Source organism: Gluconacetobacter dulcium (assembly GCF_014174165.1).
GTDB lineage: Bacteria > Pseudomonadota > Alphaproteobacteria > Acetobacterales > Acetobacteraceae > Gluconacetobacter > Gluconacetobacter dulcium.
Map to the genome: position 1 here is coordinate 57,672 of NZ_JABEQN010000016.1, position 57,671 is coordinate 115,342.

A 57,671-nucleotide genomic window follows, 5' to 3' on the forward strand; every position below is an offset into this window, starting at 1 on the left:
CGCATGACCAACACCATCATGCTGGGCGGCAACGCCACCACCGAGGAGATGATCCGCTCCACACGGCGCGGCCTGTACGCGGTCAATTTCGGCGGCGGACAGGTGGACATCACGTCGGGCAAATTCGTCTTCGCGGCCTCGGAAGCCTACCTGATCGAAGACGGCAAGGTGACCGCACCGGTACGCGGCGCCACGCTGATCGGCAATGGCGCGGATGCGATGACCAAAGTCTCCATGATCGGCGGCGACATGGCGCTTGACCCCGGCATCGGCACCTGCGGTAAAAGTGGTCAGGGCGTGCCGGTCGGCGTCGGCCAGCCGACCCTGAAGATGACCGGCCTCACGGTCGGCGGCACCGGCAAATAAGGGAAAAGCGTCATGGCGCAGGACGAGCAGGATAGTACATTCCCCTACTCTTCCGCCTTCGCCCGCGCCAACGCCCGGCTGACCGCCGCGCTCGATCACGGTGCCATGGTCCTGATGGCACCGTTGGTTCGGCTTGGGGTGGATTTCGCCGTCCCCCCCCAGCCCCCCGCGCCACGTCTGGCACCAAAACCATGGATACCGCTGACACTCTGCGCGGTCACGGTCGGCATCGCCGCATGGCAGGTACTGGGTCCCTATCACAGATGGGCGATGGCCACGGTCTGGTTTTTCTTCATGCTCTCGTCTTTATGGCTCAACACCCTCCGCGCGCGCCACCCGATCCTGAGCAAACCGGCGGACGATCGCACGGCGGCCGAACGCCGCATCGTCGGACAATACTGGATGACGCTGGCTGTCACCATCGCGGCACTCTCCTCCTGCGGCCTGGCGTTGATCGCATTCCATGTGCTGGCGGCCGATAAGCCCATCAATGGCGTGGAACTCGGCCAGCGGATCATGATCGGTCTGCTCTATACGGAATGTCTGGCCTTCATGACGCCCGTCATTGTCCTGTCCTGGCACGACCACCGGCCGGACGACGCTTTTCCGCGCCTCGCGGATATGAAAAAGCCTTTCAGCGAACCCGTTCGCTGAAAGGCTTCCTGTAGAACGCCCGTTGCCCTGAACGGCGCCCCGCAGGGCGCCGCATGGATCAGAAGCCGGTCGAAACCGTCACAACGGCCGTGAAGGGCGTCTGGAGATAATAGACAGGCTGCGCACCGGCAATGGCGCCGCCCCTCACTCCGGTGACCCCATTGAGCGTGTTCTGGAACGTGTAGATTCCACTGCGGAACTTCGCATTGGTCAGGTTGGTCATATTGAGCTGGACCTGCGGCGACTTCAGAAAGCCGAGGCTGCCGAAACGATAGCCGATATTGACGGCATCGGTAATGTAGTTCGGGATCGAGCTATCATTCATCAGCGTGGCGTACTGCTTGCCGACATATTTGATCTGCGCCCCCACGAACAGGTGTCCGTCGTCATAATCCAGGCCAAGCGCCGCCATCACCTTCGGGCTATTGATCTGGCTCTTGCCCTTCGTCGGCAGGTAATCGGAAATGGTAGCGCCATTCAGGGTGCTCGTCGTTCCGATATTGTTGTCGATCTTCGCGCTCAGATACTCGAACGAGGCATAGGGCCGCAGATGATACAGGATCGGCCGCGTCGACACCTGCACATCGACGCCGCGCGACGTCTGGCCGCCGGCATTGACGGTCTGGCTGTAGCTGGTCCCGTTTTCATACTGGTTCAGGGTCAGCAGGCGATTGGTCATGTTGTAGTTGAAGAAGGACACGCTGCCGATAACCGTATCGCCAGTATAGCGATAGCCGATTTCCTCGGAGATCGAATATTGCGGCGTTGACGCTCCGCCACGCTGAACCCGCGCCGCCGAGGTGTTGGAATAATAATCAACGAGCGAGGTGTTCGACGGCACCTTGAAGTTCGTTGCGCCATCCACAAAAATCTGATGGTGACGGTTGAAGTTCCAGGCAATGCCGATCTGCGGCAGCGGCTCGGCCACATGCAGGTTGCGATTATAGGTGCCGCCGGGACCATAGACGTAGTTATAGACCCGCCGCGTCATCATGGCTTCCTTGAAGCCCAGATCGATATGCAGCTTGCGATCGAAGTAATCCATGCTGTCGCCGATGAACAGCATGTTGACCTGCGCCAGGCTCAGGAAGTCACGATAATTGTATGGCTGGCCGTTCGGCATCTTGATCAGGGCTCGGGTGCCCCAGATATTGTCCGGCTCACCGGTCGTCTGGTTGACCATGCCGACAGGCGAATATTGCAGCAGGTTGGAATATTCGTACCACCAGCCGGCCGTCAGATGATGATGGCTGCCAAGCTGGTAGTTGACCTTGATCGTATTGCCCGGACGGAACTGTTCCTGGTTCGACGGCGTCAGGGCCAGATAGGTGGCGCCACTCGTCACCTTTCCGTCGCCGGTCAGATCGATCGGCACATACGTGCCGCCATAATAGGTCTTGCCCTCGGTCAGCGTCGTAGCGCCGGTGCCGTTGCCGATCCCGTGCCAGAAATAGGCGCTGTCGTCGATCGACAGGCGCGAATTGACGACGATATGCGTCGGCAGGATAGCAACGACGTTGCGGAACGGATTGACGTGCAGCTTGTAATAGCCGGTATCTTTCACGCCGCCGTAATCGGCATCGTAGTTCGTGCTATAGCCGGTCTTGCGATATTGCGACAGGCTCGGATTCAGGAACGAATCGTTGACCTGGTCGTTGTAGGAAACGGTCAGGCCGGTATGGCTTCCGTTCTCGAAATCCTTCACAAGCTTGAAATCGTAATGGAATTTCTCGGACAGGCCGGGGCCGCGATAATTGTTGGCCTTGGTATGGCTGAAGGCGAACATGAACCGCACGCCACTATTGCCGATATCGCCCGAATTCAGCTTCAGAAACTGGCGCGTCATGTCGAACGAACCGAACGAAATATCCATCAGGCCGCCCATCTTGTGCGAAGGGTTGCTCATCGTCGCCGCGACCAGACCACCGGCACCGCTGACGATCGGACTGTCAAGATTGACCGAACCCGGTAGCAGGGAAACCGTCTCCAGGTCCTCGGCCTCCAGCACTTCATTCGAATAGAACTGGCCGCCGCCGATATCGTTCAGCGGCATGCCATCCAGGGTCCAGCCGATATTGGTCTGGTCCAGGCCCCGCACCATCGTCGATCCGGAGTACAGGCCGAAGGAATCCTGGTCCATCACGTTGGCGCTGGGCAGCATCTTCAGGATCTGCTGGATGTTCGTGGTCGGCGACTGCTTCGAGATGAAGTCGCGCGTGATGGTCTGAATCGCCTTGGGCGCCGTCTCGACCCGCATCAGGCCCGCGCCGGGCGAGCGGGTAAGCGCGGTGCGGCCGGTCACGTTGACGACCTCCGCCTTCGGTTCACCCTGGGCCGGAGCAGCCTGCGAAACAGCGGGCGTCGACGCCGCAGTCGTGGCGCTGGAGGCAACGCTGGTCGTCTGGGCACGCGCTGTCGTGCCGGTCAGGCCGGCAATGGCGGTGCTGGCAAGAAGAACACTCAAGCGGAGACGTATGACCATGTAAAGGACGGCCTTATGCTTGTCATGAGGGAAAAAAGCACCAACGTTCCCCGAATTCATCGGAATATCACAATAATTCAAGGAAACTGACCACTCGGACAAGTTCGTATCAGCAGCTGGCTTTCGCAAGCAACCGTCAATATCATGATTGATCGCCTTCACCAGAACATGTTGCAAAATTGCATCGTTCTGGTCGACGGGCGGCCCGGCACAAGGAACCGGCAGGCATGCGGCGTCCTGCGTCACGGGACCACAGCATGCAGGACCGCCCCGCCCGCGCGGAATATCGAATCGGCCCGATTTCCGGAAACCTCACGCCATCCCGGTCGAAATCGTCGTTGAAATTGATCGAGACGGCAAAGCGCCGATGGACCGTGGCCGTCACCGTATTGTCACGGTGCGGGCCGAAACGGCGCCCGCGTCACCGCTCGGCGAATCGCCACCCCCAGCGGGGCCGGCGCCTCAATGGCCCGCCGATGCGCCGCCATGAACCTCCAGCCAGCTCCGGGCGATATCCACGCTGACCGTGGCCGGACGATAGGCGTCCTTCGGGGCGAGGAAGATATTCTCCACATAGGTCTGCGGATTGCGGTCATAGAGCGGGAACCAGCTTGACTGGATCTGGATCATGATCCGATGTCCCGGCAGGAACGTATGGTTCGCCAGCGGCAGCACCATGTCATAGGTCTGCGGCACATTGGCCGGAATGGGATGCGGCTGCGCGAAGCTCTCGCGATAGCGCCCGCGCAGGATGTCGGCGCTGATCATGAGCTGATACCCGCCCATCTCCGGCTGGTCGGCCACCTCGTCGGGATAGACATCGATCAGCTTCACGACGAAATCGCCATCGGTGCCCGTGGTGGCGGCCGTCAGATGCATATGCGGCTGGCCACGGACGACGAACGGCGCCGTCAGCACCGGCGAGGTGAAACTCAGCACATCGGGGCGGGCCGCCATGTTGCGCTGGTCGGTCGCCAGCCAGTTCCGCCAGTTCGAATCCGGCCGCCCTTTCGAGACGACGGGCCGCGCCACATAAGGCACCGGATGCTCGGGGTCCGACACATAGCGCGCCACCCCCGCATCGGCACCCGGCGCCTGCGCGCCAAGCCCCTGGCCGGGTTGCAGATGCAGCACCGTGCAGCCCACGGCGCAATCATGCGGCGGCAGCGCGCTGTCACGCTCCCACCTGTTCTCGCCACTACGAAACGCCGTGACGCGCGCGGGCAACGGAATGCTGCTGTCCTTGAGGTAATGCGCCAGGAACGGTTCCAGAACGTTCTGGCGGAAATACAAGCCGGTGTCGGAGCGCAGCCTGACCGGCCCCATCGTGCTGGCCTCATGGATCTCGCCGCCATGGTTCCACGGGCCGACGGCCAGCCAGAGATGCGCCGCCGCCGCCGGATCTTTCTCCAGCGCATAATACAGGGCGATGGCGCCGTAATTGTCCTCCTGGTCCCACAGGCTGTGGACCAGCATCGTCGGCACCGTCAGCCCCTCGCGCGGCAACAGCCGATCCATCGCCTGAAGCTGCCACCACTGGTCATAGGCCGGATGCGCCAGGATCTGGCGGAAGAAGCCGATCTGCTCCATGCCGCGCATGCGCCCGGCCGCCCCGGCGGACCCGGCCCGCAGGAACACGTCATAGGAATCGTACTGGCTGGCCCACCAGGTGGTCGTATTCTTCGGCGTGCCGTCCTGCTCGTAGATATACGGCAGCATTTCCTCGCGGAACGCCCCGTTATGGAACCAGTCGTCACCCATCCAGCCATCGACCATCGGGTTCATCGGCACCGAGACCTTCAGCGCCGGATGCGGATGAAACAGCGCGGTGATCGCGGTATAACCGTCATACGACACACCGATAATGCCAACCTTGCCGTTGCTTTCCGGCAGGTTGTGCACCAGCCATTCGATCGTATCCCAGGTGTCGGTGCTGTGATCGACGGCGGTCGCGTTCAGCGGGCCGCGCATCGGGCGGTTCATCACATACCGCCCTTCCGATCCGTATTTGCCCCGTACATCCTGAATGACGCGGATATACCCGCCATCCGCGATCACGTCGGGCATGTTGTCATACCCCTGAAGGATCGGCCCCATATTGCCGCTGGACCCGAAGGAGACCATGTGGTCGGCACTGTAGGGGGTGCGCGTCAGCAGGATCGGCGCGCCATGGGCACCTTTGGGAATGATGATGACCGTATGCAGCTTCGCGCCATCGCGCATGGGAATCATCACATCCCGACGCACATAGCCGAAGCTGGAATCCTGCACCTGGAAATGCTCCGGCATGTCGGCGGCGATGCCCCCGTCGGGCGTGGTGGGTTCCCCCGCCATCGCCATCCACGGCAGGGCGACCAGACAGGCAGACAGCAACAGGATCTTTCTCACGAGCCAATCATCCTCGGACAGGTGGAAGCAGACCGCCGGGCCACACCGGCCCGGCGGAGCCGATATCAGAATTCGGCCGAGATCGTGCCATAAAATTCGCGCGGCGCCGCGACGAACAGATTGGCATTGTCGTCACCCGAAACCGACGCCGCGCCATAGACACCGCCGATATAGTTCTTGTCGAACAGGTTGGTCACCCCCAGCGTGGCCTTGAGATTCTGCGTAAAGCCGATCTTGCCGAAATTATAGGCCAGGTTCAGGTTCGTTACCCAGTAGGCCGGGATGGACTCGTCGTTGAGATAGGTCATGGGCCGCGAGCTGATATAGTTCGCATTGAAATTGAACATCACTTCACGCCAAGTATAGTTCAGGTTCGCCTTATACATGAACTTCGGATAATAGACCTGCCGCTTGCCCTTCAGGCTGTATGTGGCACCGCTGTAATTGATCGAACGGCTCTGATATTCCGCATCGTTCCAGCTGAAGCTGTTGGTAATCTCCAGCCCCCGCACGGGGCGGATCGTCGCCATCACGTCCGCGCCGTTCATGGTCTCCCGCCCGACATTCAGATAGGCGCTATGCGCCGTCGCCGAACTGCCTTCGGTAATGGAGGCCAGACGGTTGTAATAATCGGTATGATAGAAATCGACGCTGCCCGAGAAGAAGCGCGAATCATACCGATAGCCGACAATGTAGTTCCAGGTCCGCTCCGGACGCAGCACGTTCTTGTTCGCATCGAACACCTGCTGCGCGCTCTGCCTGGAATTGCCCAGGCCACCCCATGCCGTACTGCTCGATGTCTGCGAGTAGTAGTCGTAGGCGCGCATGTTCTCGGCAATGTCCCAGTAGAATTCGTGATGATCGAGAAAATGATAATCGAAGTTGAAATGCGGCAGAAAGGCCGCCGAAGCGGTCAGCGTGCCGGTCGCGGCATGCCGATAATAGGTGTTCCAGCCTTCGGCATCGAGTTGGTCGGTGAAATCGTGCTTCGTTCCGCCATGCGTCGTCTGGGTCAGGGACTTGAACCCGGCCAGCAGGGTCATGCCGGGGATGATCGTCCAGCGATCCTGCAAAAAGAACTGAAAGGTATTGGTGTTGTACGTATCGTCGTACCACGTATGCGCCTGGCTGGGCTTGAAGTCCGAATTCCAGTTATGCGCGTCGTGCAGGTAATCTTCATACAGGCGCGAGTTATAGATCCACTGGTTGTTTTCATACCACAGGCCGGTCTCGATATGGTTGTTGTGCGGCGCCTCGATCGAGACTTTCTGCGTGAAGCCCAGCCGGCGCATGGCCGCATGGGCCATCCCCAGCGCCATCGGCACCCCCGAGACCGTGCCATCGGGCTGCAACGCCGGCACGCCATAGCTGGGCGAGGTCACGAAGTTATTGGTGCCGCCATGGATGGCGCTGCTGACGTCGCCATAGGCCACGGTATCCGAAGAGACATTCCTGAACAGATCGAAATGCCCCGTAACCGCCGACAGATAGGTGCGCTGCACCTGAGAGGCATCCCAGGCATAATCGCCGATCTCGTCATTGGACAGAACGCCCTCATAACCCGGCGGCACGTCGCTGGTATATTGGGCATAATAGGCCCAGAGCTTGGCCTTTTCGTAATCAGGCTTCAGATAGGTCGAATAGCGGCCCATCTTCTGCCACATGTTCTTCGTCATGGTCAGGTAATTGCCCTGCGTGAAATTACCATATCCGAAGAAGGCGGTTATCCGGCCCCGGTCGCCGACCGGCTGCACGACCTTGGCATCGGCCTGCAATTCGCTTTGATAGCCCTGCCCTTTCCACATATTCGTTTTGGTGCGGGCGAAGGAGGCGTAGAATTTGGTGCCGGTCGGGTTCAGGATGCCGCTGTCCACGCGCCCATAGGTGCGATAGGCATTGTAGCTGCCGAATGTCTGGCTGATCTTGCCCCCGGCCTTGTCCTTGGGGTCGGAGGTCGTATAGGTCATCGCCCCGCCGAGATTCTGCGCCGAGAACGAATCCAGCGCCCCCGCCCCCTGCGACATCGTCAACCCGCCCAGATCATCCTGGATCATCGCCTGGGTAATCGACACGCCGTTATAGTTGGCGAACCCCTGCGTGCCCAACGGAATGCCGTCCAGCGTCGCCCCGATCTGCATCTGCGTGAAGCCGCGCACATAGAACGTATTGCCGTAGGTATCCAGGCCGAAGGCATCGGTCGAGGTAAAATTGGCCCCCGGCGTGGTCATGGCCAGTATCTGCATCGGGTTCGTGCCGGCAACAAAACGATCCATCACCGCGCGGGTAACCGCCACCTCGGCACCATGGCTGCGCACGCGCGACGCCTGGACCTGGATCGCTTCCGGATCATCATGCCGGGCCGGCGCCGCGCGGCGGGGGTGCGCCGCGACGGAATGCCGCGCGGCCCCGGTGGCGGCACCGGTGGCGGCCACCGGGGCCACCGCGCCCTGATGGGCCTTCTTCCCATGCGGCTTGTGGGCGGAGGCCGTTTTTTCGGCGGCGCCCGCCGAGGAGAGAGCCGAAACCACTGCAAGGCCGGCAATCGCCGTCGTGCGAAGCAACCCGGCCCTGACACGAGGCCCCTGCGTCGACCATTGCCGAACTTTCATTTTCTCTCTCCCGCCAGACGCGATACATACTGGTGCGGCCATCCTCTGGCCCGGCCACAAGGCTGGTATCAGAGGCGTCCTGCCGCGCTAACTATTTGTTCTGAATAATAATTATTCGCTAACGTAACATTACGGTAAAATAATATTGGCGGTCAACGATCTAAAAAATCCTCCTGCCATAACCCGAGGTTAAGGGCGGCTGGCAGCGGAATGTGTCACCACGGCGGAACATTCCGGCTTCGCGCCGTTTCCGCCTCTGATGCCATGGGCAGCACGCCATTTCGCCAGATCGAGGATCGCCACCAGTTCGCCGCGCAGGCGCGCATGAACCCCGCCCAGCTTCGGGCCGGGCGTCAGCACAATGCCGCGCATGACGGGCACGAATGGCCTGCGCCACCTCCCTGCCCCTGCCGGTCTCTCAGAGCCTGACCGAACATGCGCGCTGGCGGCGTGTCCCCCGCGCGTTTCCTGCGCGTCGGTGCTCATGGCCATCAAAGCCACTGCGCTCCGATGCGCGAAAACACATTTCGGGCGCCCCAGCCCACATGTTCGATCAGGCTCTCGCAGCCGAAGCGGCTACTGACGTTGATCCCAACCTCGCCGCGACAGACGCCACAGACCCCGCACGTCATCAGCCCGGACAGCGACGAGGCGGACCGCTTCCGCATTGCGATGCACGGAGCATCGGGTTCACCGTTGAGAATTTCCTAGTTTGATTTTGATTTTGGCGTCTTTTAACGTCTCAAACATGCATTGTCATACTGACCCGCGTCAGCGGCCAGCTCAAACCCTTTCGGGAATATCGCCAGGTTATGGCTTTCAGGACAACAGTTACCAAACGTACACCTCCCCGAGAAAGCGGCGTCGCCGATTGGTACAAGGGCGCAACTTCACTGATTCCTATGAGGTCGCATTTCCTCCCGCCTCTACGGTCGATATGCGCGTGATCGCACAGTCGGTTTTTGGAAAGCCCACGCTCTGGTTCCGCGCGCTGCTCTTTATCCGCGACATGGTGATGGCCCGTTTCAACGTCAAAACCTCGTCCGATCTGCGCTATTCCGGAAACGAGGATAAAATCAACTTTTTCTCGGTTCTCGCGTCTCACCCCGACGAAATCGTCCTGGGAGCAAATGACAGACACCTGGATTTTCGTCTTTCTCTGCTCGTCCAGCGAACCGTCAATGGTCCCTCCCGCCTCTCGGCGACGACCGTAGTCCACTGCCACAATCAACTGGGCCGGATCTATATCACGGTGATCGCACCGTTTCACCGCATGGTGGTTATTTCGAACCTTCGCCGCGCCGCCGCCAATGGCTTTGGGCATGAGTAAGTAGCCATCGTCAAAAAGCCAGACAATCAGAGCGCCAAGGAAATTAACCAGCCAGCAAGCCAGAAAGCCAGCAAAAAGGACTGATAACGATCTTGGTCGGACACTCACGCGTTGCGACGTGACATTTTGGAAATTGCCGCGACGCCCCACGCATGTTGCGCCACATCACCCACCGACTCTGACATGGGTTACCCCTCGCATATCGCCGGGAGCAGCCCACGCTTCTTGCAGCATGCCTACCCCACGACTTTGGCATTGAAACGCGGGACAAGATGCTGAATTTAATAGGAAAAAAGTGCTGTAGTTCGGGGTGGGAAATTTCACCAGCTATAGGTCAGGTTGCCATACACGCGCCGCCCTTGGCCTAGGTAACATTGGTTTGTACCACACGATGCAGTGTAGTATTTATTTGTGAGATTTGAAATGGCTAATTGTGCTTTCAAACCTTTAAGGGACGAAATCGCTCTTCCAAAGTCGTAGTGTGCTCCAACGTCAAACAACACATAAGCGGGTGACTTAAAGGATTCGACGCTATCGATGTACGTAAATCCGACGTACCGTGCTCCCCAATTCACTCCAAAACCGTCAAGAATATTTTTCGGAAATGTATAATCAAAAAAGCCCGACACCATATTGCGAGGGACGTAAGGAACAGACATACCAGACTGAGAAATAGCAGCGCCGTAACTCGCTCCCGTGTACGGGTTAAACCGTCTCGCCTTTCTATTCGTGGTGGCGTATCGAACATCCGTATAGCTGTATGATGCTATCAGCCGCAGATCCTTTGTAATGTTTGCATTGGCTGACACTTCAAAACCTTGAGACCTGACTCGGCCTGCATCTGCGCTAAAGTTCGTATGAACCATGTCCTGAATCAGATAATGGTCTTCATCGATACGAAAGGCTGCGGCTGTCAGCAGAATGTCTTTATCAGGAACTTTATATTTCAGCCCAGCCTCAAGCTGGCGTCCTGTCAACGGTGCGAAAGGTTGCCCCTGCCAATTCGTCGAGTTTTGCGGAACAAACGACGTTCCATAACTGAAATAAGGCGTCAGTCCGAAATCGAAATTATAAATTATGCCTGCCCTCCATGTGAACGCGCTCTGTGGTTCCGGGCTTTTTGAGAAGTTACTCGCCATAGAGACGCTTTTATTCCCGGCGTTTGAAAAGTTTGTCGTTCTTGAATACGTCTTATAATTCACCCAGTCCTGCCTGCCTCCGAGCAGAATGGATAACTTCTGCCATTTAATCTGATCCTGAAAATAGACACCTTCCTGAAAATAATCACTCCGGGCAAAAGAGCGGCTACCAACGCAGTGGGCTGACGCCGCCGTGCTGTAGCAAGGCGTATAAATGGGGTTAGGATTGTAGATACTGACTGGCACACCTGATGTACCCTGGGTGTAGTCAATCCACCACGGCAAGGTGTAGTGATATTGTTGGAAGTCCGACCCAACGACCCATGTGTGATGAAACGGACCGGTTGTAATCTTGCCATCAAGGCGCGTATCGAGCGCGACAGTTTTGTGCGTTTCTATCCACCAGTTGGGTTGCACATAGACAGTATTAGGATCGCCAATCCCATTATAATATATGTTTTTCGCGTTATATTTGCTGTTTTCATACCTAAAAACCTGGCTGAAATTTATATATTGGTTAAATTTATGGTGAAACTGATATTCGAACATAGCATCACGTTCGCCCTGCGTATTCCAGTTGGGCATCCCTAAATAGGTATGCCTTGCTATTCTTCTATATCCGTCCGCAATTAAAGTCCCATGCAACGGATAATAGGAACTATTTGTTCCGTCTCCAGGCGAATACATATAGCTTCCGATAAGCGTCAATGCTGTATTTTTATCGATATCCCAAGTTAACGAAGGCAAGACACCAACGCGATGATATGAGATGTGGTCCGTTTGGGTGCCTTGGGTGACACCAATCGCGGCAATACGATAACGGACGTTCCCCGATTTTGTTATTTTGCCACTGAAATCAAAAGTCGCCTCATAGCGGCCCCAGTTTCCGAACCCGAGTGAAACATTATGGATAGAAGTTTCGGTTGGTTTCTTCAGTGACTCCCCGATCATTCCCCCAGGTGTCAGCTTGCCGTACATTACCGAAGCGGGGCCGTTGACTGCTTCGATACGCTCAAGGAATGTCGGTTCGCCGGCACTTTGACTATAAGTCAGCAAGCCATCGACAAACTGGGTGGTACTAAATCCTCTTTGCCTGAATGCATTAACATTTCTTCCGGCCGATCCGGCATTCGCCGTGCCCATCGCCCCCGAATATATACCGGGGGTATATTTGAGCGCGTCCTGCACACTCTGAGGCTGCTGATCCATCATTTGCTGTTTTGTGATAACATAGATAGAATTGGGGATTTCAGTAATCGGCGTATCAGTCTTCGTTCCGGCCATCGTGTTTGCGGCAACGTAGCCAACACCCGGTCCTGTAGGATCCTGATGTGCAATAATGCCCCCCACACGGACAGGACCGAGCGTGATAGTGGCGGAAGCTTTACTCAAGATCACAGTATCGCCGCTTATCCGGGGAGCAAGACCCGTACCCATGAGGAGGCGGTTCAACGCCACGTCGGGTGCCATAATGCCGCTCACGCCGGGTGAGCGGACGTTTCGCGTGAGTTCCCCCGCCGCGACAGTCTGGAAATGCGTAACGCGGGAGAAAGCGGCCAACGCTCCATCCACGGACTGCGCGGGAATCGCGAAGGAAAAGCGCCTCGCCTCAGACGCAGCGCCAGAGCGTGAAGCAACCGAACCGCGAATACCCTGTGCATTCGCAACAACGGAGGTGAACCCCGAAGCGCCGCAGAGCGTCGTTGTCAGGAGCAGTCGCACGGTGAATTTTCTGGCTTGTGTCCTATAAATTCCGCGCCCGTTCGAGGTCTCGTGCACCTGCATTGCCTTTCGCCGTCCTACCGTCATGATGTCGAACGAGTGATGTTCACTCGCAATTGCATCTCTCATTCGTAGTGACGACGGAATTCGACGGTTTCGGAAAATGCGCCTCGATTTTTTTTGAGAAAATCAGGCTATGACGAAGCAGGACTCTATAACGCTTTACGTTTCAACCACATCTACGCGCGTGGGGTTCAGTACAACACCGTCACCCACGGTGTCACACGCAAGCCACGCAATCCCAGGGCCTCCTGAAGCGCGGGAAGCGCCGTGCTCCCTGTTCCGACCGTAAACGTGCCGGAGACGGGTCGATCCCGACCGCTCAGCGTCGCCAGCACAAGGCGGCTTCCCTCATAGCGATTGAGTTCCGCGATCACCTCCCGCAAAGGCCGTTGTTGGAACACGAGGGTTCCCGTGCGCCACGAGCCGATGGCCGAAACATCGACCTCCTGCATCCCGCCCAACCCGTCGCGGCCATACGTGACGCCCTGACCGAGGGTCAGGCGAAGATGATCAGGCGGCAGCGCCGAAGAAGACCCGACGGAAACATCGACGGCCCCCTCCGCCACCGCGACGGTCGTGGTCTGATCCAGATGGCGCACGTCGAAGCGCGTCCCGACATCGGTAATCTGTCCATTGCCGGACCACACGCGGAATGGGTGCCGGGCGTCATGGCGGACCGCGAACCACGCCTCTCCATGCAGCAGGGCCACGCCGCGTCCCTCGCTGTCCGGCAGCAATCTGAGCGCGCTGTCGGTGTCAAGGATGACCGTCGTGCCATCAGCCAGAGCGATCGTTCTCCGTTCGCCGTGTCCGCTCAGGTAATCCGCGCGAAAACGATCCGTCCATGATGATGGCGCCTGAACGCCAACCGTCACAGCGATAACGATCCCCCCGGCGGCGAGAACCCGCCGGCGCAGGCGACGGGAACGACGGCCCGCCGACGCGGCCGCGTGAACCGGCGGCCGGGCCAACGTCATCCTGATATCGGCGGCAAAGGTCTGGACCTCCTCCCACGCCGCCTCGTGATCGGGGCTTTGAGCGCACCATTGCCGGAAGGCGCGTCGATCCGCCTCGGTTACGCTGTCACCGTGCAGGCGATGATACCATTCATTCGCCTGATCGAAGAGATCGCCTGAAAGATGCTCATTATTCCGCATATCTACCTGTCAGGCCGGCAGGGCGGCCGGACGCCGTTTTCTTTCTTTACTTGTTAAGCGCTACGAGACTCAAGAACGGTGCGTGTCCATGTGCGTGCGCACGTCACGAGCCGAGCGTCACGCGCGTTCGCGAGCATGCCGGCGGCAGGCCTTCATGCCGTCGCGCAGGTGATATTCGACCGTCTTGAGGTCCATGCCCCGTTCGTGGGCGATCTGACGATAGCTGCGTCCGTCCAGATGGAAGCGGACGAAAATCTCACGGGTGACGGGAGGAAGAGCGGCGATCGCCTCGCTCAGGATCGTGTGACGGTCTGTTTCCGCCTGCGTCGCTTCGGCATTGGGGGTCGATGAAGGATGCTCGGGATCAAGCTCGCCGCCGTCGCGTCCCCATTCGCGAAAGGTGCGGCGATTGTAGTCGATCATGATGTTCGCGGCAGCCTTGAAGAGAAGATGCGCCGGTTTTTCAACGGCGTCGGGCGCAGGCAGCCGGACGAGCCGGAGGAAGGCATCCTGCACCACGTCGCCGACCTGCTCTGGGTCGGTGCATCTCTTTCTGGCCAGCGCCTCCAGTTTGCGGCGCTCGTTAAGAAAGAGATCGGAGAGGGTCTTGCTCCAGGACATTCGACGACATAACTCACTCGGGCTGACGTAAGCTTTTGACGGTCCCACCCAGCGGAAACGACAGAGGATCGAGACACGGATCTTACGTTAGACGAGTTAAGAACCAATCTCAATATATGACGTTGCCCGACTGCGTCGTCCTGCATTGCGGGTGACGTAACCCTGACGGGTGGCTCGTTATGTCGAACGAGACATTCCGCGCAATACTTCATGCCACTATAGCGCGGCACGTACGCATCCCATCCTGAACAATACCGACACCCCGAGAAAGGCGACGACGTTCAGACAGTAATAATGAGCGCGTGATGACAGAAGGGATTGCGGAGGGGCGCAAGATCCGATGCCGCGACCGGAACCGCCAATGCGAGAACCCTTTGCCGGAGACAGAACCACCCCGGTGCAATCATGAAAAGTCCAGAGTTTCCCCGGCCAGCGGCCCGAACCATTCCAGAGCATTTCCACCGAAAACCGGTTCGATGGAAATGCTCTCGTTGAGTCTTTTTACCCGCATCTTCACCGGTTCGAATGCACGCATTCAAACAGGCCCCGCTCCAGTCATTGCGAAATGACACCGAAATAACACCAACCGGAGCCAGCACCAATAACACCAACCGGAGCCAGCACCAGAAACGCCGATAGCACAGGGAAGCGTGGCACCAGCCAGCCGCTTGCCCTGGCGCCGAACCGCCATCAGCCCGCTGTCAGCACGGCGTGGAAACAACCTCCAAACGCACCCCGCCCATGAGGATCAGGCCGAGTGAGGGCAACCGACAGCCGGACGTTCCACACGCCCAGCCGGCACCGCCGCCACGGGCTCTCCGGCGGGGCCGGGCTGCCGGTGGACGAGCATGGCCGGCAACCCATCGCGCGGCCGCAGCGTCAGGCGACATTGCGGCACGACTTTCTGGTCCGGCGACAGAACGACCCGGAAGCGTTGTGCGAGGATGGCCAGACAGAGAATGGCCTCCGTCATGCCGAAATGCTGACCCGGACACACACGCGGCCCGCTGGCGAAGGGGATGTAGCTGTAGGGTTCGGGCCGGCGCCCGTCCATGAAGCGTTCGGGCCGGAATTCATGCGGCGCCTCGAACAGGCTTTCGGTGCGATGCAGAAGCCACGGCACGATCAGGATCAGCGAGCCCGGCCGAACGGCGATATCCCCGATCTGGTCCGCATCGCCGTTCTGGCGGGCCAGGATCGGCACTGGTGGATACAGCCGCAGCGTTTCCTCGATCACCGCCTGGCACCAGCGCAATTGCGGCAGATCGTCCACGGTCGGGGCACGGTCACCGCACACGGCGGCGATTTCCTCATGGACCGCGCGCTCCACCCAGGGCGCACGGGCCAGCAGATACCACACCCATGTCAGCGTCGCCGCCGTGGTCTCGTGCCCCGCCATGAAGATGGTGGCGGCCTCGTTGCGCAGGGCCACCGCGTTCAGTCCCAGTTCCGGGTTGCGTTTCTGCCGCCGGACCAGCAGTTCCATCATCGAGTTATGGCTACCCCGGCCAGCCAGATGGTCCTCGACGATCCGGTCGATCACGTTATGCAGGCGCCGCACCGCCCGCCGCAGGGCCGGCGTGCGCACCATCGGCAGCCCTTCGTCCAGCCCCAGGAAATATCCGGGATTGGTCGAGTCCACCAGCGCCTGATATTGCGTAAAACTCTCCGACACTTCGGCCGTGTCGGCATTGCCCAGTTCCTGGCCGAACACGCTGCGCGAGATGATTTCCGCCGTCAGCGCCGCCATTTCAGGCAAGATGTCGATGGTGGTGCGGTCGGGAATCTGCTGCCATCGCCGCACCATGTCCAGGGCCGTCCGTTCGATGATCGGGCTGAAGGCGGGCACACGGTCCTTGTGCACGATGTCCGAGACCAGGGCGCGTCGCTGCCGCCAGGTCGGCCCGTCGGAAATAAACAGCCCGTCGCCCAGCAGATATTCCAGCGCACGGCGCATCTGCGGGCTCTTGCGCTCGTAATTGTCGCGCCGCTTCACCAGGATGTCGCGGATCATTTCGGGCGAATTCACCAGCACGATCTGCCGCCCCAGCAGCCGGATCTGCGACACTTTTTCCCGATAATCGCCCACGCGCCAGATTGAGAGAAAATCCCGCCGGGCCTGTAGAAGCAGATGCAGATATTTCCCTGGCGGCCCGGAATAATATGCCGCGTGAACCGGTTCCAGGGCGGTGTCGGAAACATGTTCCACAATCTCGACCGGTTGCCGGAACCGTGCGTACATTGAAAAAAGTCCCCGATACCTCTAACGCAGACTAACCATTAAGCCATGACGTAAAAAATTCGTCAAGAAAATAAACATAATTCCCAGACTGTCATCACATTCCGAATCAGAAATGGATGGAGCATTTACCAGATTCCCCAGTGGAAACTTCTCTTCTCCTCGTTTTTTTCAAAAAGAATATCGGAAAAATATTACCCGCCCCTTTCCAATACCAGAAATCATTTATCCAGATCTTCAGGGTCTGACCATTGCATCAACCGCACGCCGTTCCAGAGCATGGCACGCAGAAAGCACACGCCGGATCGACGCCCGCGCGCATGCACCGGCAGGCGCTACGATACCATGCGATTATCGATGAAATACCATTGCGGCGCATGACTGCGCACAAGCGGTTCCACGATCGCATTCAGGCGCTCGACATCATCCAGCAGCGACGCAGACGCACAAGTCAGGTCGAACGATTCCAGAATCGTCAGCGTGAACCGTACGCCCTCCTCCCTGGTCAGATAGACCGGGCAGATCCGCGCGCCCGTCCGGCGGGCCAGACGTGCCACGAGGGCATAATTGGTTTCCAGATTGGCCGGACGACCCAGAAAGGGTGCGCGGATCTGGCCATTGAACCCTTCGTCGCAGAAGACGAGAAGCTGTCCCCCCGCCTCCAGCACGCGCAGGGCGGGCCGCACCGCCTGGCGTCCGGGCGGCAGCAGCGCGATGCCCGCCCGCGTGCGCACATACCGCACGATCCAGTGACGGCCCCGGCGCCGGGGCGGGTCATAATTCAGCGAGAGAGTCAGCCCCAGATCGCTCAGGCACTGCATCAGGATTTCCCAGTTGCTGAGATGCAGCCCCATGAAGATGACCGGGCCATCGCGACATTCCTTCAGATGCTCCACCCCGACATGGCACACGCCGCCCGGCCGGCGCGCCAGTCGCGTAACAGCCGAATACTCGACCATCTGCCGCCCCTGCGATTCCACATAGGCATCGACCATCCCCGCGATCGCATCCGGCTGCCGGTCGGGAAAAAGCACTGTAAAATTGGCGCGGGCGCGCTGCATGGGGCCGACATAGGCACGCGGAACAAGCACACGCCCCAACCACCGGCCAAAATGCGAACACCGGACGGCAGGAACCATCCTGAACGCAAAAAAGAACGCCAGGTCAAAGAGATTTCCACGATTATCCCGCACCCAATAGCGCAGGAAGCGCTGGCGCGCCTCCCCTCCCGCCAGAAAATCCGCCAGAGGGGGCGCCGCGACCGGCCGATACGTCCATGCCTTGCGTTTGCCCGGCGGCGGAGGCGGCGTCAGTACGGACATGAAGAAGAACCCGTGCGGCAGAATAGGATGCGAGGAAACCGACCAGGGCCGACATGGTCCACGATCGCAACGACCACCCCATATTCCGTCGTCACGGAAAAAAAACAATTCTTAATATCTGGTTAAAACAGGGCAAACGAAAAATAATTTCCGTCAGAACGCACTATTCCCGCCCCTGGCGTCGCCATCGACCGTCACAGACCAGAACGATGCCGGAAAAACCGCCCGACAGCCTTCAGAGCCTGCCTGGAAACGCGCGCGGGTCATCGCCGCCCGCTTGCACGTCCAAACGGCCGCTCAGGCCACCCGCACCAGCCCCCGCACGGTCTCACCCGTCGTCCCAGGAAAGACCCGCGCCAGCGCGCCATGGGGCACGCCCAGATGGTCGCGCAGCACACCGGCCGCGACGGCGCGCAGGTCGGTCGTCGGCGCCAGGTCGCGGTTTTCGAAAAGCTGATCGGGCCGCAGGCCGGGCCAAGTGCCCCCCACCCGCCCCCCGGCCACGGCACCGCCCAGCAGAAAGGCGACGGTCGCCGTGCCATGGTCGGTGCCGCCGGTGCCGTTCATGCGTACGGTCCGGCCGAATTCGGTCATGGCCAGCACGACCGTCCGGCGCCATTCCGCCCCCAACGCCTCGCGCAACGCCTGCACACCGCGATCGAGCTGGCCCAGAGGCCCCTTCAGCCGCCCGACCTGCCCGGCATGGGTATCCCACCCGCCAATCTCCAGCGCCGCGACGCGCGGCCCCTGCGGCGCGGCCAGCATCTGCCCGGCAGCCGTCGAGAGAACGGAGAACGGGTCCGGCTTGTGTCCATCCGCCGGACGCGAGGCAGCCGGCGCCCCCTCCATGAGGGAATCGGAGAAGCCGCGCGCCTTCAATCCATCACGAAAGGCCGGTCCCGTCAGGGGGTCGGCCGCATTGAGCGCCGCGATCTGCTGGTACAGCGCCGGGTCCGGATGCTGGCTGGCAGCCGGCGCATAGGTGCCGATATGCGCCGAACCCCGCAACAGCAGCGGCACGGACAGGCCCATGGCAAGCCCATACCCGTCCGGGCGCCGGCCTTGCCCCGGCAGAGCGGCCACGGCGCGGTTCAGCCAGCCATTGTCCAGCCGCTGGTCCGCACCGCTTTCCAGATAATCCTGCGCCTCGAAATGCGACCGGCTGCGATAATGCCCGGCCACCGCATGGATCGGCAGCATCTGCCCCGCGCCATACAGTTCGTGCATCCCCGCCAGTGCCGGATGCAGGCCATAGAAACCGCCCAGATCCAGCAATCCCCCCTCCTGCCCCGGCTGCGGCAGCAACAGGCCCTGCCGATGCGCCACGATGTCGGGGTCGCCATAGGGCGTCACGGCCGCCAGCCCGTCGAGCGCACCGCGCAGGATGATCACGACGAAACGCGGATCATCCGGCCCGCCCCCCGTCCCGGCGAGGGCCAGCGAAGACCGCCCCATTGTCCAGCTTGCGGCAAGCCCCAGCAGGGCGGAACGACGACGGATCATCATGGGTCAACGCCTCTGGAATTCGGGGGAGGAAAACAGCAGGGCCAAAGCATCCTGGCGCGATCCCGCCTGGCGCATCGCCAGCACGGTCGGCTGCCGCAGCGCCGGGCCGAGCGCGGCATGAGCGATCTCCAGCGGGTCGCCCTCGCGGACATGCGCCGCCATCCGCCACGCCCAGTCGGTGCGCGCCAGCAGGTCGGCCGGCGCCGACCAGTCCGCCGCGCGGTCGCTCCACCCGTTGGGCAGCGGCGCCGTCCACAGCGGCTGGCCCAGCCCGGCAAAGGCCGCGAACAGGATATGCGCGGGCGAATGCGGGTCGTCCGGCTGGCTCGGTGCGCCACCCAGCGACAGCGCGCGCATGACGGCGGTGGCATAATCCATCGGCGAACGGAACTTGCCGCCGGGCCGCGCCGCATCGGGCAGATCGGCCAGCGCCAGCGCGGCCGCCCCCAGATCCCCTCCGCTGGCCTGAAGAACGGCGACGATCCGCGCGACATCGCGCGGCGCCGGCGTGTCGGAGATAAAATGGCCAACCAGTTGCGTGGCGATGTGGCGATAGGTCGCCGGGTGCGTGCCCAGGAAACGCAGCGCCTGCACACCCCCCTCCTCGCCTTCGGGAAACACCTGCCCCATCACGGTCTTCTCGCCCGGCTCATGCGCCCGTTCGCGGAAGGCGAAGCCCGGCCGGTCGGCACGCATATCGATGCCCCACCCGGTCAGGATGGCGGCAAACGCCGTCACGTCGGCCTGGCTATACCCGGCGGCGGGCGAAACCGTATGCAGTTCCAGGCATTCGCGCGCCAGGTTCTCGTTCAGGCCCTTGTGGCTTTTCCGCCCGACGGGGCTGTCCGGCCCGATGGAGGACGCATTGTCCAGATACATCAGCATGGCCGGATGGCGCATGACGGCCAGCAGCATATCGACGAAACGCCCCGTCACATGCGGACGGATCGCCTCGCGCATATAGGCCCCCACCACGCCGCGCGTACCCCCCTGACGCAGGCTGACGGTGAAATGATTGAACCAGAACCACGCCAGCCGCTCGCGAAACGGCTGTTCCGTCAGCAGCAGCGTGTCCAACTGGGTCGCGACCTCGGCCAGGAAGATCGGCTTGACCAGCGGATCACCCTGCATCTTCTCCTGCCGCTGCGTCCGCAGGGCGATCAGCCCGTCGGCGGTGTCGCCCACGCCGATGAAGCGGGCGGCATCCGGCCCCTGCACCTGCCCGGCCAGCCAGTCGCGCGAGGCTTCCCGCGGCAGGTCCCCGCCGCGCTCCCCCCAACCAAACCGGTTGACGACACTGGAAAGCTGCATGGTCCGCTCCAGATGCAGAAAAACGACCCCAGGCCGCGTGTGGCTTGTTCAATCACCAAGCGTGGTTGCGCTTTGTGGCGACAATCTGTCCTTCAGCCACACAGGAGCCGGGTTGCCTATTCTTTCATAATATCTTCATCATTTTCGCGACGACGACATTCACCGCCACCAGCAGGGCCGCCCCCACGATCGTCGAGACCAGCCGATCGACCAGGATCGCTTCGCCAATGGGCTTCCCCCCACCGACCAGCACCATGATCAGCGGCGTCGCGACCATGCTATAGAGCATGTAATTATGCTTGCGCGCCACCATGCTCGCAATGCCAAGCCCCGCCAGAAACAGAATGAATGCACCGCCCGAAGGCGCATGAAACAGAAACAGGCACGACAGCAGCACGCCAAGCGAAGCCCCAAGCGCGCGCTGCGAAGCGCGGATCGGCACAGGCTCCAACGGCCGCCGGCACAGCAGCGCCACGGTCAGCGCCGCCCAGAGGGCATGCCGCTCCGGCCAGAGCACATCCATCGCCAGGGTCAACGCCATCAGGACGGAGAGCCTGAGCGGAAACTGGCAGGCCGACAGGCTGCGGCACGACCGCCCCCACCGTCGCAGCTTCGCCCGCAGCCCGATACCGGGCAGCGGGGGCGGCAGCGGCGCGGCAGGCGCCCCCGCTGCCCGAACCGAAATCAGGCACGCGGCCGTAATCCCTCCCGTCATCACCGGCACCACCAGCGCATGCGGATGATGCGCCTGTCGGGCCATTTCGGTCAGGATCACGACGAAGACGATGAACCGCCCCGTGACGATCGCCGCGATCCGGTCGAAATTCCCGATCACGGCCGCCAGCGTCGTCGCCCCCCACAGCCCCATATCCGCCCACCCCCCGCCACCGGCGAGGCACCCGCCAACAAGACACGCCAGAAAAAGCGAGAGCGTAATCAGCCCGATCTCCTCCATCCGCGTCCGCGCCGAGCCATGGAGCGTCACATTGCTGGCCAGCAGCGCCCCCGTCGCAACCGCCAGCCCCATCCCCAGCCGCCCCGCCAGAAGGCCGAGCACGATCGGCAGCACGATCAGCCCACTGGGCAGGGCAATGTCCAGCCACCGCAATTCCGTCTGCCGGTCCAGACGCAGCACGTCCGCCATATGGCTCTTCAAACCCACGGGATCGGCCTCCCCCAGTCATAGGCACACACAAATCAATACGCTATGCGTAGCATATGAGCATACAAAAGATACGCAGTACGTACTAAATGACAGACATACGCACCCGCGATATCGCCCGGTTGATGAGCGGCATCCTCTGGCTGGGCCGCCGCCTGCGCCGCGAGCGTCCCGAGGACTCCCTGCCGCTGGCGATGATCGGCATCATGGGCACGCTCTACCGGCTCGGCCCGATGCCGGCGGCAAAACTGGCGGCGCACGAACTCCTGCAACCCCAGTCCCTGACGCGCATCGTCGCCACGCTGCAACAGCATGGCCATATCGCGCGCCAGCCCAACCCGGCCGACCGGCGCGAAATCATCCTTTCGCTCACCCAGGACGGCCTGCGCGCCCTCTCCGCCGACATGGAAAGGCGGCGGGAATGGCTGGCCCGCGCCATGGCCCACGCCCTGACGGCGGAGGAACGCGCCAGATTGCTGGCCTGCGAGGACATCTTCGCGAAACTCGCCTGGTACGAACCCGACGATCCGGCCTGAACGGCATACGCCTCCACAACGCCCGCACATCGCGGCAGAACCGTTTCCTTTCCCGAAGAAAAGCCGCAGAAAGATCCCGACAGCCCGCATCCGTCAGCCTCCACCGAAAGCCGCACCATGAATGCCGCCCCCACACCCCGCCCCGATGACGACAGGCTGGACCCGCACCTGCTGCGCATCGCGGCGGTGGTGGTCCTGGGCACGTTCATGTCGATCCTCGACACCACGATCATCAATGTGGCGATCCGCGACCTGTCGCACGATTTCGGGGCGTCGCTGGCCACGACCCAATGGATCTCGACCGGCTACATGCTGGCCCTGGCCACCGTCATCCCCCTGACCGGCTGGGCGGCCGACCGCTTCGGCACCAAGCGGCTGTATATGACATCGATCCTCCTGTTCCTCGGCGGCTCCGCCCTGTCGGGCGCGGCGTGGTCCATGCCGACGCTGATCCTGTTCCGCGTGCTCCAGGGGCTGGGCGGCGGCATGATCATGCCCGCCGGCATGACGATCCTCAGCCACGCCGCCGGCCCCAGGCGCATCGGCCGGCTGATGGGCATCATCGGCGTGCCGATGCTGCTGGGGCCGATCTGCGGCCCGATCCTCGGCGGCTGGCTGGTCGATGACGTGTCATGGCGCTGGATCTTCTTCGTCAACCTGCCCGTCGGTACCATCGCGCTCTACGCCGCCCGGCGCGTTCTGGCGCCCGACGACCCCAAGCCCCACCATGCGCTGGACTGGCCGGGCCTGCTGCTGCTCTCGCCGGGGCTGGCGATCTTCGTCTTCGGCCTCGCCCGGATCGCGGCGGCCGGCGATTTCAGCGCCCCCGCCGGAGACATCGCGGCCATTACCGGCCTGGCGCTCATATCCGCCTTCATCGTCCATGCGCGGCGCCATCAGGACCCGTTGATCGACGTGCGGATGTTCACCCGCCGCACGGTCGGCGCCTCCGCGCTGACCACCTTCCTGTTCGGCACCGCCTTCTTCGGCATGTCCCTGATCCTGCCGCTCTATTTCCAGATCGTCCGGGGTGAGCCCGCCTTCGATGCCGGCCTTCTCCTCGCCGCCCAGGGCATCGGCGCGATGTTCTCCATGCCGCTCGCCGCCCGCATGACCGACCGGATCGGCGCCGGCAAGGTCGTCCTGACGGGCCTGACATGCGTGGCGGCCGGCATGCTGGCCCTGAGCCGGATCGAGAGCACCACCCCCTTCTGGGCCATCGAACCGATGCTGTTCCTGCTCGGCCTGGGCATGGGCGCCACCATGATGCCTTCGATGAGCGCGGCGATGAGCACCGTGCAGCGCCATCAGGTCGCCCGCACCACCAGCGGGCTGAACGTGGTGCAGCGCGTCGGCGGCTCGATGGGCACGGCACTGCTCGCTGTGGTGCTGAGCCACCAGTTGTCCGACATCACCCCCGGCGCCCAGGGCGGCCTGGGGGCGCTGCGCACCCTCCCTCCGGCCACGCAAGCCCCTCTGGCATCCGCGCTCAACGCGGCCTTCGGCCATACCTTCCTGTGGTCGTTCGCGATCATCCTCCTCGCCATCGTCCCGGCCCTCTTCCTCCCACGAAAGAAAAGCGGCGCCCGAACGGACGAAGGCGCAACCCTCTCCGCCATGGAGTGAAAGCCAGACAGGCTCTCAACCTGACGTAAAACGCTTACCTGAACACCATGTTACGGATCGTCTCGATATCGAACGCGATCCGCATATGGCCGCAAATTCAACCCCGAGCAGAACCGGCCACAAAGCTTTTACCCCCTCATCAGCCGAGGACGGAAAACCACCCCCATTCGATCCATCCTCTGGAAAAATCCACGCACACACAACAGTTTCCACGACCACCCTTCCGGTCAACGCCCCGCCCTGTCGCAGATCACCCGCAACCCCCCTCATGCGGCGCCCACCGCAGATCAGGGGTCCATTCCAGAACCGGCATATTCCAGATTCCAGAGGAATATATCGCAAATACTCCCAGCGGGAACACCCGAAGCCGCTTCGACGACGGGTTTCAATGCGACCGCATGCTGAAACGCCGCACCACGGCACAACGCGCAAAGCCCCCTCGCCCGCCACCCGGACAATACCGTCAGCGCCAGCATGAACTATCCATGGCTCAACACGAGACTGACAGACCACGTGGCACAGATTCAAAAAAGTGCCGCCGGCATCAACAAACCCACGCAGGAGCATGCGATCGAAGTCCATGACGGCCGGCACCCCACGTCCTGGCTGCCGATCCGCCCCGGCGTCCCGTTCTGAAGCCCCGTCAGCCGATACCGTTCCTGGCCGCGTCCATGCACTGGCGCATCCGTGCGATGGTCGCGGCCAGACCGTCGAAAATTGCCTGCCCGATCAGGAAATGTCCGATATTCAGTTCCACAACCTGCGGCAGGACGGCAATCGGCCCCACATTGTCGTATGTCAGACCATGGCCGGCATGCACCTCCAGCCCCGCCGCGTCGGCCTGTGCCGCCGCCCGGCGCAGGCGCTCATATTCCCCCGCCCGGCCTTCGGCATAGGCGCCGGTATGCAGTTCCACCACCGCCGCGCCGATGGCGGCCGAAGCCGCGATCTGCGCCGGCTCCGGGTCGACGAACAGCGAAACCCGGATTCCGGCCTCCCGCAGCGCGCGCACCGGCGGCGCCAGCGTCGCCGCCAGGCCCGCCACATCCAGCCCGCCTTCGGTCGTCACCTCGGCCCGCCGCTCGGGCACGATGCAGCACGCATGCGGGCGCAGATCCAGCGCAATGGCCACCATTTCATCCGTCGCGGCCATTTCCATATTCAGCGGCACCGCAAGCTCGGCCCGCAGCCGCACCAGGTCGGCATCACGGATATGCCGCCGGTCCTCGCGCATGTGCGCGGTAATGCCGTCCGCCCCGGCCGCCACGGCAAGCATGGCGGCCGCCACCGGGTCGGGGTGGCTGCCGCCGCGCGCATTCCGCACGGTCGCCACATGGTCGATATTCACCCCAAGACGCAGGGCCCGCGCGGGCGGAACGGAAAGGGTCATGCTGCACTCCGGTTGCGGGCCATGTCGCGGGCCAGTTTCAGGGCGGCGATCAGGCTGGACGGGTCGGCCACGCCCTGCCCGGCGATATCGAAGGCGGTGCCATGGTCCGGCGAGGTCCGCACGATCGGCAGCCCCAGCGTCACATTCACGCCGCCCGCCATGTCGATGGTCTTCAGGGGGATCAGCGCCTGATCGTGATACATGCACAGCGCCGCGTCATAACGGGCACGGGCCGGCGGCGTGAACATCGTATCGGGGGGCCATGGCCCCGTCACGTCCATCCCCTCACCCCGCAACACCGCGATGGCAGGAGCGATGATCTCCCCCTCTTCCCCCCCCATCACCCCACCTTCACCCGCATGCGGGTTCAGGCCGGCAACGGCCAGCCGGGGGGCGGCAATCCCGAAATCGCGCCGCAGGGCCGCGGCGGTCGTCCGCCCGCACCGCACGATCTCGTCCGCCGTCAAACGCTCCAGCGCCCGACGCAGCGACACATGAATTGTCACCGGCACCACACGCAGTTCCGGGCAGGCCAGCATCATCACTTCCTGGCCCGGCACGCCGCAGAGTTCCGCCAGATATTCGGTATGGCCGGGGTGGGCAAAGCCCGCCTGCTTCAGCACCAGCTTGCTGATCGGGTTGGTCACCACGGCGCCGACCTGCCCGGCCAGCGCCAGTTCGACAGCGCGGGCGATACTGTCGATCACCGCCGGCGCATTGGCCACATCCGGCGTCCCCGGCCGCGCGGCACAGGCCAGCCCGACCGGCAGAACCGGCAGCGCCTCACCAAAAACCGCGGCCGCCTGCGCCGCATCCGCCACCACACGCACCGGCACGCCGGGATAAAGCGCCGGATCGCCCAACACCATAAATCCCGGCCCGCCCACGCGCAGGGCGCGCCAGGCGGCCACCGTCAGTTCCGGCCCAACCCCGGCCGGGTCCCCCATGGTCAGGGCCAGCATCCGCGGCACACCGGCCTCCATCGTCAGCCGCCGAACCGGCGATCGTGCGCCAGGGCTTCCAGCACCCGAACCCAGGAGCGAATGCCCTTGTGGAACGAGATCAGGTCATATTTCTCGTTGGGCGAATGAATGCGGTCGTCATCCCGCGCAAACCCGACCAGCAGCGAGTCCATATCCAGCGCCTGCCGCACTTCCGACACGACCGGGATCGACCCGCCGCTGCCGATCGTCACCGCCGGCCGGCCCCATTCCTCGCCCAGAGCCGCCAGCGTGGCCCCCAATCCCGGCCCGTCCGCCGGCACGACGCTGGCCCGCGACCCGCCATGTCCCGCGAACGTCACCGAGCAGTCGGCCGGCAGCATAGCCCGCACATGGGCATGGAATGCGTCGCGGATACGCGCCGGGTCCTGCCCCGATACCAGCCGGAACGACACCTTGGCCGAAGCCTGCGCCGGTAGCACGGTCTTGAACCCGTCACCGGCATAACCGCCGCTGATGCCGTTGATCTCGAAAGTCGGCCGGCACCAGGTCTGCTCCACGGCGGTATAGCCGCGCTCGCCCGCCGGCACCGACAGCCCGACCGGCCCCAGGAACTCGGCATCGGACGGCGCAATGGCGCGCCACTGATCACGCACTTCGGCCGACGGGTCCTGCACGCCATCATAAAAGCCGGGCAACGTCACCCGTCCGCTTTCATGGTCACGCACCGAGGCCAGAATCCAACTCAGCAATTCCAGCGGGTTACGGGCGGCGTTGCCATAAATGCCGGAATGCAGGTCGCGATTGGCGCAATGGATCGTGATTTCCTCGCCAACCATGCCGCGCAGCGCGGTGGTAATGGCCGGCACGCCGCCATCCAGCATTCCGGTATCGCAGATCAGCGCGACATCGGCGCGCAGTTCCTCACGATTGGCCTGCAGGAACGGCAGCAGGTTCGCCCCGCCGCTTTCCTCCTCGCCCTCGATCACCAGCGACACACGCAGCGGCAGCGTACCGTGTTCGGCCTTCAGCGCACGCAAGGCCTCGATAAAGGTCATCACCTGGCCCTTGTCGTCCGACGCACCGCGCGCAACGATCCGCGCTCCCGCCTCGTCACGCACGATGCGCGGGTCGAAGGGCGTCGTCTCCCACAATTCCAGCGGATCGACCGGCTGCACGTCGTAATGGCCATAGAACAGCACATGCGGCAGCCGCCGGGCCGAGGCATCGGCCGACCGGTCATGCGCCACCACCATCGGGTGGCCCGGCGTCTCGCGCACCGAGGCTTCCAGCCCGATCGCCGCCAGTTCGTCGCGCAGCCACTCGGCAGCGCGACGGCAATCCCCGGCATGGGCGGGCTGGGCGGAAATGCTGGGAATGCGCAGGAAGTCGAACAGCCGCTCCAGGCTCGCCTCCAGCGTGCGGTCCACCCTGTCCAGCACCGGCGCCAGGTCACGTCCGTTCGTCATCATCGTCCATCCTCGATCCGGAATGCGGCACGCGCCGCGAGTCAGTCGGGAATGTGCGAACAGGACGCAGGAAATGCAATGCGTGGCCGAGAGATGGCATGTCCCTTCTTTTTCTGAAGAAAAAGAAGCAAAAAGACGTTTATCCGTTCAGGAACATCGCGTACCGCCAGCACTGGCCCCCTGACCGGATCAGAGGTTTCCGGTTCTTTTTTCCATCAAAGAACATCAGCTTACCGCCCGCCGCCCACGCTGCAACGCCGCAAAATCCACCCCCTGCATCAGCACGGGCGGAAATCCCGCATCCCGCGTCAGTTCGGCCAGCAGATTGCGCGCGCCGGGAAACAGCAGCGCCGGAATCTCGACCAGAAGCAGCGGCTCCAGCATTTCCGGCGCGGCAACCCCGCCTGCGGCGCGCAGGTTGACCAGCCCGGCATAGGCCAGGTCCGCCTCGAACAGCACCTGCTCGTCCGGCCCCCGCCCCTGGCAGCGCAGCACCAGCGCGACCTCGAACAACGGCGCGCCATCGGCGACCTGCCGCGCATCCACGTCCAGATCCAGATGCAGGCGCGGCAGCCCTTTCGGCGCGGCATGCACCGCCGGCGCTCCGGGCACGTCCAGCCGCACCGACTTAACATACTGGCTGACAATCTCGCCGCGCGGCACAGCCATGCCATCCGCCGCGCCGGCAACCGTGGCGGTCGCGTCTCCATCATGCATCGTGCCCACGTACTCCGGATCGTGAAGCCACGATTGTGCTCCAGGCAAGGTGAACGGGGCGTTTACCCAGCGTGGATTTTATCGCTTCAGATGAATTGCCCGCGCAGAAAGCCCAGAGCGGGCAGGGGGCGCCAGGCACGCGGCAGATCGGCACGGCGGATGGGCTGCACGCTGTATCGGGGAACGGGCTGGCGACTCTGGCGCAGGAAGGCGGCATAGGCCCGGACCTGCTGCTCCCGCCAGTCGCGGTCGGCCATCGCCGCCGGGCGGCCGGGATAGATTTCCGCGATGCGCAGGGCCCGGCCGACAGTCGCCACGACGGCCCACACCATGTCGTCCTTGCGTCCGGTGCGTTGAAACGCGATGATTTCGCTCAAGAGCCTGCTCCGCCCCGATCCGGCAACGACACCATGCCGGCGTGGTGGAAATCAAGGCCGATCTGCGGGCGTCGGCTCGCCGCACGGCCATGTCCGGCTTTCCTTGCCGGACATCGCGCGAAACGGTAGGAGGCTGCCCATGCTGCGTCTACTCGTCACCTTGCCCTTCCTGCTGGGGCTGATCGTCTTCAGCGCCTGCAATCAGGACCCGATCCAGATGTGGTTCCTCGACTGGGGATGGAAATCCTCGGTCGGCGTGCTGACGCTGGTCGTCGCCGCCGCGTTCTTCCTTCTCGGCGCGGTCACGGTCTGGTTCGCCGAACTGCGCCAGCGCGGACGCGCCCGCCGGGCGGAACAGCAGGTCCGCGCGCTGGAGGAACAGGTGGCCGAACTCCGCCGCCAGCAGGCCGAAACCTACAACCCGCCCCCCACGGCCGTGCCCGTATCCACCGCGCTGCCCGTATCCCATGAGACGCCATTGCCATGACGACCCGCCGGACACGCCTGATCGTGGCGCTGGATACCAAGGACGAGGCCCAGGCCGCGCGCTGGCGCGACCAGACCGCCGCCAGCGCCGACGCCATCAAGCTGGGGCTGGAATTCACCTATGCACAGGGGCTGGACGCGGTGCGCCGGGTCGCGAACGGGCACAGCCTGTTCCTGGACCTGAAGCTGCACGACATCCCCAATACCGTCGGTTCGGCCATCGGCAGCCTGGCCGACACCCGCCCGGCGATGCTGACGATTCACGCCCAGGGCGGCAGCGCCATGATCGCCGCGGCCCGCGCCGCCGTGGACCGCGCCTTTCCCGCCGATGCGCGCCCCCTGCTGCTGGCGGTCACGGTCCTGACCAGCATGGACGCCGCGGCCCTGCACGAAATCGGCGTCCATGACGATCCATGCCAGCAGGTGCTGCGCCTGGGCGCGCTGGCAGTCGCGGCCGGCGCCGACGGCCTGATCTGCTCGCCGCACGAAATCATCCCCCTGCGCGACCGCCTGGGCGACGCACCGGTCCTGGTAGTACCCGGCATCCGCCCCGCCGGGGCCGAAACCGGCGACCAGAAACGTGTCATGACCCCCGCCCAGGCCCGCAAGGCCGGCGCCGACTGGATCGTGGTCGGCCGGCCGATCACCACCGCCGCCGATCCCGCGGCCGCCGCCGCCGCCGTGGCGGCCGAACTCGCCGGCTGACACAGTGACTAACTCGCCGGCTGACACGGCGGCCCCGCCCATCGGCATCAAGATCTGCGGCCTGACCGAGCCCGAAGGGCTGGACGCCGCGATCGCCCATGGCGCCGACTGGGTGGGCTTCGTCTTCTTCGCGCGCTCTCCCCGCGCCGTCACCCCGGCGCAGGCCGCCCCCCTGGCCGCGCGCGTGCCACCGGGCGGCCCGCAGCGGATCGGCCTGTTCGTCGCCCCGGATGATGACGCGATCGCGGCAACCCTGGATGCGGTCGCGCTGGACGGATTGCAGATCTACGCCCCCGAGGCCCGCGCGCTGGAAATCCGCGAGAGATTCCGCCTGCCGGTCTGGCACGCACGGGGCGTCACCACGACGGCCGACCTGCCGGCCACCAGCAGGCTGGACGGGCTGGTGATCGAATCCCGCCCGCCTGCCGGGGCGGATCGTCCGGGCGGCAACGCGCAGCCGATCGACTGGACCCTCCCGAAAGACTGGCAGGCCCCCGTCCCGTGGATGCTGGCGGGCGGGCTGACACCCGAGACCGTGGCACTGGCGATCGCCCTCAGCGGCGCCCCGGCGGTCGATGTCTCATCCGGCGTGGAAAGCGCACCGGGCCGCAAGGATGCGCGCCTGATCGCACGCTTCATCCAGGCAGCCCGGCAGGGCGCTTACCAGCGCCCGTAACCGTAAGGGTAGGCGTACGCAGGATACGGGTACACAGGATACGCCGGGTACGCAGGATAAGCCGGATAAGGGTAAGCATACGCCGGATAAGCCGGCGGATAATAACGGTACCGATACCCGTAATAGGGCGAGGCCAGCGCGGAGCCCGCCAGCACGCCGACGCCGAAACCACCCAGGCCCCAGCCCCAGCGCGGCCCCCAGCCACCCCCACGCCATCCGCCGCCGCGCCAGCCCCAACCGCCACCCCAGCCGGGTCCGCGCCCCCAGCCGCCACCGCCGTGCCACCCCCAGCCATGTCCCCACGCCATGGCGGAAGTCGAGGACAGCGGCCCCGCCGCAGCCAACGCAGCCGCCAGCAGGAAAGCCATCTTGCGCATCGGAATTCTCCCTTCCAGCAGGAATATCGTCACGTCATCATGTCGGCAGGGCAGGCGGGGTGGTAAACCCGTCCGGCATGCACGATCACGGGATCGCGGTCCGCCTTCCTGTCGGTACACAATCCATCCGGCGCCCCGATCCCGGCCATTTTGTGGCAAATCAGCCCGGCAGGGAAACCCACGAACAGGCGGGCAGCCACCATGGAATGGGGCGCATGACGAACGATCATACCACGACCCCGCTCCCGGCCGACCTGTCCATCCGAATGGCACGCTGGCGCCTGGTCCGGACGGACGAACCACCGATACGGACAGCAACCTCGATTCTGCTGCCGGTCCTGCGTGACGGCACGCCCGCCATGCTGAAACTCTCTCACGATCCGGACGAACGACGCGGGAACGACCTGATGGCGTGGTGGCAGGGAGCCGGCACCGCACCGGTCCTCGCCCATGACCGGGAAGCCATTCTGCTGGAACGCGCCCGCCCAGGCCGTTCGCTGACCGATCTGGTCGATGCGGGAGACGACATCGCGGCAACGCGCCAGATCTGCCACGTCGCCGCCCGCTTGCATGGCCATCGCGCGTCCGACCGGCCCAGGCTCCGTCTGCTGGATGACTGGTTCCGCGACCTCTCGGCCGTTGCACCCTCACGCGGCGACTGGCTGGCACGCTCTGCCGCCTCGGCGCGCGCATTGCTGGCGGATCCTCGCGACCCCATGCCACTGCATGGCGATCTCCATCATGGAAACGTGCTGGACTTCGGCGCGAAAGGCTGGCGCGCCATCGATCCCAAGGGCCTGTTCGGAGAACGCACGTTCGATTTCGCCGCGCTGTTCCTCAACCCCGACCTCGCCGGACGCCCCCGGCGCCATGCGGACCTGCCGCACATCCTCGCCCAGCGGGTCGATCTGGTGGCAAGAACAGCGTCCCTCGACCGCCTCCGGCTCATACGATGGATTCACGCCTGGTGCGGGCTATCGGCGCTCTGGTTCCTGGAGGACAAATCGGAGCCCATCATCCAGCATCGCGTCGCCCTGCATGCCGAATATCTTCTAATAAACTGATATTATTCTACTTATTCCCGTTTCGCGCGCGAATACGCGCGCCCAGCGCCGCCAGCGCCTCCTTCAGCGGGCCATCCTGCATATCCGGGATCGGCACCGGCGGAGGCGGGTCGCGCGGCACGGGGCGAGGCGGGGGCGCCCCCCCCACGACCATATCCTGCACCAGCTTCAGCGACCGCACCGTACCATGCCCGCAGGAGCGGTTGACGCGGGCGATCAGTTCCGGCGCGAGATGCTGCAATTCCATCGCCACCGGCCCCGCACAGCCCAGCGTCAGCACGCCGGCCGACAAGCGGCGCGGCACGGTACAACGGGCGAGATCCGGCCCGACGATCTCCGCCCAGTCGGTCATCACCTGCGCCAGCGCGGCCGGATGCCGGCGGAAGGCCGGGCGTGCGACGGTCGGGATCAGTGCCCCGAGGCTGCGCATCGTCAGGGCGCGCCGTGGTTCGGGCGGAGGTGCGGTAATGCCCACGCGCTTGCCGTCGGTCCGATCCTTCGCCATAAGCGCCCCGTGCCTCCTTCTTCCGCCGCCCTGCTGCGCTGGTACGACCGCCATCGCCGGACCTTGCCCTGGCGGGCCATGCCCGGCCGGACAGCCGATCCCTACCACGTCTGGCTCAGCGAAATCATGCTGCAACAGACGACCGTGGCGGCGGTCATCCCCTATTACCACCGCTTTCTCGACCTGTTTCCGACAGTCGGTGACCTGGCGCGGGCCGAATCCGATACGGTGATGGCCGCATGGGCGGGCCTTGGCTATTACGCCAGGGCACGCAACCTGCATGCCTGCTCGAAAGCCGTGGCGGCAACCGGCGGCTTTCCCCGCGACGTGGCGGGCCTGCTGGCGCTGCCGGGCGTGGGCACCTATACCGCCGCCGCCATCGCCGCCATCGCATTTGGCCAGCCGGTGGTGCCAGTGGACGGCAATGTGGAGCGCGTGACCAGCCGGCTGTTCGCCCTGACCGACCCGCTGCCCGGATCGCGCAAGGCCATCGCCCGGCACGCCGCCACCCTGAACGAGTCCGCCGAGGCCCAGGCGCGCCCCTCCGATTTCGCCCAGGCCCTGTTCGACCTCGGCGCGGGCATCTGCACGCCCCGCCAGCCGGCCTGCGCGCTCTGTCCGTGGCGAGACCCCTGCGCCGGCCTCCGCCAGGGCATCGCCGCCAGCCTCCCGGCCAAGGCCCCGCGCGTCGCCCGTCCGGTGCGCCATGGCGCGCATTTCCTGCTGACCGACGCAGGCGGCCACATCCTGCTGCGCCGCCGGCCGGAGAAAGGATTGCTGGGCGGCATGCTGGAGCTTCCGGGCACCGAATGGCGCGCCACCCCATGGTCCGAGACCGAGGTCCTGCCCTTCGCCCCGGCGCGCGCCGGCTGGCGCAAGGCGGGCCGTGTCAGCCACGTCTTCACCCATTTTACCCTGCATGTGGATGTCTATGCCGCCCACGTCGCGCACTTCCCCAACGCGGTAGCCCAGGCCGGAGGAATGGCCGTGGCCCATGCCGACCTGGATACGCTGGCCCTGCCGTCCCTGATGCGCAAATGCGTGGATGCCGCATGGCCCGAAGCGGTGGCCTGACGAAAGCGCAGGGCTCGGTCGCGAACCGCGCCGTCATCCATCCGTCATTTTTTCTTGACGAGTCGCAAAGCGGCAAGCTTGACTGATCAGGTGCCGCGGACGGCCTGCTTCCAGGGGCCGGCCCCGCCGCGAATGCCTTCCGGCAAGCGAAAACCGCCAGAATCCTCCGGCGGTACGCCATCTCCGGATGGGATGGAGAGCATGATGACCGTCATTACCGCGTTTCTGTCGTCATCCCTGCCGGTCCTGGGCCTGTGCCTTGCAACGGGCTGTGCCGCACTGGTTGCATGGCGCAACGCGCCGACACCTGAGCCGGTTCCCGTCCGCGTCCGTTCCCGCCGTCGCTGAAGACACAGACCGCCAGGTCTGTTTTGCCACGATCCGGCGCGTCCTGTAGCATCCCGGACCGATGACCTTTCTTACCGTCCGTCCGGGCGATTCCATCGCCCCGTCCCGTATCGGCGTCCTGCTGACCAATCTCGGCACGCCCGATGACACCGGCTATGGCGCGGTGCGGCGCTATCTGGGCGAATTCCTCTCGGATCGGCGGATCATCGAAGCCCATCCGGCCATCTGGCAACCCATCCTGCGCGGCCCGATCCTGACCCTGCGCCCGCGCCGTACCGGCCGCGCCTATCGCCGCATCTGGAACCAGGAACGCGATGAAAGCCCGCTGCGCACCTATACGCGGGCACAGGGCGAAGCCCTCGCCGAGCGTCTGGCGCCCGATGGCGTAGCGGTGGAATGGGCGATGCGCTACGGCACGCCCTCGATCGCGTCCGGCATCGCCGCCCTGCTGCAACGGGGGTGCGAACGGGTGCTGCTGCTGCCGCTCTATCCGCAATACAGTGCCACCACGACCGCGACCGCCAACGATCAGGCATTCCGCGCGCTGATGCGCCTGCGCAACCAACCGGCGGTGCGCACCGTACCGCCCTTTTCCGATCATCCGCTCTATATTGCCGCGCTGGCGCGTTCGGTGCGCGAGACGCTGGCCGGTCTACCCTTCGTCCCCCAGCGCATCGTGGCCTCGTTCCACGGCCTGCCACGCGTCTATGTGGAAAAAGGCGATCCGTACGCTGAGGACTGCACCCGCACGATGGTCGCGCTGCGGCAGGCCCTGGATATGGACGAAACGGCAATGCCGCTCACCTACCAGTCCCGGTTCGGCCCGGCACAATGGCTGGAACCCTATACTGCGCCGCTGATCGCGGGCCTGCCGGCACAGGGCATCACCCGTATCGCGGTGATCATGCCGGGCTTCATGGCCGACTGTATCGAAACGCTGGATGAAATCGGCAACGAGGTACGGGCGGAATTCCTGGCTGCCGGCGGTACCGATTTCGCCCTGATCCCATGCCTGAACGCCGCCCCGGCCACCATCGACCTGCTGGAGGATCTGGCGCGGCAGGAACTCGCGGGCTGGTTACCGGCGCGCTCCGCATAAAGAAAAACCGGGGCCGCCATCAGGCGACCCCGGCCGGGCATACGCGTCAGCGATAATGCGGTTCAGTGCGTGGCACCTGCCGTCTGCGGATGCTCCGCGTCCCACAACGTGGCTTTCTGCTCGTCCGTCTTGCGCTGGCGGTAGCGCTCCAGCATGCTCAAATTCGGATCGACCGGGTGTTCCTTGTCGTACAGAGCCGCCTTCTGCCGCAATGTCTTGCGGTATTCATGGCGGGTATACATGCCGGCGGCACAGCCTCCGACCGCCCCCAGCACGGCATGATGGTTGGCTACGTGGCCGCCGACCGCACCGACCGCGCCATATTTCAGGCATCCGCCCGGTTCGGCATGCGCCCCGGCGACCAGGCCGGTCGACAGCAAACCTGCGGTCAGCAGCATCATCACGCCGCGTTTCTGAATCTTCGTCATCAGTCCTGTCCATGCTCCAATGCGGGGTGACGGAGGGAGAAATTCCCGCCCCTCCCCGGTGAGGTCAGTGTTAAAAGGCGGAATCGCGGCCCCATCCGACGCCCCCACCCTGGCAACGCTTACGGGCTGTCACAACTCTCGGTCAGGCGATTGAAGAACCGGCCCCCGGTGCAGACCACAGTTGGCGAGGTCGCCTGGGGTGTCCCAGGCTGTGCATAGGGCTGCGCATAAGGCTGCGTCGGATAAGGTTGTTCCGGGTAAGGCTGCGCAGGATAGGGCTGCGCGGGATAGCCGTCCCCTCCGGCCGGATAAGCGCCGCCCTCATAGGAAGGCGGGGGATAGCCGCCGTAATCACCATAATTGTCTCCGTAGCCGCCGTCATCATATGCGCCGTCATACGCACCATAGGCCGCAGCCCCGGCCGCCATGCCGAACATCGTGCCGAAAGCCAGCGGCCAGCCCCAGCCACTATAATATCCGCCCCAGCCGGGATAGCCCCAACCACCCCAGCCACCACGGTAGCCGCCATAGCCGCGATAACCTCCACCGCCACGATAGTAGCCGCCGCCCCCCCGGTAACCACCACCGCCATGCCAACCGCCGCCGTAACCGCCCCCCCGGTAACCACCGCCGCCGTGCCAACCGCCGCCATAGCCGCCACCCCGGTAACCGCCGCCGCCGTGCCAACCGCCGCCGTAACCGCCACCTCGGTAGCCACCGCCGCCGCCAAAACCATGGCCTCCGCCGCCACCACCGCCGTGCCCGCCGCCACCGCCGCGCTGAGCGAGGACTCCGACCGGTGCCATCGCCATGCCCAGCATGACCGTAGCCGCCCCCACCATCAGAAATCGCCGCATCTGCCGAACTCTCCCGCGTTCCCGACCCATATAGGCACGAAAGATGGTATTTTTCAGAGGAAGGACAGATCGATCTCTAACGCCATCGTAGCGATCCCGGAAACGGGTCCCCCACCGAATGGCGGGTGCGCGGCAAAGGCCGAGTGCGGGATAACGCGGCGCCTGGAGCCTATCCGGCCCGATGGCGCGTCACGTCGGATGGGCGGCGGCGCGGCGCTCTTCCCAGTCGGCCATCAGGCCCATGATCGCGGCCGAGGTTTCCTCGATGGAACGGCGGCTGACATCCACCAGCGGCCAGCCATGCCGCGCGCACAGCCGCCTGGCCCAGCGGACCTCTTCCTCGACCCGTTCGGGATCGATATAGGGATTATCCGTCCGCAGCAGCATTTCCGACCGGCGATCGCCCATGACATCCAGACGATGGCGGCGGATGCTGATCAGCACGTCAGGGTCGATGGTCAGCCCCACGATCGGGCGCGAAACATGCAGCAATTCGTCCGGTAACGGCAGATCGGGAATCAGGGGCACGTTCGCCGCCTTTACCCCGCAATTGGCCAGATAGAAGGACGTGGGCGTCTTCGACGCACGCGAGATACCGACCAGGATGACATCCGCATGCGACAGGCCGCCAATTTCCTGCCCGTCGTCATGCGCCAGCACGAAATGCATGGCGTCGATCCGGCGGAAATAGGCGTCGTCCATCACATACTGGCCGCCCGGCCGGCCGATCGCCTTCTCGCCGAGTTCGTCCTGCAACACGGCGGTAACCGGATCCAGGACATTGACCAGCCGCACCTTGATATGCGCGCAGCCGATCGTCAGTTCGTGTTGCAGCCGCTGATCCACCACCGACGACAGGACAGGCCCCCGATCCTGCTCGATGGCTTCCAGCACCCGCCGCAACTGCGACCGGGTACGGATCAGGTTCCAGCGATGGCAGGTGACCTCGGCATGGCTGAACTGGGCGATCGAAGCCCGGACGACGGAATCCAGCGTCTGTCCCGTCGCATCCGAGACCAGATGCAGCACGATGTGATGCGACATGGAAGCAACCGGGCTCCGCCAGTAAAACAATCAGAAAACCCGGCCCCGCCATACCCGCGAACGATGCGGGCATGGCGGGGCCGGTGCTTCGGTCAGCGAACCTTCGCGGCCGGCGCCTTTGCGTCGCGCGCGGCCAGCGCGGCCTGGGCCGCCGCGAGACGGGCGATCGGCACCCGGAACGGCGAACAGGACACATAATCCAGCCCGACGGATTCAAAGAACCCGATCGAGGCCGGATCGCCGCCATGCTCGCCGCATACGCCCAGCTTCAGGCCCGGCTTGACGCTCCGGCCCTTCTCCACACCCATGGAGACAAGCTGGCCCACGCCTTCCTGATCGATCGAGATGAACGGATCGCGGGGGATCAGGTCATGCTCCAGATAGAAGGGCAGGAACGTGCCCACGTCGTCACGCGAGAAGCCGAAGGTCGTCTGCGTCAGGTCGTTGGTCCCGAACGAGAAGAAATCGGCCTGCTGAGCGATCCGGTCGGCCGTCAGCGCCGCGCGCGGCAGCTCGATCATGGTGCCGATACTGTAATCCAGCGTGGTACCAGAAGCCGCAAGCGCCTCGGTCGCTGCCTGTTCGACGATGGTACGGGTCCGGCGCAACTCGCTTTCCATGCCCACCAGCGGGATCATGATCTCCGGCACCACCGCCTGGCCGGTTTCGGCCGACACGGCAATCGCCGCCTCGATGATCGCACGGGTCTGCATGGCGTAGAGTTCCGGATAGGTCAGGCCCAGCCGGCATCCACGATGCCCCAGCATCGGATTGGATTCCGACAGCGCCGCCTTGCGTGCCGCCACCGCTTCCAGGCTTTCGCCCATCGCAGCAGCAACATCGGCCAGCTCCGCCTCGCCATGCGGCAGGAACTCATGCAGCGGCGGGTCCAGCAGGCGGATCGTCACTGGCAACCCCGCCATGATGCGGAACAGGTCCTGGAAATCCTGGCGCTGGAAGGGCAGCAGCGCGTCGATGGCGCGCACGCGCGTTGCCGCGTCGCCGGCCATGATCATCTGCCGCACGAAGCCGATCCGGTCAGGCGCGAAGAACATGTGCTCGGTCCGGCACAGACCGATGCCCTCGGCACCGAAATGGCGCGCGGTCTGCGCGTCATCGGGCGTTTCGGCATTGGCGCGGATCTTCATCCGGCGCACGCTGTCGGCCCAGCCCATCAGGGTGGAGAAATCGCCCGAAAGGGTCGGCTCGATGGTCGCCACCCGTCCCGCGAAGACTTCACCCGTGCCGCCGTCCAGGGTGATCCATTCACCCTCTTTCAGCACCGTCGCACCGACCGAGAGCGTCTTGGCCTTGTAGTCGACGTGAATGCCGCCGGCGCCGGCAACGCAGACGCGCCCCATGCCACGCGCCACCACGGCGGCGTGCGAGGTCATGCCGCCACGGGTGGTCAGCACGCCACGGGCGGCGTGCATGCCATGCACGTCCTCGGGCGAAGTCTCGATCCGGACCAGGATCACATCCTCACCCCGCGCGGCGCGGATCTCGACCTCTTCGGCACTGAAGACGATCGCACCGCCAGCCGCGCCCGGCGAAGCCGGCAGGCCACGGCTGAGCATGGTGCGCGGCGCGTCCGGATCCAGCGTCGGATGCAGGAGCTGGTCGAGCGACGAGGGCGGAACGCGACGGATCGCTTCCTCATGCGAGATCAGGCCTTCCTCCGCCATCGCGATGGCGATGCGCAGCGCCGCCGCGGCCGTGCGCTTGCCGGTGCGGGTCTGCAACATGTACAGGCGGTTGTTCTGCACGGTGAACTCGATGTCCTGCATGTCACGATAGTGACGCTCCAGGATATCGCGCACCGACAGCAGCTCGGCGTAGGCCTCGGGCAGCGCGCGCTCCATCGACAGCTCGCCCTCGCGAGCCCGCTGCTGGGACATCGGCTGCGGCGTGCGGATGCCCGCCACCACGTCCTCGCCCTGCGCGTTGATCAGATATTCGCCGTAGAAGACGTTCTCGCCGGTGGAGGGATCACGGGTGAAGCAGACACCGGTGGCGCAATCCTGGCCCATATTGCCGAACACCATCGCCTGAACATTGACGGCGGTGCCCCAGCTCGCGGGAATGTCATGCAGGCGGCGATACGTATTGGCGCGCGGGTTCATCCACGATCCGAACACCGCGCCGATGGCGCCCCAGAGCTGCTCGTGCGGGTCCATGGGGAACGGCGCGCCGGTCTCACGCTGCACGATCTCCTTGTAGCCCACCACAACGTCCCGCCAGTCCTGATCGGTCAGTTGGGTGTCGTCCTGCACGCCGGCGCCGCGCTTGGTCTCCTCGATCAAGTCTTCGAAGCGGTGATGGGACACGCCCAGCACGACCGAGCCATACATCTGGATAAAGCGGCGATAACTGTCCCAGGCGAAACGCGCATCGCCTGAATTGGCTGCCAGCCCCTCGACCGTCTCGTCGTTCAGGCCCAGGTTCAGCACGGTGTCCATCATGCCCGGCATCGACACCCGCGCACCCGAGCGGACCGAGACCAGCAGCGGTGCCGCCGGATCGCCGAAACGCAGGTCCAGCGCGCCCTCGATCCCCGCCAGCGCCGCCGCGACCTGCGTACGCAGATCCTCGGGATAGGCACGACCATTGTCGTAGAACGCGGTACAAACCTCGGTCGTAATGGTAAAACCGGGCGGGACAGGCAGGCCGATCGCCGCCATTTCCGCCAGATTGGCTCCCTTGCCACCGAGCAAGTCGCGCATGCCGGCACCGCCTTCATTCGCGCTGCCACCGAAACTATAGACCCACTTTGTCATAGCTCTCTCCTCTGTCCCGCCCATTCTACTGTGGAACGTGAACATCTCCTGGTCCACCGCCGCATACGCGCACTGTTTGTTCTTGTTCTTATCAGTCAGGACCCCACCGGGTCCTTCTAGCCGGAAGGCGCATCAATTACGATCCTTTTTCACGCGGTCAGCGCCCCCAGGCCCGACAAAAACTGCCGGTTGACATGCCGATTGGGATAGGCAACCTCATTGTTGGATGCCCGCAATCAAGCAAGAAAATAAGGCCATAATCGGGATGAAAACGCTGTACCTGGCTCTGCTGCTGCCCTTTGTCGGGTTGCTCTGGCTTCCGTTCTATGACCGAACGGAACCGACCCTGCTGGGTTTCCCCTTCTTCTACTGGTACCAGCTCGCCTGGGTACCGGTGACGTCCCTCCTGGTGTGGGTCGTCTGGAAGCGGGACGCACGCTGATGTCATCGCACGTACCATCCACCCCCGCCCTGGTCGTCTTCATCCTGTTCTTCGCCATGACCATCATGCTGGGCAGCACGGTATCATGGTGGCGCGGACGCACCCGCTCCGGGCAGTCCGATGCCCATGGGTCCGAGGATTGGGGCCTGGGCGGCCGCCAGTTCGGCACCTGGGTCACCTGGTTCCTGGTCGGCGGCGATTTCTACACCGCCTATACGGTCATCGCGGTGCCCGCGCTGGTCTACGCGACCGGCGCATTCGGCTTCTTCGCACTGCCCTACACGATCATCGTCTATCCGTTCGTGTTCCTGGTCATGCCCATCCTGTGGCAGATCGCCCATGACGGAAAGCACGCCACGGCGGCGGACATCGTCCGCGCACGCTTCGACAGCCGGGCGCTGGAACTGGCCATCGCCGCCAGCGGCCTGATCGCGGTCATGCCCTATATCGCGCTTCAATTGATCGGCATCCGCACGGTCATCGAAGCCCTGGGCCTGCCGGGCGAGATCCCGCTGATCGTCGCCTTCCTGTCGCTGGCCGCCTATACGTGGCTGGGCGGCCTGCATGCGCCGGCGCTGACCGCGTTCATCAAGGATATCATGATCTATATCGCGGTCCTGGCCGCGGTCACGGTCATTCCGCTGCATCTGGGCGGCTATGGCGCCATGTTCGCCACGGCGGCGCAGCACCTGCCCCACCCGCCGGAAGGCCACGCACTGATGCCGGGCCAGAGCGTGCCCTATGCCACGCTGGCCCTGTCATCGGCGCTGGCGGCCTTCCTCTATCCGCATACGCTCACCGGCGTTCTGGCCGCGCGCTCGGCCGACACGATCCGCAAGAACGCGGTCATGCTGCCGGCTTACACGCTGCTGCTGGGCCTGATCGCCATGCTCGGGCTGATGGCGCACGCGGCCGGGATCGTGACGACCAATACGTCGGCGATCGTCCCGAACCTGTTCACCGCCATCTTCCCCGACTGGTTCACCGGCTTCTGCTTCGCGGCCATCGCCGTGGGCGCGCTGGTCCCCGCCGCCGTCATGGCGATCGGCGCCGCGAACCTGGTCACCAGCAACATCGCACCCGGCCTGCGCAACAATGTCCGCGCCTCGCGCTTCGTCGCCCTCGCGGTCAAGCTGGGCGCGCTGGCCTGCGTGCTGTTCCTGAACGCCCATTTCGCCATCGACCTCCAGCTTCTGGGCGGCCTGTGGATCCTGCAAACCTTTCCCGCACTCGTGCTGGGCATCACGAAGCTGCGCTTCTCGGCCCCCGCGATGCTGGCGGGCTGGGCAGTGGGCACGCTGTACGGCACCTATGTCTGCTTCCATGACGGGCTGAAGCCCACCCACATGCTGTCGATCGGCGGCATGCACCAGTTGGTCTCGACCGGCCTGCTGGCGCTCCTGGTGAATATCGGCACCGTGGTGGTCATCAGCCTGCTGGTCCCCGGCCGCAGCCGGAAAGGCGCCACCGCCGCCTGAACCACCCCATCGGACGGCGCGGCCTACGCGGCGCCGTCCGATACCAGGACCGGCCGCGTACCGCCCGACCAGAGGCCCGACACCTGGCGCAATACCCGCCCCACGTCGATTCCGGCCTCCCAACGGGCGACATGATCCCGTGCCGTCGCCCCGGTGGGGTACTGATCCGCCCAGTAATTCAGGTGTCCGCGCATCGCCATCGCCAAAAAGCACGGATTGGCATGGTGATCGGGCACCAGTTCATAGACCAGGGTGCCCGGACGGCAGAAGCCGATATTGGTCATGCCCGCCCCCAGAGGCCCCACCACCATCGCCGCCGCACGGAACAGGTCGATCTGCTCGCTGACCGTCATCCGCTCGGGCCGTACCACGCAGAATCCCTCCGCTGCCAGGGCCGCCGCCAGCACCGCCTCGTTCGGGATCGCACGATTGCCCGCCCCACCCCGATCGACATACAGGCGAAGCCCGCGCCGGCGCGTAACCGGCACCCGCTCCGCCATACGCGGAAAGACCGACTGGCACAGGCGCGACAGCGCGAAATCGGCTGCCCCAGCGACGATATTGCAATAGACGACACGATCCAGCCGATACTGGCGCCCGGCCGTGAGGGCCTGCCGTCCACCGCCATCGGCACGGAGCAGATCCAGCGTCTGGCGCTGCCACGGCAGCAGGTCGGGCAGCAGCCAGCACGGCCGCCCCCAACGGCGGATTTCCGGCCGGTCCGACAGCGCCGCCATCACCGGCAGCGCATGCGTCATCCAGTGATAGTAATTGCCCGGCCAGTGGTCGCTGCACGGCACCGCAACACCCGGCCCTGCATGACGGACCAGGCGCGCCCGATCGACCCGCAATGCCGCCAGCACTTCGGACGGCTGGAGATAGCATGTCTCCTCCACCAGCTTCCCGTCCTTGATCAGCACCCGGCTGTCCACGTCATACACGACATCGCGCAGAACATGGGCCGTCAGGCCGATCGGCGTGCTGACCCAATCCAGAAACGGGTTGGCAACATCAGTGCGCCGTGCATCGGCCGGCGCGAAACACGCGGCCCGCGCCGGACAGGATTCAAGCAGCACGGAGGATTCGGCAATGTCCTCCAGCCGGACGCGGCCAGGCGACCGGGAGGGGCGGTGCAGGCACCGCAACAACGAAAAGACCATGATCGTGCCAAAAACCACATGCGGGACAGGGCGCAGCCCCGCCACGCCAGCCGACAGCATGATGGCAAGAGATTGATCACTCCTTAAACGCCGCGCGGACGAACGCCGGACTGTCTATCCGGCCAGTTCCTCAAGCAGCGCTTCGGCATGAAGCAGCAACCGGTCCGCATCATCCGTCGTGAACACCAGCGGGTGGATCTTGAGTATGTTGGCGTGGAATCCCGTCGCCGAAATCAGAACATGCCGATCTCTGAGGCCGTTGACGATGCCGGCCGCGAATGCACCGTCCGGTTCCTTGTTGGCTGCGTCCTTTACCATTTCCACGCCGCCATACAGGCCCACACCGCGAATATAGTCGCCCACGCGGTCCGCCTGCACGGACAACGCCTCTTCCCGCAGAATGTCGAGCATCGCCTACGCAGCCGCAATCGCCATCGAATTGCCGCCGAGCGTATTGAAATAGCGTATATCGCAACGCCTGATCGTTGGCTTCGGAACCGGTGCCGGTGAACATGATGTGGCCGTCATCGCCCAGATCGCCACCAAAGCTCGACAGAATCGCCTCGGCATAGCGCAGGAGAGGCTCCTGCACCTACCGCGTATGCGTGCTCAGCCGCGCCGCCTGCCCCGCGACGCCGTCACCACACCGTCAACATCATCCGCACTGCCCAGCGCAATGGCGGTACAGGGCGCTTCAGTGGCCGGATCGATAACATCAAACACGCGCAGGGCCAGAAGCGCGACTCACGCCCCGTCGATATAGAATGGCGTGGCATGGAGCATATGGCGGGGATTAAACGCCGAAGTCATGATTGAGACTGTTCCTGACTGAAGCCAGCGTCGGGCGCCGGATTGGCGGGCGGGGCCGGCATGGCAGGCGGCCAGAAGGCTCGGGCGATCTCGCCCTGTACCAGATGCAATTCGCGCTGCACCCAGTCGAGGAACTCGTGCAGGCCGCGCACGATGATATCCTCCACCGTCTGTTCCGCCAGGGTCGCGCGCAGTTCCTCGATCCGCTCGGCGGCAGCGTAGCCGTTCTTCAGCCCGTAATCGGTGCGCAGGTGGCCGACCGCCCAGTAAAGCTGTCGCAGGCTGGTCGAAAGCGCCCGGGGAAAGCCGTCATTCTTCAGCAGGAAGCCGACGACATGAGCCGGCGTCATGTCGTCCCGCACAGTGCGGCGAAAGGCATGATAGGCGGCGGCCGAGCGCAGCACGGCGGCCCACTGGCCGATATCGACCTCGGACCCCACCCCGGCGACGCTGGGCAACAGCGTGTGATATTTGATGTCGATCAGCCGCGTGATCTGGTCGGCCCGTTCCAGATTGCGGCCGATCAGATAGAACAGCCAAGCCTGGTCACGATAGAACGTACCTTCGGTGATGCCATGATGCGTCTGGCAATCCTGCTTCAGCCGCGCGCACAGCGCGGAGAGGTTGGACGCACGAATATCGCTCGGCCCCAGCGTACTGACCGCATTGGTGAACATGTTCAAATGCATCCACATCTCGGTCGAGATCAGCGGCCGCAGCGAACGCGCGTTCTCGCGCGCCGCATGCGCGATCGAGACGATGGAATTCGGATTCTCCCGGTCGATGACATAGAAGCCGACGACATTTTCCTCCGACGCCACCTCATGCCGCTCGAAGAACCGTTCGTCGTCGGCGTTGATCTGCACGATCGAAAGCCAGCCGGTGCTGGTGCTGCGAGCGCGCACGAACGTTTCGGTCACGTCGATCAGGCGGGCCAGATTTTCGATCCGCTCCATGTAGCGCGCCAGCCAGATGGTACATTCGGCATAGCGCGACAACAGGTTGGGCATGCCGATGCCGCCCGGAGGAATATCGATCATGACAGGATTCATGATGCCAGCACCCACGTATCCTTCGATCCCCCGCCCTGCGAGGAATTGACCACCAGCGATCCCTTGCGCAATGCCACGCGCGACAGCCCACCGGGCAGCACCCAGGTCGAGTCCCCGGTCACCGCGAAGGGCCGCAGATCGACATGCCGCGCCTCGACCCCGGCCTCGCACAAGGTGGGGCAGACCGACAGATCGATCACCGGCTGACTGATGTAATTGGCCGGATCGGCCAGCAGGCTGGCGCGGAACGCCTCCAGTTCGGCCTTGGTCGCATGCGGCCCGATAATCAGCCCGTAGCCGCCCGATTCACCGACCGGCTTGACCACCAGATTGTCGAGATTGGCCAGCGTATAGGCCAGCCCCTCCGGCTCGGCACAAATATGGGTCTCGACGTTCGAGAGGATCGGCTCCTCACCCAGATAATAGCGGATGATGCGCGGCATGTAGGCATAGACGGCCTTGTCGTCCGCGACCCCGGTGCCGATCGCATTCGCGATCGTCACATTGCCCCGGCGATAGGCATCCACCAGCCCCGGCACGCCCAGCATACTGTCGGGATTGAACACATGCGGGTCGAGAAAATCGTCATTCAGGCGGCGATAGATCGAATGGACCGGCCGAGGCCCCGCCACGGTACGCATGAAGACGCGCCCGTTCTCCACCATTAGGTCGCGGCCCTCGACCAGCGGCACACCCATTTCGCGTGCCAGAAAGACATGCTCGAAATAGGCGGAATTGTAGATGCCGGGCGAGAGCAGCACCACCTGCGCATCCTGAACGCCGGCGGGTGCCGTTTCGGTCAGTGCGCGGCGCAGGCGCGGCCCGTATTCATCCACCGGCATCAGATCCAGCCCGACGGCCAGATCCGGCATGCTGCGCAGCATCATATGCCGGTTCTCGATGACGTAGGACACACCCGAGGGCGTGCGCGCATTATCCTCCAGAACCAGGAAGTTCCCAGCACCATCGCGGACCAGGTCGGTGCCGTTGATATGGACATAGACCCGTCCGGGAACGTCCAGCCCTTCCATCTCCGGCCGGTAGTTGGAATTTCCCAGCACCAGCCCGGCGGGCACGACGCCATCCTTCAGGATGCGCCGCTCGTGATAGATATCCCACAGGAAATGATTGATCGCGGCAACCCGCTGCTGCACCCCGCGTTCGACATGGTCCCACTCGGCGGCCGTCAGCACGCGCGGGATCAGGTCCACGGGCAGGATGCGGTCGATCGCGTCGCGATCGGTATAAACGGTGAAGGTAATGCCCAGATTATACAGGTCCGCCTCGGCGACGCGGGCCCTCTGGCGCAGTTCCGTCAGCCCGAAATGCGCCAGCCTGTCCCGGATCAGGGTCAGGCTGGCCGGCGGCGGGTCCCGCCGGTTCATCAGTTCGCAATAGAAATCCGGTGTATCATAGGACACGAACAGGCCCGGTCCCTGCTGCGTGTCGTCCTGCCCCAGATCGCCTCTGTGGTCGCTCATTGTCCCGTTTTCTCCCGTGCATGGCAGGAGATCAGGCGCGAAGGATTCATGTCCACCCCACCTGCTGGTCCGTGTTTCCGTTACAGCCAAGCAAGAATTTACGCCGCCGCCAAGGCCCAATCGGCATCATCGCCGTATTGCTATTATTCGGGGGCGAGCCCGCGTGAATTTCCGCTTTCCCCCCTGTGCGCGGCGGACCATGCTGGGCTACCGTTCCCGGAGCGGAATATCACTCTGGTTCAAGGTCGACGCATGACCCTGCATGTCGCACTGACGCATCGTACCGGTTATCAATACGACCGTCCCGTCTCGCTCGGTCCACAGACCATCCGGCTTCGTCCGGCTCCACACGCCCGCACGCCGATCGTGTCGTACGCGCTGCGGATCGAGCCAAAACCCCATTTCATCAACTGGATGCAGGACCCGTCGGGCAATTATCAGGCCCGGGTCGTGTTCCCCGAACGCGTGACCCATTTCGAGGTCACGGTGGATCTGGTGGCCGACATGGCCACGATCAATCCATTCGACTTTTTCCTCGAACCCGAGGCCGAGCACTGGCCGTTCGCCTACGACCCCGTGCTGGCCGGCGAACTGGCCCCCTACCGCGCCTGCGAGGAACCGGGTCCACTGCTGGCCGAATTGCTGGCTGGCGTCGACCCGAGCCGCCAGCGCACGGTGGACATGCTGGTGGCGCTCAACCAGCAGATCCAGCAGCGCATCGCCTATGTGGTGCGGCTGGAACCCGGCGTCTGGACACCCGAGGAAACGCTGGAACAGGGCAAGGGCTCGTGCCGCGACAGCGCCTGGCTGCTGGTGCAGATGCTGCGCAATCTGGGTTTCGCCGCGCGCTTCGTTTCCGGCTACCTGATCCAGCTCGTGGCCGACCAGAAGCCGCTGACCGGCCCCGAAGGCCCCACCGAGGACTTCACCGACCTGCATGCCTGGGCCGAGGTCTACCTGCCCGGCGCCGGCTGGGTCGGGCTGGACGCCACCTCCGGCCTGCTGACGGGCGAGGGCCATATCCCCCTCGCCGCAACGCCCGAGCCCGCCTCCGCCGCGCCGATCTCCGGCCTGGTCGGCAAGTGCGAGACCGAATTCGACTTCGCCATGGCCGTCACGCGGGTGCTGGAAACGCCCCGCACCACCCGCCCCTACGCCGATGCGCAATGGCAGGCGATCGTCGCGGCCGGGCGCGCGGTCGATGCCACGCTGGAAGAAGGCGCCGTCGGCCTGACCATGGGCGGCGAACCCACCTTCATCGCCGCCGACGACATGGACGCCCCGGAGTGGAACATCGACGCGCTGGGTCCGACCAAGCGCGCCTATGCGGGGCGCCTGCTGCGGCGCCTGCTGCCGCTCTGGTCGAAAGGGGCGGCGATCCAGCATGTGCTGGGCAAGCATTACCCCGGCGAACAACTGCCACGCTGGGCACTGCTATGCCACTGGCGCCGCGACGGCGAACCGGTCTGGACCGATCCCGCGCTCCTGGCCTCCGACGACGACACCGATACCGCGACCGAACAGGATGCCGCCGCCTTCTGCCGCGCGCTGGCCGAGCGGTTGCAGGTCGATCCCGGCCTCGTCAGTCCGGCCTATGAGGACATCCATTACTATCTGTGGCGCGAGCACCGGCTACCGGCCAACGTGATCGTCGAGGATTCCAAACTGCGCGACCCGCTGGAGCGCGAGCGCCTCGCCCGCGTCTACGGCCACGGACTGAACGTGCCGGTCGGCAGCGTGCTGCCGCTGCGCGTCGTGGTACGCGACGGCGTGCGCCGCTGGCAGTCCGGGCGCTGGTTCTTCCGGGGCGACCTGATGTTCCTGGTCCCCGGCGACGCACCGGTCGGCTTCCGCCTGCCGCTGCAAAGCCTCCTCTGGGCCAGCGAAGACAATATCGACCACGACATGGAGCGCGATCCGTTCGCCCCCGTGCCGCCGCTGCCGCCCCATCCCGCCCTGGCGCGCCGCGCCGGCCCCTCGGCTGGCGGCACGCGCCCCAGTTGGTCGGAGCAAAGCGTGCCCCCCGGACGCGCCGACAGGGCCGAGGCAGGCGAACAACCCGCCCTGTCGGACCTCCCGTCCCTGCCGCCCTATCCCGGCGGCGGCACCGGACGCATCCCGCTGGACCGCGCCATCGCCGCTCATCTGGTGGAAGTCGGGCGCGAGGAGCCCGAACTGGTCCGCACCGCGCTGGCCGTCGAGGCACGCGGCGGCCTCCTGCATGTCTTCTTCCCTCCCCTCTACGCGGCGGAAGACTGGCTGGATCTCTGCGCGGCGGTCGAGGACACCGCCCGCGCCTTCGGCCGCAAGGTGGTGCTGGAAGGCTACCAGCCGCCGCGCGACCCCCGCCTGCTCAATTTCTCGATCACGCCCGACCCCGGCGTGATCGAGGTCAACATTCACCCCGCCGCAAGCTGGGACGAGCATATCGGCCGCAGCCAGCAGCTATACGACGAAGCCCGCGCGGTCGGGCTGATCGCCGAGAAATTCATGGTCGACGGCCGCCATGTCGGCACCGGCGGCGGCAACCATGTGGTGATGGGCGCCGCCCGTCCCGCCGACAGCCCGTTCCTGCGCCGGCCGGACCTGCTGAAATCGCTGGTCGGCTTCTGGCACAACCATCCGTCGCTCTCCTATCTGTTCAGCGGCCTGTTCATCGGCCCGTCCTCGCAGCATCCCCGCGTGGACGAAGCCCGCGACGACAGCGTGGCGGAACTGGAAATCGCCTTCTCCCAGGTCCGGCCCGACCAGCCGACGCCGCCCTGGCTGACCGACCGGCTGTTCCGCAACCTGCTCGCCGACATCACCGGCAACACGCACCGCACCGAATTCTGCATCGACAAGCTCTACGCGCCGGAAACCTCGTCCGGCCGGCTGGGGCTGGTGGAATATCGCGCCTTCGAAATGCCGCCCCATCACCAGATGGCGGCGGCCCAGATGCTGCTAATGCGCGCCGCCGTCGCCGCCTTCTGGAAACAGCCCTACGAGCGGCGACTGGTACGCTGGGGCACCCGCCTGCATGACGATTTCATGCTGCCGCACTACGTCGGCCGCGATTTCACCGACGCCATCGCCGAACTGCGCGCGCTCGGCGCCCCGCTGGAAGCCGACTGGTTCGCACCGCACATGGCCTTCCGCTTCCCCGAAATCGGCACCGTCCCCCTTCTGGGCATGACGCTCGACCTCCGCCACGCACTGGAACCCTGGCACACCCTGGCCGAGGAACCGGCAGCCGGCGGCACCGTGCGCTATGTCGACAGTTCCGCCGAACGGGTCCAGGCCCGCGTCACCGGCTGGGTGGACGAACGCTACATCCTCGCCTGCAACGGCATCGGCGTGCCGCTGACCCGCACCGAACGCCAGGGCGAATATGTCGGCGGCGTACGCTTCAAGGCGTGGAACCCACCCAGCGCCCTGCACCCCACCGTCGGCGTGCAGACCCCACTGGTGTTCGATGTGTACGATACCTGGACCGGCCGCAGCATCGGCGGCCTGACCTACCACGTCGCCCACCCCGGCGGCCGCAACTACGAAACCCGGCCGGTCAACGCCAACGAAGCCGAAGCCCGGCGCCGCATCCGCTTCTTTCCGTTCGGCCATACCGTGGGGGCCATGCCGGCACCCGTTGTGCGGCGGTCGCTGGAACAGCCTCGGACTTTGGATCTGCGGCGGTTTTCCTGAGGGGGACATGACGCAGGGCGCTGCCCTGCACCCGGAAGGGGACAGTCGTCCCCTTCACCCCTTCAACTTCATTCATGATGAGGAATAGAAGATGATTCCGACCGGTAACACGGCCAGGCTGCGTGTTGGCGTTCTCTTTGGTGGCCGGTCGGCGGAGCATGCGGTCTCGGTTCTTTCCGCAACCAATGTCATGCGGGCACTTTCTCCCGAGAAATACGATGCCGTTCCGATTTTCGTCACCCGCGAGGGGCTGTGGATTCTAAGCTGTCTTGAGGACGGCACCCTCGCGCAACCATCCCATGGAACAGAACTCTGTTTCGTACCGGGCGGCCACGGGCGCGTGATCGCACTCCCGCCAGATGGTGCGCCCTACGCATTGCCTGGAATCGACATCCTCTTTCCCGTCCTGCACGGCCTTCACGGCGAAGACGGCGCAGTACAGGGCCTGGCCGAAGTCGCCCATGTGCCGCTCGCCGGCTGCGGCATTCCCGGATCGGCGAACGCCCTGGACAAGGACATCGCCAAAAGACTCTTCAACGAGGCCGGCATTCCTGCTGCCCGATCAGTCACGATCCACCCGCACGCCGTGCCGACCTTCGAAGAACTGGAACTTGCTCTCGGTCTGCCCGTCTTCATCAAGCCCGCCCGCCAAGGCTCCTCGGTCGGGGTCAGCAAGGTCTCGACCAGAGCGGATTATGAAGGCGCCTTGTCCGAAGGCTTCCGCCACGACACGAAGCTGCTTGCCGAACAATTCATTCAGGGGCGCGAGATCGAATGCGCGGTTCTCGAAGCCACCGACGGCACCCTGTTCGTCTCGCGAACCGGTGAAATCGTCCCGGCCGACCGCCACGGCTTCTATACCTACGATGCCAAATATATCGACAAGGACGGCGCCGGCCTGCATGTGCCAGCCGAGTTACCCGGCGAGACCGAGGATGCGATCAGAGCCCTCGCATCCCAAGCCTTCCGCGCCCTTGGCTGCGACGGCATGGCCCGCGCGGATTTCTTCCTGACACCCGACGGGCAAATCCTGGTCAACGAACTGAACACGATCCCCGGCTTCACCGATATCAGCATGTATTCCAAGGTGATGGCCGTCAGCGGAATCAACTACCCCGAAATTCTCGACCGCCTGATCGCCCATGGTCTGGCACGGGCAGGAAAAGCGTGCTGACGGCAGGATAACCCGCACTCGGCCTGCTCAGATTCAGTCGGATTATGGAGTTACGGCACCGAGCGGGCCAGATAGTTGTGGCGAAGCGAGGATTCCCGACTCGGCCCATAACGGCATTACGCCGCCCGACATAAGGGAAAATCTGGTCGGAGTGAGAGGATTCGAACCTCCGGCCCCTGCGTCCCGAACACAGTGCTCTACCAGGCTGAGCTACACTCCGAACTCGTGTGGGGGGCTATACATGCCCTCTCGACTCTCCGCAAGAGCCCGGGCGTCAACTATTCGCCCGAGCAGCGGTTTTTTGTCATGCCGCCGTCATATCCGGCCCCGGCGGAACCCTACAGCCGGCTGGCATCATCCACGACCGGGCTACGCACCACGGCCTTCAGATGCACCATCGTCGTGGCCACGTCAGGCACGACCGCGAACAGATCCAGCGCCGAGGCTTCCGCGAAACCGTTTTCCACCGCAGCCCGCAGCATGCCCAGCATCGGGTCGGCCCAACCGGCGACATTGACGATGAAGATCGGCTTGTCGTGCAGCTTCAATTGCCGCCAGGTCAGGATTTCCATCGTCTCGTCGAATGTACCCAGGCCTCCGGGCAGCACGACGAAGGCATCGGCCCGGGCAAACATCAACTGTTTGCGACTGTGCATCGAGTCCGTCACGGTCAGGTCGCTCACCCCCTGATGCATCACCTCGCGCGCTTCAAGAAAGGAAGGGATCACACCAGACACCGCACCACCGGCCGCCAGCGTCGCATCCGCCACCGCGCCCATCAGCCCGACATCGCCACCGCCATAGACCAACCGCATACCGGCTTCGCCAAGCTGCTGCCCCAGGTCCCGCGCAGCCTCCTGGAACGCTGGCCGGCCCCCGAAACGGGACCCGCAGAATACGGCAACGGCAACAACGGACATGGGTCGTTATCCTCCTGAAGATGGATCATGCACGCGATCCGCCCCGCGCCCCACAAAGACAGTCGCCATCAGGCGGCATCGGGGCGGGACCGCTCCCGCAGCAGCAGGGTGGCACCGACCCCGGCGCCGGTAAACAGGGCCGAGACCAGAAACATCGGACCATAGCCCAGGCTATGGATCACCAGCCCCAGCATCGGGCCGGAAAGGCCGATACCGATATCGAGAAAGACGCTGAAGGCCCCCAGCGCCGCCCCCCGGTTATGCGGGCCTGCGCGCGTCACCGCCTCCACCCCGAGGGCCGGAAAGACCAGCGAGAACCCGGCCCCGGTCAACGCGGCCCCCAGATCGGCCGAGAACACATCCGCGCTCCGCCAGAGCAGCAGCAGCCCGGCAACCTCGACCAGCAGCGACACCACCGCCACCTTCATCCCGCCGCGCAGGCCGATCTGGCGCGAGAAGAACAGCCGCACCAGAACGAAGACCAGCCCGAACACCATCAGCCCCACCGCCGCACCGTCCCAGTGCCGGTCGGCAAAATACAGTGACAGACAGGCCGAGATGGCCCCGAACCCAACCGACCCGCAGGCCAGCACGATGCCGTAAGGCAAAACGCGCCAGAAGACCTGGGAGAACGGCATGACCTCGCCCCCCTTGGCAATCGGCGGCACGGCGGCATATCGCGTGGCCAACGCCAATCCGAACGCAGGCAGCAGCGCCGAGAGCAATCCCACCCCCGCCAGCCCACCCAGCATCCCATGGGCCTGTGCCAGCACCGCGCCCACCGGCGCCCCGAAGGCGATACCGCCATAGGAAGTGATGCCGTTCCAGGAAATCACCTGCGCCGTCCGTTCCGGCCCGACACGCCCGATATTCCACAGGATGGCCCCGGTCGCGGTCCAGCTTTCACCCACCCCCATCAGGATGCGGCTGGCAATCAGCAGCAGCATGGCCAACCCGGCCCGATGCATGAACAGGCCCGACAGCATCAGCGCCAGCCCCGCCAGCACGCAGATCGCAAGCCCGATCACCACCGCCGGCTTCGCGCCCCGCTCGTCCACGAACCGGCCCGCCTGCGCGCGCGAGGCGAAAGTCGCCAGATATTGCAGCGACACGGCCAATCCGGCGATGACGGTATTATAGCCCAGCGTGCCATGCACAAAGAGCGGGATGACCGCCAGCGGCAGACCGATATCGACGTAGCAGATCAGGTTGAACAGAACGACGGCGAGAATTCGCAGCGTTGGGTTGGCCGGCCCGCTCCGTAAGACAGTCATGACGAGGTGTACACTCCGGTTACTGCAATACCATACGGGCCGACAACGCCATTCGCCAAGCATGGCCACCCCACGCCATGATGGAAACGCCACCACGAGAGGAACTTCCCGCATGACCCCCGACAGCCCCATCCCCATCCCCGAAGATACGGGCGGCTTCGTCACCCTCTCCTCGCGGATCGCCTACGAAAATCCATGGACCCGCGTGCGCGAGGACATCATCCGCCGGCCGGATGGAGGCGAAGGACTATACGGCGTGGTCGAGCGGGGGGATTTCGTCGTCATCCTGCCGCTGGGCGAAGGGCCGGACGGCCCCACCGTGACGCTGGTGCGCCAGTATCGATACCCGATCCGGGCGCGGTTGTGGGAACTGCCGATGGGCATGTGGGAATATCGGCCCGACGCCGATCCCGAAACGGTGGCAAGGGGTGAACTGGAAGAAGAAACCGGCCTGCATGCCGAACGACTGCGCCATGCGGGCATCCTGTATCAGGGGGCCGGCTATTCCACCCAACGCGGCCATGTCTATCTGGCGACCGGCCTGACGCAGGGCATGCCCCGACCAGAGGCAACCGAGGCGGACCTGACCAGTCACACGATGAAACTGACTGAACTGGACCGGATGATTCGCGATGGCGAAATCACCTGCATGGTCACGCTGGCCGCGCTGGCCCTGATCCGCGCGCGCGACTGGCTGTAGTAACCCGTCCGGGAACCGGAGCTGGCGAGATACGCGCACCAGCCCCCATTCCCGAATGATCCCCGGCCTCAGCGCGCGGGCGGCGCGGCCGGCGGAGCGGGCTGGGGCGGGGCCAGGGTCAGCGTGTTGTCGGCACGGTTCAGGTCCGGAATGTCATGCCCCGGATCGAGGGTAACCGCCTGGGGTGTGCGCGAGCCGGGAATCGTCAGTTCGATCTCGTTGCGCAGGTACCAGGCTTCGGTCGGGATGGTCAGGCGCGCGTTGGTGCCATCGGTATAGCTCACCTGCAACGTCACCGGCAGCGGCAGCCAGCCCTTGTTGTCCACCGTCACCAGCAGGCCGGGCGCCGCGCCCTCGCCGGTCGGCGTGGCGGACTTCACCGCATAATCCGGCCCCCAGTTGTTGAAATACCAGCCCCGCCAGAACCACGACAGATCCTCGCCCGTCTCGCTGTCCATCAGCCGGAAGAAATCCGAAGGCGTGGGGTGGCGATAGGCCCACATCGCAATGTAACGACGGAAGGCACGGTCGAACCGCTCCGGACCCAGGATCTGCTCGCGCAGCAGCTTCAGCCCATAGGCGGCCTTGAAGTAGGTGACCGGATGCCGATAGTGCTCGGGGATCAGGTCCGAAGGTGTCATCAGGCGCGGCGCGGCCGGGTCGCGCAGCACCGGGAGGATATCCTCGGCCGGCTTTCCGGTAGCGGGCGCGAACTCCACATCGTGCTTAGGCGCGAACTCGCCGGAATTGAAATCGTCCGACGCATAGGTGTCGATAAAGGTGTTGAATCCTTCGTCCATGAACGCATGGCGGCGTTCGTTGGAGCCCACGACCATCGGGAACCAGTCATGGCCCAGTTCATGCGCCGTGACCCAGAACAGTTCCGGGTCCTTGTCGCTCATGCCGTCGAAAACGATGCCGGGATACTCCATCGCCGCGCCATGCCCGCCCAGATTGATCGCGTTCGGCCACGGATAGGGGTACCAGCGACGCGAGAAATATTCGATCGCGTATTTCACATACGACGTGGAGCGGTCCCACTGATGCGGTCCCGCGCCTTCCACCGGATAGGCCGACATCGCCAGACGCGGTACCGGCGCATGACCCGGCTCGACCACCACCGGCGGCAGGTTCAGACGCGCCGCATCCCACAGGAAGGCCGGCGAGGCCGCGAACGCCACGTCGCGCGTGTTGTTCATGCGGAAATGCCAGGTCTTGGTACCGGTCTGGGCCGGATGGCTCTTGGGGTCGTGGATATCGGCTTCGGTGCGGATCATCACCCGCTCGTCGCTCTTCGCGGCCTGCGCCAGCCTGTCGCGCTCGGTCTGGGTCAGCACATCGGCCTGGTTGAGCAGCGCGCCGGACCCGACCACGGTAAAGTTCCACGGCACGGTCACGCTGTAATCGATATCGCCGTAGTCCAGAAAGAACTCCTGTCCCAGATAGGGCGCGGTATCCCAGCCGCGAACGTCGTCATAGACGGCCATGCGCGGATACCATTGCGCCACCTCGTAGATATCGCCGTTGCGGGTGGAACTGACGGCGGTGCGCCCGCCCGAGGGGCCGGGAATGGTATAGTGCCAGACGATCTTCAGCCGGATCTTGCCGCCCTTGCCCTCCAGCGCCGTGGGCAACGGCACCTGCATCCGCGTGTCGGAGATGACGGGCGTAACCGGGATGCTCTTGCCGTCCTGTTCGATCGACACGCTTTCGATCACATCGCCATCGGTATGATCGCCATGGCGCTGCGGATTGACGAAATTGCCGCGCGAACCGTCACGATAGATATTCTGGTCGAGCTGCACCCACAGCACGTCCAGCGCATCGGGGCTGTTATTCGCGTAGGTGATGATTTCGCTGCCAGAAAGCAGGCGGTTGGTGGGGTCGATCGCCGCCTTGATCTCGTAATCGACGCTGTTCTGCCAATAGGCGCCACCCGGCACGCCACCGGCCGACCGCGTGCTGCCGGCCGGCATCGGATAGGCCAGCGGGGCGAAGATACGGGCCGGATCCGGCGGCGGCATGGCGGATGCGGCGGCCGGTGTCGCCTCTTCGGCAAGCGCGGGCGCCACGCCGCCCACGATCAGCATGGCGACGCCCAGCACACGCCCGATCGCGGTCATGGTACCGGCGATCCCCGGCTGAAACCCTGGCCTGATGGACAGGCGTGGACATGGACGGTGGTACGGCACGATCAGGACCTCTCGGGGAAAACAGATTCTTTCCCCGAGGCTAACGGAATTGCAGCGCGGACGTAACCCGTCCCCACCCCGCGTCGTATCAGCCGAGCGCCTGCTGGATCGGCCCCAGATAGGCGGCCAGGCTCACCCGCAGCGGCATCAGATAGACATGCCCCCCCGCCGCCCGGACGGCACGGATCGCCCGAACCGCGAATGCAATGTTGGCTTCCAGCGTCAGGTCGAACCCGTGGGGAAAAACGACATGGTTCGTCGTCTCCCAATAAGAGCGCGATTTCGGCCCGATAACCGGCGAGAGCCCCCAGAATACGGTTTCCCCCTCCAGCCAGCCCATGCACAGCTCCAGCATCCGCATGTCGAACACCGGCTGGGTAAAGAAGCCGGCGGCCCCGGCCTCCTTCTTGCGCGTCACCGCCTCCATCTCCCGCCAGGGCGCATGCCGCCACGGGTCGAAGGCGGCATAGACCGTCAGATGCGGCGCCTCGCGGCGATAGCGGCGGATCACGCTTTCCGACGAATTGGGAAAGGTCCGGCGGCTCAGATCGGCCGGCGGATCGCCCCGCACCACCAGCACTTCCGTCAGCCCCGGAATATCCACCCCCGGCAGCGGGCCGTCAGGGTCGATATCGATGGCCCGGATATGCGGCACGACACGCGGCAGGACCGGTTGCAGCAGCGGCACCGCCTGCCACCCCTGCATCGGAAAGCGCATCAGGCTGGGCACATTCAACGTG

At 64.3% G+C, this 57,671-nt stretch carries 50 protein-coding genes, 1 tRNA gene and 1 pseudogene (2 of these 52 cut by a window edge); 18 read left to right on the top strand and 34 right to left on the bottom strand.

Features of this window, described 5'->3' with window-relative positions:
* Together tldD and HLH25_RS13265 are read left to right on the top strand one after the other, a co-directional pair.
* On the top strand, positions 1 to 366 hold the final stretch of the coding sequence (gene tldD, locus HLH25_RS13260) for a metalloprotease TldD (RefSeq protein ID WP_182974516.1). 1,095 nt of this gene lie to the left of the window's left edge; the window shows 366 of its 1,461 coding nt (coding positions 1,096–1,461); its start codon lies off the left edge, out of view; it ends in the stop codon at positions 364 to 366.
* A 12-nt stretch (positions 367 to 378) separates the two neighbouring features.
* Positions 379 to 1,020: a hypothetical protein gene (locus HLH25_RS13265; protein WP_182974517.1), complete on the top strand. Its 642-nt coding sequence runs from the start codon at positions 379 to 381 to the stop codon at positions 1,018 to 1,020.
* 58 nt (positions 1,021 to 1,078) lie between these two features.
* Here the strand turns inward: HLH25_RS13265 and HLH25_RS13270 are convergent, their stop codons facing one another.
* The 4 genes from HLH25_RS13270 to HLH25_RS13285 all read right to left on the bottom strand — a co-directional run bounded on the left by HLH25_RS13270 (position 1,079) and on the right by HLH25_RS13285 (position 8,880).
* Entirely contained in the window at positions 1,079 to 3,484 is a 2,406-nt protein-coding gene (locus HLH25_RS13270; protein WP_182974518.1) for a TonB-dependent receptor, read from the bottom strand.
* A gap of 480 nt (positions 3,485 to 3,964) precedes the next feature.
* The gene (locus tag HLH25_RS13275; protein ID WP_182974564.1) at positions 3,965 to 5,842 is read right to left on the bottom strand and encodes a CocE/NonD family hydrolase; all 1,878 of its coding nucleotides are present in this window, start codon (positions 5,840 to 5,842) and stop codon (positions 3,965 to 3,967) included.
* 113 nt (positions 5,843 to 5,955) lie between these two features.
* Entirely contained in the window at positions 5,956 to 8,499 is a 2,544-nt protein-coding gene (locus tag HLH25_RS13280; protein ID WP_246402269.1) for a TonB-dependent receptor domain-containing protein, read from the bottom strand.
* A gap of 189 nt (positions 8,500 to 8,688) precedes the next feature.
* The gene (locus tag HLH25_RS13285) at positions 8,689 to 8,880 is read right to left on the bottom strand and encodes a hypothetical protein (protein WP_182974519.1); all 192 of its coding nucleotides are present in this window, start codon (positions 8,878 to 8,880) and stop codon (positions 8,689 to 8,691) included.
* A 367-nt stretch (positions 8,881 to 9,247) separates the two neighbouring features.
* On the opposite strand from HLH25_RS13285, the gene HLH25_RS20320 reads away from it, so the two are divergent.
* Positions 9,248 to 9,829: a DUF2867 domain-containing protein gene (locus HLH25_RS20320; RefSeq protein ID WP_259657244.1), complete on the top strand. Its 582-nt coding sequence runs from the start codon at positions 9,248 to 9,250 to the stop codon at positions 9,827 to 9,829.
* Between the two features lie 320 nt (positions 9,830 to 10,149).
* Here HLH25_RS20320 and HLH25_RS13295 read toward each other — a convergent pair whose 3' ends face one another.
* The 9 genes from HLH25_RS13295 to HLH25_RS13330 form a co-directional block, all read right to left on the bottom strand.
* On the bottom strand, positions 10,150 to 12,690 hold the full coding sequence (locus HLH25_RS13295) for a TonB-dependent siderophore receptor (protein ID WP_310889108.1): 2,541 nt from the start codon (positions 12,688 to 12,690) through the stop codon (positions 10,150 to 10,152).
* 254 nt (positions 12,691 to 12,944) lie between these two features.
* Positions 12,945 to 13,910, bottom strand: a complete 966-nt coding sequence (locus HLH25_RS13300; RefSeq protein ID WP_182974522.1) for a FecR family protein — start codon at positions 13,908 to 13,910, stop codon at positions 12,945 to 12,947.
* Positions 13,911 to 14,027: 117 nt separating this feature from the next.
* The gene (locus tag HLH25_RS13305; protein ID WP_182974523.1) at positions 14,028 to 14,531 is read right to left on the bottom strand and encodes an RNA polymerase sigma factor; all 504 of its coding nucleotides are present in this window, start codon (positions 14,529 to 14,531) and stop codon (positions 14,028 to 14,030) included.
* Positions 14,532 to 14,934: 403 nt separating this feature from the next.
* A complete protein-coding gene (locus HLH25_RS20570; RefSeq protein ID WP_259657240.1) occupies positions 14,935 to 15,066 on the bottom strand; it encodes a hypothetical protein in 132 nt (43 codons plus the stop codon).
* A gap of 213 nt (positions 15,067 to 15,279) precedes the next feature.
* A complete protein-coding gene (locus HLH25_RS13310; protein ID WP_182974524.1) occupies positions 15,280 to 16,773 on the bottom strand; it encodes a cytochrome P450 in 1,494 nt (497 codons plus the stop codon).
* 332 nt (positions 16,774 to 17,105) lie between these two features.
* Positions 17,106 to 18,092 carry a lysophospholipid acyltransferase family protein gene (locus HLH25_RS13315; protein WP_220791811.1) on the bottom strand — a complete coding sequence of 329 codons (987 nt, stop codon included), beginning with the start codon at positions 18,090 to 18,092 and terminating at the stop codon, positions 17,106 to 17,108.
* Positions 18,093 to 18,389: 297 nt separating this feature from the next.
* On the bottom strand, positions 18,390 to 19,598 hold the full coding sequence (locus HLH25_RS13320; RefSeq protein WP_182974525.1) for a DUF1501 domain-containing protein: 1,209 nt from the start codon (positions 19,596 to 19,598) through the stop codon (positions 18,390 to 18,392).
* Positions 19,599 to 19,601: 3 nt separating this feature from the next.
* Positions 19,602 to 20,909 carry a DUF1800 domain-containing protein gene (locus tag HLH25_RS13325; RefSeq protein ID WP_182974526.1) on the bottom strand — a complete coding sequence of 436 codons (1,308 nt, stop codon included), beginning with the start codon at positions 20,907 to 20,909 and terminating at the stop codon, positions 19,602 to 19,604.
* A gap of 124 nt (positions 20,910 to 21,033) precedes the next feature.
* On the bottom strand, positions 21,034 to 22,071 hold the full coding sequence (locus HLH25_RS13330; protein ID WP_182974527.1) for an FUSC family protein: 1,038 nt from the start codon (positions 22,069 to 22,071) through the stop codon (positions 21,034 to 21,036).
* Positions 22,072 to 22,160: 89 nt separating this feature from the next.
* Between HLH25_RS13330 and HLH25_RS13335 the strand changes: the two genes are divergently transcribed.
* From HLH25_RS13335 to HLH25_RS20670, 3 genes and pseudogenes are all read left to right on the top strand, one after another.
* Positions 22,161 to 22,607, top strand: a complete 447-nt coding sequence (locus HLH25_RS13335; protein WP_182974528.1) for a MarR family winged helix-turn-helix transcriptional regulator — start codon at positions 22,161 to 22,163, stop codon at positions 22,605 to 22,607.
* 117 nt (positions 22,608 to 22,724) lie between these two features.
* A complete protein-coding gene (locus HLH25_RS13340) occupies positions 22,725 to 24,233 on the top strand; it encodes a DHA2 family efflux MFS transporter permease subunit (protein WP_182974529.1) in 1,509 nt (502 codons plus the stop codon).
* 444 nt (positions 24,234 to 24,677) lie between these two features.
* Positions 24,678 to 24,869 (top strand): annotated as a pseudogene (locus HLH25_RS20670) (carbohydrate porin); the annotation flags it as partial.
* 7 nt (positions 24,870 to 24,876) lie between these two features.
* Here HLH25_RS20670 and HLH25_RS13350 read toward each other — a convergent pair.
* The 5 genes from HLH25_RS13350 to HLH25_RS13370 all read right to left on the bottom strand — a co-directional run bounded on the left by HLH25_RS13350 (position 24,877) and on the right by HLH25_RS13370 (position 29,127).
* Positions 24,877 to 25,623, bottom strand: a complete 747-nt coding sequence (locus tag HLH25_RS13350) for a pyridoxine 5'-phosphate synthase (protein WP_182974531.1) — start codon at positions 25,621 to 25,623, stop codon at positions 24,877 to 24,879.
* On the bottom strand, positions 25,620 to 26,585 hold the full coding sequence (gene pdxA, locus HLH25_RS13355; RefSeq protein ID WP_182974567.1) for a 4-hydroxythreonine-4-phosphate dehydrogenase PdxA: 966 nt from the start codon (positions 26,583 to 26,585) through the stop codon (positions 25,620 to 25,622). Before pdxA ends, HLH25_RS13350 begins: the two co-directional genes overlap by 4 nt.
* Before the next feature lie 23 nt (positions 26,586 to 26,608).
* Entirely contained in the window at positions 26,609 to 28,036 is a 1,428-nt protein-coding gene (locus HLH25_RS13360) for a dipeptidase (protein WP_182974532.1), read from the bottom strand.
* A 222-nt stretch (positions 28,037 to 28,258) separates the two neighbouring features.
* The gene (locus tag HLH25_RS13365) at positions 28,259 to 28,750 is read right to left on the bottom strand and encodes a protein-export chaperone SecB (RefSeq protein WP_182974533.1); all 492 of its coding nucleotides are present in this window, start codon (positions 28,748 to 28,750) and stop codon (positions 28,259 to 28,261) included.
* An 86-nt stretch (positions 28,751 to 28,836) separates the two neighbouring features.
* Positions 28,837 to 29,127 (bottom strand): hypothetical protein, encoded by a 291-nt coding sequence (locus HLH25_RS13370; RefSeq protein WP_114725278.1) that lies wholly within the window; start codon positions 29,125 to 29,127, stop codon positions 28,837 to 28,839.
* 139 nt (positions 29,128 to 29,266) lie between these two features.
* Between HLH25_RS13370 and HLH25_RS13375 the strand changes: the two genes are divergently transcribed.
* Genes HLH25_RS13375 through HLH25_RS13385 form a run of 3 tightly spaced genes read left to right on the top strand, consistent with a single transcriptional unit; the run spans position 29,267 to position 30,994 of the window.
* On the top strand, positions 29,267 to 29,614 hold the full coding sequence (locus tag HLH25_RS13375; protein ID WP_182974534.1) for a LapA family protein: 348 nt from the start codon (positions 29,267 to 29,269) through the stop codon (positions 29,612 to 29,614).
* The gene (pyrF, locus tag HLH25_RS13380; RefSeq protein ID WP_182974535.1) at positions 29,611 to 30,318 is read left to right on the top strand and encodes an orotidine-5'-phosphate decarboxylase; all 708 of its coding nucleotides are present in this window, start codon (positions 29,611 to 29,613) and stop codon (positions 30,316 to 30,318) included. Before HLH25_RS13375 ends, pyrF begins: the two co-directional genes overlap by 4 nt.
* A 4-nt stretch (positions 30,319 to 30,322) precedes the next feature.
* Positions 30,323 to 30,994, top strand: coding sequence for a phosphoribosylanthranilate isomerase (locus HLH25_RS13385; protein ID WP_182974536.1), 672 nt, complete (start codon positions 30,323 to 30,325; stop codon positions 30,992 to 30,994).
* Here the strand turns inward: HLH25_RS13385 and HLH25_RS13390 are convergent.
* A complete protein-coding gene (locus HLH25_RS13390; protein ID WP_182974537.1) occupies positions 30,979 to 31,371 on the bottom strand; it encodes a hypothetical protein in 393 nt (130 codons plus the stop codon). The two genes, HLH25_RS13385 and HLH25_RS13390, sit on opposite strands and share 16 nt — an antisense overlap.
* 29 nt (positions 31,372 to 31,400) lie before the next feature.
* Positions 31,401 to 31,601 (bottom strand): hypothetical protein, encoded by a 201-nt coding sequence (locus HLH25_RS13395; RefSeq protein ID WP_182974538.1) that lies wholly within the window; start codon positions 31,599 to 31,601, stop codon positions 31,401 to 31,403.
* On the opposite strand from HLH25_RS13395, the gene HLH25_RS13400 reads away from it, so the two are divergent.
* Positions 31,587 to 32,435, top strand: coding sequence for an aminoglycoside phosphotransferase family protein (locus HLH25_RS13400; RefSeq protein ID WP_182974539.1), 849 nt, complete (start codon positions 31,587 to 31,589; stop codon positions 32,433 to 32,435). The genes HLH25_RS13395 and HLH25_RS13400 overlap by 15 nt on opposite strands.
* A 7-nt stretch (positions 32,436 to 32,442) precedes the next feature.
* Here HLH25_RS13400 and HLH25_RS13405 read toward each other — a convergent pair whose 3' ends face one another.
* Positions 32,443 to 32,940, bottom strand: a complete 498-nt coding sequence (locus HLH25_RS13405) for a DciA family protein (RefSeq protein WP_375271629.1) — start codon at positions 32,938 to 32,940, stop codon at positions 32,443 to 32,445.
* Between the two features lie 9 nt (positions 32,941 to 32,949).
* Here HLH25_RS13405 and mutY point away from each other — a divergent pair, with 9 nt between their 5' ends.
* From mutY to hemH, 3 genes are all read left to right on the top strand, one after another.
* The gene (mutY, locus tag HLH25_RS13410) at positions 32,950 to 34,014 is read left to right on the top strand and encodes an A/G-specific adenine glycosylase (protein WP_310889109.1); all 1,065 of its coding nucleotides are present in this window, start codon (positions 32,950 to 32,952) and stop codon (positions 34,012 to 34,014) included.
* 201 nt (positions 34,015 to 34,215) lie between these two features.
* Positions 34,216 to 34,362 carry a hypothetical protein gene (locus HLH25_RS13415; RefSeq protein WP_182977197.1) on the top strand — a complete coding sequence of 49 codons (147 nt, stop codon included), beginning with the start codon at positions 34,216 to 34,218 and terminating at the stop codon, positions 34,360 to 34,362.
* A gap of 61 nt (positions 34,363 to 34,423) precedes the next feature.
* Entirely contained in the window at positions 34,424 to 35,461 is a 1,038-nt protein-coding gene (gene hemH, locus HLH25_RS13420; protein WP_182974542.1) for a ferrochelatase, read from the top strand.
* Between the two features lie 62 nt (positions 35,462 to 35,523).
* On the opposite strand, the gene HLH25_RS13425 is transcribed toward hemH, so the two are convergent.
* The 4 genes from HLH25_RS13425 to ppdK all read right to left on the bottom strand — a co-directional run bounded on the left by HLH25_RS13425 (position 35,524) and on the right by ppdK (position 40,567).
* Entirely contained in the window at positions 35,524 to 35,889 is a 366-nt protein-coding gene (locus HLH25_RS13425) for a hypothetical protein (RefSeq protein ID WP_182974543.1), read from the bottom strand.
* Positions 35,890 to 36,008: 119 nt separating this feature from the next.
* Positions 36,009 to 36,746, bottom strand: a complete 738-nt coding sequence (locus tag HLH25_RS13430) for a hypothetical protein (RefSeq protein WP_182974572.1) — start codon at positions 36,744 to 36,746, stop codon at positions 36,009 to 36,011.
* 189 nt (positions 36,747 to 36,935) lie between these two features.
* A complete protein-coding gene (locus tag HLH25_RS13435) occupies positions 36,936 to 37,790 on the bottom strand; it encodes a pyruvate, water dikinase regulatory protein (RefSeq protein ID WP_182974544.1) in 855 nt (284 codons plus the stop codon).
* Positions 37,791 to 37,882: 92 nt separating this feature from the next.
* On the bottom strand, positions 37,883 to 40,567 hold the full coding sequence (gene ppdK / locus HLH25_RS13440) for a pyruvate, phosphate dikinase (protein WP_182974545.1): 2,685 nt from the start codon (positions 40,565 to 40,567) through the stop codon (positions 37,883 to 37,885).
* A gap of 265 nt (positions 40,568 to 40,832) precedes the next feature.
* Here ppdK and HLH25_RS13445 point away from each other — a divergent pair, with 265 nt between their 5' ends.
* Together HLH25_RS13445 and HLH25_RS13450 are read left to right on the top strand one after the other, a co-directional pair.
* Positions 40,833 to 41,009: a DUF3311 domain-containing protein gene (locus tag HLH25_RS13445; RefSeq protein ID WP_182974546.1), complete on the top strand. Its 177-nt coding sequence runs from the start codon at positions 40,833 to 40,835 to the stop codon at positions 41,007 to 41,009.
* Positions 41,009 to 42,487: a sodium:solute symporter family protein gene (locus tag HLH25_RS13450; protein WP_182974547.1), complete on the top strand. Its 1,479-nt coding sequence runs from the start codon at positions 41,009 to 41,011 to the stop codon at positions 42,485 to 42,487. Before HLH25_RS13445 ends, HLH25_RS13450 begins: the two co-directional genes overlap by 1 nt.
* A gap of 23 nt (positions 42,488 to 42,510) precedes the next feature.
* On the opposite strand, the gene HLH25_RS13455 is transcribed toward HLH25_RS13450, so the two are convergent.
* From HLH25_RS13455 to HLH25_RS13470, 4 genes are all read right to left on the bottom strand, one after another.
* The gene (locus HLH25_RS13455; protein WP_246402273.1) at positions 42,511 to 43,707 is read right to left on the bottom strand and encodes a glycosyltransferase family 61 protein; all 1,197 of its coding nucleotides are present in this window, start codon (positions 43,705 to 43,707) and stop codon (positions 42,511 to 42,513) included.
* A 54-nt stretch (positions 43,708 to 43,761) separates the two neighbouring features.
* Positions 43,762 to 44,058 carry a hypothetical protein gene (locus HLH25_RS13460; protein WP_182974548.1) on the bottom strand — a complete coding sequence of 99 codons (297 nt, stop codon included), beginning with the start codon at positions 44,056 to 44,058 and terminating at the stop codon, positions 43,762 to 43,764.
* Positions 44,059 to 44,453: 395 nt separating this feature from the next.
* On the bottom strand, positions 44,454 to 45,497 hold the full coding sequence (locus HLH25_RS13465) for an alpha-E domain-containing protein (protein WP_246402277.1): 1,044 nt from the start codon (positions 45,495 to 45,497) through the stop codon (positions 44,454 to 44,456).
* Positions 45,498 to 45,505: 8 nt separating this feature from the next.
* The gene (locus HLH25_RS13470; RefSeq protein ID WP_182974549.1) at positions 45,506 to 46,990 is read right to left on the bottom strand and encodes a circularly permuted type 2 ATP-grasp protein; all 1,485 of its coding nucleotides are present in this window, start codon (positions 46,988 to 46,990) and stop codon (positions 45,506 to 45,508) included.
* 252 nt (positions 46,991 to 47,242) lie between these two features.
* Between HLH25_RS13470 and HLH25_RS13475 the strand changes: the two genes are divergently transcribed.
* On the top strand, positions 47,243 to 50,671 hold the full coding sequence (locus HLH25_RS13475; RefSeq protein ID WP_182974550.1) for a transglutaminase family protein: 3,429 nt from the start codon (positions 47,243 to 47,245) through the stop codon (positions 50,669 to 50,671).
* Between the two features lie 91 nt (positions 50,672 to 50,762).
* Positions 50,763 to 51,845: a D-alanine--D-alanine ligase family protein gene (locus HLH25_RS13480; protein WP_182974551.1), complete on the top strand. Its 1,083-nt coding sequence runs from the start codon at positions 50,763 to 50,765 to the stop codon at positions 51,843 to 51,845.
* Positions 51,846 to 51,988: 143 nt separating this feature from the next.
* On the opposite strand, the gene HLH25_RS13485 is transcribed toward HLH25_RS13480, so the two are convergent.
* The 3 genes from HLH25_RS13485 to HLH25_RS13495 all read right to left on the bottom strand — a co-directional run bounded on the left by HLH25_RS13485 (position 51,989) and on the right by HLH25_RS13495 (position 54,039).
* Positions 51,989 to 52,065: transfer RNA gene (locus tag HLH25_RS13485), tRNA-Pro, on the bottom strand.
* A 118-nt stretch (positions 52,066 to 52,183) separates the two neighbouring features.
* A complete protein-coding gene (locus tag HLH25_RS13490; RefSeq protein ID WP_182974552.1) occupies positions 52,184 to 52,765 on the bottom strand; it encodes an LOG family protein in 582 nt (193 codons plus the stop codon).
* 68 nt (positions 52,766 to 52,833) lie between these two features.
* Positions 52,834 to 54,039, bottom strand: a complete 1,206-nt coding sequence (locus tag HLH25_RS13495) for an MFS transporter (RefSeq protein WP_182974553.1) — start codon at positions 54,037 to 54,039, stop codon at positions 52,834 to 52,836.
* A gap of 112 nt (positions 54,040 to 54,151) precedes the next feature.
* Between HLH25_RS13495 and HLH25_RS13500 the strand changes: the two genes are divergently transcribed.
* Complete coding sequence (locus tag HLH25_RS13500; RefSeq protein WP_182974554.1) at positions 54,152 to 54,739, top strand: NUDIX domain-containing protein; 588 nt, start codon at positions 54,152 to 54,154, stop codon at positions 54,737 to 54,739.
* A 68-nt stretch (positions 54,740 to 54,807) separates the two neighbouring features.
* Here the strand turns inward: HLH25_RS13500 and HLH25_RS13505 are convergent, their stop codons facing one another.
* Both HLH25_RS13505 and HLH25_RS13510 read right to left on the bottom strand, forming a co-directional pair.
* Positions 54,808 to 56,862 carry a M1 family metallopeptidase gene (locus tag HLH25_RS13505; RefSeq protein ID WP_375288979.1) on the bottom strand — a complete coding sequence of 685 codons (2,055 nt, stop codon included), beginning with the start codon at positions 56,860 to 56,862 and terminating at the stop codon, positions 54,808 to 54,810.
* A gap of 157 nt (positions 56,863 to 57,019) precedes the next feature.
* Positions 57,020 to 57,671: the 3' portion of a methylenetetrahydrofolate reductase gene (locus HLH25_RS13510; protein WP_182974555.1), read on the bottom strand. 95 nt of this gene lie beyond the right edge of the window; the window shows 652 of its 747 coding nt (coding positions 96–747); the start codon falls outside the window, past its right edge; its stop codon occupies positions 57,020 to 57,022.

Excerpts from the sequence above, each read along its gene's own strand:
- HLH25_RS13310 (WP_182974524.1), bottom strand. The coding sequence starts at position 16,773 with ATGTACGCACGGTTCCGGCAACCGGTCGAGATTGTGGAACATGTTTCC.
- HLH25_RS13495 (WP_182974553.1), bottom strand. The coding sequence starts at position 54,039 with ATGACTGTCTTACGGAGCGGGCCGGCCAACCCAACGCTGCGAATTCTC.
- HLH25_RS13425 (WP_182974543.1), bottom strand. The coding sequence starts at position 35,889 with ATGACGAAGATTCAGAAACGCGGCGTGATGATGCTGCTGACCGCAGGT.
- HLH25_RS13430 (WP_182974572.1), bottom strand. The coding sequence starts at position 36,746 with ATGCGGCGATTTCTGATGGTGGGGGCGGCTACGGTCATGCTGGGCATG.
- HLH25_RS13505 (WP_375288979.1), bottom strand. The coding sequence starts at position 56,862 with ATGACCGCGATCGGGCGTGTGCTGGGCGTCGCCATGCTGATCGTGGGC.
- HLH25_RS20570 (WP_259657240.1), bottom strand. The coding sequence starts at position 15,066 with ATGCGTGCATTCGAACCGGTGAAGATGCGGGTAAAAAGACTCAACGAG.
- HLH25_RS13445 (WP_182974546.1), top strand. The coding sequence starts at position 40,833 with ATGAAAACGCTGTACCTGGCTCTGCTGCTGCCCTTTGTCGGGTTGCTC.
- HLH25_RS13360 (WP_182974532.1), bottom strand. The coding sequence starts at position 28,036 with ATGATGACGAACGGACGTGACCTGGCGCCGGTGCTGGACAGGGTGGAC.
- HLH25_RS13475 (WP_182974550.1), top strand. The coding sequence starts at position 47,243 with ATGACCCTGCATGTCGCACTGACGCATCGTACCGGTTATCAATACGAC.
- HLH25_RS13275 (WP_182974564.1), bottom strand. The coding sequence starts at position 5,842 with ATGGCGATGGCGGGGGAACCCACCACGCCCGACGGGGGCATCGCCGCC.
- HLH25_RS13500 (WP_182974554.1), top strand. The coding sequence starts at position 54,152 with ATGACCCCCGACAGCCCCATCCCCATCCCCGAAGATACGGGCGGCTTC.
- HLH25_RS13470 (WP_182974549.1), bottom strand. The coding sequence starts at position 46,990 with ATGAGCGACCACAGAGGCGATCTGGGGCAGGACGACACGCAGCAGGGA.
- HLH25_RS13365 (WP_182974533.1), bottom strand. The coding sequence starts at position 28,750 with ATGCATGATGGAGACGCGACCGCCACGGTTGCCGGCGCGGCGGATGGC.
- HLH25_RS13350 (WP_182974531.1), bottom strand. The coding sequence starts at position 25,623 with ATGACCCTTTCCGTTCCGCCCGCGCGGGCCCTGCGTCTTGGGGTGAAT.
- HLH25_RS13480 (WP_182974551.1), top strand. The coding sequence starts at position 50,763 with ATGATTCCGACCGGTAACACGGCCAGGCTGCGTGTTGGCGTTCTCTTT.
- HLH25_RS13435 (WP_182974544.1), bottom strand. The coding sequence starts at position 37,790 with ATGTCGCATCACATCGTGCTGCATCTGGTCTCGGATGCGACGGGACAG.
- HLH25_RS13415 (WP_182977197.1), top strand. The coding sequence starts at position 34,216 with ATGATGACCGTCATTACCGCGTTTCTGTCGTCATCCCTGCCGGTCCTG.
- HLH25_RS13460 (WP_182974548.1), bottom strand. The coding sequence starts at position 44,058 with ATGCTCGACATTCTGCGGGAAGAGGCGTTGTCCGTGCAGGCGGACCGC.
- HLH25_RS13450 (WP_182974547.1), top strand. The coding sequence starts at position 41,009 with ATGTCATCGCACGTACCATCCACCCCCGCCCTGGTCGTCTTCATCCTG.
- HLH25_RS13465 (WP_246402277.1), bottom strand. The coding sequence starts at position 45,497 with ATGATCGATATTCCTCCGGGCGGCATCGGCATGCCCAACCTGTTGTCG.
- HLH25_RS13325 (WP_182974526.1), bottom strand. The coding sequence starts at position 20,909 with ATGCAGCTTTCCAGTGTCGTCAACCGGTTTGGTTGGGGGGAGCGCGGC.
- HLH25_RS13315 (WP_220791811.1), bottom strand. The coding sequence starts at position 18,092 with ATGTCCGTACTGACGCCGCCTCCGCCGCCGGGCAAACGCAAGGCATGG.
- HLH25_RS13320 (WP_182974525.1), bottom strand. The coding sequence starts at position 19,598 with ATGATGATCCGTCGTCGTTCCGCCCTGCTGGGGCTTGCCGCAAGCTGG.
- HLH25_RS13280 (WP_246402269.1), bottom strand. The coding sequence starts at position 8,499 with ATGAAAGTTCGGCAATGGTCGACGCAGGGGCCTCGTGTCAGGGCCGGG.
- pyrF (WP_182974535.1), top strand. The coding sequence starts at position 29,611 with ATGACGACCCGCCGGACACGCCTGATCGTGGCGCTGGATACCAAGGAC.
- HLH25_RS13390 (WP_182974537.1), bottom strand. The coding sequence starts at position 31,371 with ATGCGCAAGATGGCTTTCCTGCTGGCGGCTGCGTTGGCTGCGGCGGGG.
- HLH25_RS13405 (WP_375271629.1), bottom strand. The coding sequence starts at position 32,940 with ATGGCGAAGGATCGGACCGACGGCAAGCGCGTGGGCATTACCGCACCT.
- ppdK (WP_182974545.1), bottom strand. The coding sequence starts at position 40,567 with ATGACAAAGTGGGTCTATAGTTTCGGTGGCAGCGCGAATGAAGGCGGT.
- pdxA (WP_182974567.1), bottom strand. The coding sequence starts at position 26,585 with ATGCTGGCCCTGACCATGGGGGACCCGGCCGGGGTTGGGCCGGAACTG.
- HLH25_RS13395 (WP_182974538.1), bottom strand. The coding sequence starts at position 31,601 with ATGATCGTTCGTCATGCGCCCCATTCCATGGTGGCTGCCCGCCTGTTC.
- HLH25_RS13490 (WP_182974552.1), bottom strand. The coding sequence starts at position 52,765 with ATGTCCGTTGTTGCCGTTGCCGTATTCTGCGGGTCCCGTTTCGGGGGC.
- HLH25_RS13375 (WP_182974534.1), top strand. The coding sequence starts at position 29,267 with ATGCTGCGTCTACTCGTCACCTTGCCCTTCCTGCTGGGGCTGATCGTC.
- hemH (WP_182974542.1), top strand. The coding sequence starts at position 34,424 with ATGACCTTTCTTACCGTCCGTCCGGGCGATTCCATCGCCCCGTCCCGT.
- HLH25_RS13340 (WP_182974529.1), top strand. The coding sequence starts at position 22,725 with ATGAATGCCGCCCCCACACCCCGCCCCGATGACGACAGGCTGGACCCG.
- HLH25_RS13300 (WP_182974522.1), bottom strand. The coding sequence starts at position 13,910 with ATGCGGAATAATGAGCATCTTTCAGGCGATCTCTTCGATCAGGCGAAT.
- HLH25_RS20320 (WP_259657244.1), top strand. The coding sequence starts at position 9,248 with ATGCATTGTCATACTGACCCGCGTCAGCGGCCAGCTCAAACCCTTTCG.
- HLH25_RS13265 (WP_182974517.1), top strand. The coding sequence starts at position 379 with ATGGCGCAGGACGAGCAGGATAGTACATTCCCCTACTCTTCCGCCTTC.
- HLH25_RS13335 (WP_182974528.1), top strand. The coding sequence starts at position 22,161 with ATGACAGACATACGCACCCGCGATATCGCCCGGTTGATGAGCGGCATC.
- HLH25_RS13305 (WP_182974523.1), bottom strand. The coding sequence starts at position 14,531 with ATGTCCTGGAGCAAGACCCTCTCCGATCTCTTTCTTAACGAGCGCCGC.
- HLH25_RS13455 (WP_246402273.1), bottom strand. The coding sequence starts at position 43,707 with ATGCTGTCGGCTGGCGTGGCGGGGCTGCGCCCTGTCCCGCATGTGGTT.
- HLH25_RS13400 (WP_182974539.1), top strand. The coding sequence starts at position 31,587 with ATGACGAACGATCATACCACGACCCCGCTCCCGGCCGACCTGTCCATC.